Origin of the sequence: Kribbella qitaiheensis (genome assembly GCF_042657745.1) — a bacterium.
GTDB classification, from domain to species: domain Bacteria; phylum Actinomycetota; class Actinomycetes; order Propionibacteriales; family Kribbellaceae; genus Kribbella; species Kribbella qitaiheensis.
On sequence record NZ_JBHSKE010000080.1, the window covers coordinates 115,344 to 171,031 of the forward strand.

Below are 55,688 nucleotides of genomic sequence, written 5' to 3' on the forward strand. Positions count from 1 at the left end.
TCTCCGACCACTCGCCCTCGACGGTCGACCTCAAGTGCCTGGACACCGGCGACTTCGATGCGGCCTGGGGCGGCATCGCCTCGCTCCAGCTTGGTCTGTCGGCGGTGTGGACACAGGCGCGCGAGCGGGGGTTCGACCTGGTCGACGTCGCCCGCTGGATGTGCCAGGCCCCTGCGGCGCAGGCGGCAATGCCGCACAAGGGCAGGATCGAGCCCGGGTACGACGCGGACTTCTGCGTGTTCGCGCCGGACGAGGCCTTCTTGGTGAACGCGGCCGCCCTGCACCACAAGAACGCCCTCACGCCGTACGACGGGAGGCCGCTGGCCGGGGTTGTCCGCAGTACCTGGCTGCGTGGTGAGCCCATCGACATCGAGGCCGGCCCACGGGGGCGGCTGCTGAACCGAGGAGGACAAGGATGACAGCGCCGCGCTACTACTCTCCGACCGGCGGACTGCCCGCGCAGAGCGAGCTGACCACCGACCGCGCCGTCTTCACCGAGGCGTACGCCGTGCTGCCGCGCGGCACGATGCGCGACATCGTCACCAGCCGCCTGCCGTTCTGGGACGACACCCGGCTCTGGGTGCTCGCCCGGCCGCTGTCGGGTTTCGCCGAGACGTTCTCGCAGTACATCGTCGAGGTCGCGCCGGGCGGCGGTAGCGACCGGCCCGAGACCGACCCCGGCGCTGAAGCCGTCCTGTTCGTTGTCGAAGGCAACGTGACGCTGACCGTCACCGGCGAGAAGCACGAACTCGGGCCCGGTGGGTACGCGTTCGTGCCGCCGGCCGCCGACTGGACGCTGCGCAACACCAGCGACCGGGTCGCCCGGTTCCACTTCGTCCGCAAGGCCTACCAGCGGGTGGAGGGGATCGATGTCCCCGAGGCCTTCGTCACCAACGAGATCGACGTCCAGGGCCATGAGATGCCGGACACGCAGGGCCGCTGGTCGACCCAGCGGTTCGTCGATCCGGACGATCTGCGCCACGACATGCACGTCAACATCGTCACCTTCGAGCCCGGTGGCGTGATCCCGTTCCCCGAGACCCACGTGATGGAGCACGGCCTCTACGTGCTCGAGGGCAAGGCGGTCTACCTGCTCAACAAGGACTGGGTGGAGGTCCAGGAGGGCGACTTCATGTGGCTGCGCGCGTTCTGCCCGCAGGCCTGCTACGCCGGTGGCCCCGGCCGCTTCCGCTACCTCCTCTACAAGGACGTCAACCGCCACGCCAACCTGTCCAGGCAACTTCTCTGACTCGGACCCCGTAGGCGTCAGTTAGTCCACGGGCGGAGCTTCTCGGGGTTGCGCACCGCCCAGATGTTCCTGATCCGGTCGCCCGCGATGTCGAAGGCGATCACCACCACGGTGACACCGTCCTGTTGGGCCACCAGGCCGGGCTGACCGTTGACCGTGCGCTCCAGGAGCGTCAGGGTCTCAGCCCTGTCCGCGAGATCGACGTAGTAGCGCGCGATCTGCTCGCCGCCTTCGACCGGGTAGAGCGCGGCCGTGGCGAGGCCGCCGCCGTCGCCGATCGCCGTGGCGTCGGGGTCGAGCAGGCCGATCAGGGCGTCGATGTCCTTGGCTTGCCAGGCCTGCTTGAAGTCCCGGACGATGTCGGCTCGCTGCGCTGCCGGAGTCGGGGGACTCTGCGACTCGCGCAGGCGCCGGCGGGCCGACGAGGCCAGTTGGCGGCAGGCGGCCGGCGTACGGCCGACGATCCCGGCCACGTCGGCGAACGGGTACCGGAAGACGTCGTGAAGGATGAACGTGACGCGCTCGGCCGGCGTCATCGCTTCGAGGACGACGAGGAAGGCCATGTTGATCGACTCGTCGAGGGTGACCCGATCGGCCGGGTCGGCCGTGAGATCGCCCGGCCGCTCGTCGAGCCACTCCGTGCGATCGGGTAGCGGCTCCGGGACCCATTCGCCCACGTAGTTCTCCCGCCGGACCCGCGCTGAGCCCAGCAGGTCGAGGCAGATGCGACTTGCGACGGTCGTCAGCCAGGCGCCGGGGGAGTCGATGGCATCCTGTTGCTGCTGGGATTGCGCGTACCAGCGGGCGTACGTCTCCTGGACGACGTCCTCGGCATCGGCCAGCGAGCCGAGCAGCCGGTACGCGACGTTGATCAGCTGACGCCGCTCGCTCATGATCGCGCCCAGGCTCGGATCCGGCTCTGAATCGGTACCCATGGTGTCGACGACTCCCTCGCTCGCAGCTGCTCTTACCCGTTCGACGAAACAGCGCGCCGAACTGTGAGGTCTGGCGTCGTCACCTCACATTCCGCGGGGCTGCCTCGTCGTACCGCTGAGAGACACCACTGTGCCAAAACATGCCAGTCCAGCGAGATCAGACGAGGGAGTAAGACCGATGAGCGACGTTCAGACCATCGTCGACCGCTTCGAGATCGAGGCGCTCCGTGGCGAGTTCACCGACGCGGGGATGATGCGCGACCCCGACCGGTTCGCGGCGCTGTTCACCCCGGACGGCGTCTGGCGGATGTCCCACATCGACGTCAAGCTCGTCGGTCCGGACGAGATCCGCGCCTGGATCGAGCGAGCCTGGCCGTTCTGGGAGTACTTCGTACAGACCGTGCACCCCGGCACGATCCGGCTGGAGGGCGACACCGCGAGCGGCCGTTCGTACGTCGAGGAGTTCGGGCGCTTCCGCGACGGCAGGTCGCACCGGAACTACGCCATCTACCACGACCGCTACCGACGCACCCCGGACGGCTGGAGGTTCACCGAGCGTGCCTACGAGATCAGGTACGCCGACTCCACCCCGCTGGCGGGCTCTCCCGACCCAGCCCCATTCTCCTTCAGGAGCGACCAAGCGTGACAACAACCACGAAGCTCAACGAGCTGACCGGCGACTACATCCTCGACACCGCCCACACGCGGATCGGCTTCGCCGTACGGCAGACCATCACCAAGGTACGCGGGCAGTTCGACGAGTTCGAGGGCAGCGTGTACCTGGACGGCGACGACCCGTCGAAGTCCAGCGCCCAGCTCACAATCCGGGCGAGCAGCATCCAGACCCGCAACCAACGGCGCGACAACCACCTGTGCAGGAGCTTTCTGGACACGGCCGACCACCCGAGCATCACCTTCAACTCCACAGAGGTGCTGCAGACCGGCAAGACCACCTTCGAAGTCATCGGCGACCTGACCATCCGCGGCGTGACCAAGCCGCTCACCCTGTACTTCGACCTGACCGGCGCCGAGGGCGACCCGGAGGGCAACCTCCGGGCCACCCTCGAGGGCAGAGCCACCATCAACCGCAAGGACTGGGGCGTCGCCTGGAACGCCGCCGCGGAAGGCGCGGGCGTCCTGGTCGGCTACAAGGTGACCTTGAAGTTCGAGGCCGCCGCGATCCGACGACCCTGACCGACACCCCGGCCCTGGGCGGTCAGCTCACTCGGGTTGAGTTCGCCGCGTGTTCGATGAGCGCGGTGAACTGTGATGCCAGCCGGGTGATTCCGCCGACGTGACTGGCGGTGGGGTATTCGACGATGGTGGCGCCGGCGTGTGCTGCCATCGCGCGTTCCTCTGCCGGGTCGATCATGCGGTCCTGGCCGGACACGGCGTACCAGGACGGGACGTTGTGCCAGCCGACCGGGCCGGAGGGTGTCTCGACGATCGAGAAGTTGAGTGGCAGCTGTGCGGCGTTGAGCGCGGCTGCCTGTCGTTTGGTGAGGTCTTGAGCGAAGTATTGATGGAAGAAGGCGGGGTCGATGAAGGCCGGCGAGGCGAAGGGTTCGCCGGTGAAGATCAGGTGTCCGAAGGCCTCGGACGGGGTGAAGTCGGCGCCGAGGCTGGCGATCGAGTCGCCCTCGTCAGGTACCAGGGCGGCCGCGTAGACGAACGCGGAGATGTCGGTGCGGTCGTGGGAGGCGCCGGCGGTGACGATGCCGCCGTAGGAGTGGCCGACCAGTACCTTGTTGCCCGAGATCTTGGACAGGGCAGTGCGGACGATCGCGACGTCGTCGGCGACGCTGTTGAGGCCGAGCTTGGGGGCGACGGTGCGGTAGCCGTCGTCCTTGAGTTGCCGGGTGACTTTGTCCCAGCTGGTGCTGTCTGCCCAGGCGCCGTGGACGAGCACGATCGTCGGTTTGGTGGTGTGCGCCTCGGCGGGCATCGTGAGGGACACGGCGGCGATCAGGATGGCCAGTACGGCGGCCCCGAGCGCAGCGATTCTCCGGCGGCGGCCTGGGGGAGTGGCGGTCCTGTGCTTGGGATGGGCTTGCATGAGGTCCTCCTAGTGCGTGGGTCCCTTGATCACGGGATGCCGTCACTCTGGTTGGGAAGGTCGGCCCTCGGCGCCTGGGTAGTCCCGGGTCAATGCCCGGGCCGGGCGCCCGGGGCCTCGGACCCGGGGGTGGCCGGGGGCCTTACAGGCGCGCGCCCTTCTGCTCGGACCTGACAGTTGAAGCATGACCTGGACCCCCACCATTCAGTCCTGCGACTCCTACCTGGACGATCGCACCGGCAAGTACGAATTCCGTGCAGTCCGGTACCGCGCTGCCGCCGACTGGCTGACAGCGAGCGGCCTCACCGATGACATGACGATCGTGGACGTCGGCGCGGGGATGACCGAACTGGACTACTGCCTGCGCGCGGAGTACGGGTGGCGGGGCCGGTACATCCCCGTGGACGGCGGCATCGACGGTGTCAATCTGAACTACTGGACGCCACCGCGGGAGGCGCACTTCTTCGTCGCCCTGGAGATCATCGAGCACCTGGCCAACTGGCGCGCCCTGATCGAGCGGATGCAGCAGAAGGCGCTCATCGGGGTGGTCATGTCAACGCCGAATCCGCGCACCACGGACGTGATCGGCATGGACCCGACACACATGGTCGAGGTGTACTCCGCAGATCTGGAGCCCTACGCGTTCAAGGTCTCGGAGGAGACGTTCTACGGAGGCGTATTTTCAGATGGTGCACCGGACGCGCTGTTCGCCACCTGGAGACGCTGACCAAGCTCCGCGGCCCCTACCGCAGTACCGCTAGGAGGACGAGTGATGCCGACCGACGATCGCCAGCCACAGCCGATGCCCACGTCGGCGAGCGCGATGCTGGCCACGCTGACAGACGAGCGGTTCTCCGACCCGGAGTGGTTGTTTGAGCGGAAGTGGGACGGCGTGCGGTGCCTGGCGTTCCGTACCGCGTCAGGCGAGGTGCGACTGCGCACGCGCAACGACAAGCCACTCGAAGGCACCTATCCCGAGATCGCCGAAGCGGTGGCGAGCGAGTGCGAGGTCGCCGCGGTGCTGGACGGCGAGGTGGTGGCGTTCGTCGGCCGGCGGACCAGTTTCGAGCGCCTGCAGGGCCGCCTGGGGCTGACCGATCCTGTCGCGGCAAGAGCAACCGGCATCGCTGTGTACTACTACGTGTTCGATGTGCTGCATCTCGACGGGTACGACGTCCGGGGCTTGCCGTTGCGGGAGCGCAAGCGCCTGCTCCGCGACGCCGTCCACTTCGCCGATCCGCTGCGGTTCACGGCGCACCGCAACACCACCGGTGAGGAGGAGTTCCGCAAGGCGTGCGCGCGCGGTGACGAAGGCGTGATCGCCAAGCGGGCCGACTCGCCGTACCTCGCCGGTCGGTCGCACGACTGGCTGAAGTTCAAGTGCGTGCGTGACCAGGAACTGGTGATCGGCGGCTACACCGCACCGAAGGGCTCCCGGATCGACTTCGGCGCATTGCTCGTCGGCTACTTCGACGGCGACGATTTCGTCTATGCCGGGAAGGTGGGTACGGGTTTCAACGCCTCGGTGCTGAACGACCTCCACGCGCGGATGCAGCGCCTCGAGCAGGAGAACTCCCCGTTCACTCGGGGGCGGGTTCGTGAGCGGGACGTGCACTGGGTCGAACCGCGGCTGGTGGCGCAGATCGGCTTCACCGAGTGGACCCGGGACGGCCTGCTCCGGCATCCGCGATACACCGGGTTGCGCGACGACAAGTTTGCGCGCGAAGTCGTGCGCGAAAGCTGATCGGGCGGCGATACCGCGGCCGGAACCGGCAGCCGTTCTAGTCTCTGGGCCGGCACATCGCCTGGTCGATCGCGGTCATCGCGGCCATCACGGCGACGTCCGGATCGGGGTCGGCCAGGTTGTGCCAGACCTGGGGATCGCACGGGCGGCCGCCGAGATCCGGAGGTATGTTCGAGCTGTCCCAGACGGCTCGCGCGGTCGCGCCGCTGGAGGCGAGTGGGATGACGCTCACGCCGCGCTCGAGTGCCCATCGCACCTCCTCGCTGGTGCCGCTTCCCCCGCAGATGACCAGCAGCGCGCGGCAGTCGTCGAGGACGCTGCCGACGAGTTCTTCCCGCTCGAGGTCAGTGAAGATCGCGGTGCCGACGTGCGCGTCCATCAGCGGCGCTTGCGCTGCGGAATTTCTCCGGAAGTAGATGCGGAACCTGTCAGGTCGGTAGCGACCGTTGGCTCGGAGGAGCTCGGCGAGCCGGCTCGTGACGCCCCACCCCGCCGGACCGCCCAGAGAGGCGAGTTGCCACGACGGAGGACGAGCGGTGAGCGCGACCGCGAGCTTGTCGTACCACGGTTTCAGGAGTGCCTTGTCGCCACTCCCGCTGACGAACAGGCGTTCCGGGCGGGTGCGGGTCGTGATTGCCCGCAGCATCGGGGTGAGTTCGCTGAAGTCGCCGATCTCGCAGACGTGCACCCCGCTGTTCTCCAGGTCGCGCACCCGCAGTTCGTGGAGCTGAACTCCCTCGGGGTCGGCCGGTCGACGCAGGACGGTGAGGTGCCGGTCGGCGGCTGTGGTGTCGTAGCGGCGGGCAAGTCGCAGCAGAACGTCGATGTTGGGGTCGGCGAAGCTGAAACCGAGGAACAGCATGGTGCGGGTGAGGTACGACGCTCGCAGCAGCGCCCACATCCGGGGATGCGTGTCCTCGTACTGCTCGAAGTCGCTGCGGGTGATCACCGGTGGAGCGGTCCAGGACGGCGGGTTGTCGCGGCTGAGGCCGCCGTGCATCTTGATGATGGTCCGGCGCCCGGTGCCGATGTCGAGAGCGTCGTTGTCCCGCGTCGCGACGCTGGCATCGGCAGCTGCCGTTTCCAGCAGCGAATCGAAGTTGGTCGTCCAGATCTCGTCGATCGGGAGCTTCGCGATCAGGTGATGGCTCTCCGCTGGTGTCTGGTACGCCGACAGCTCGTTGCGCAGGTGATTCTCCAACGCCGGGCGCCGACCGGGACCGTTCTGCTCGTAGTACTCGGCGAGCAACGGCAGGTCCGCGAATTCACCCGCTACGCCGATCTCGGCGGCGAGCGGGCTCAGGAGGTCGCTCCAGGTCGGCAGTCCGGCCGCCGCGGACAGACCGGCACCCACGAACAGCGAGGCGACGCCGGCATCGACAGCGCCGCCGAAGATCCCCACGAGCTCGTACCGGTCGATGGTCACCCGAACAGCGTGCCACGTCCGGCCCGCGCTCGTTCCCCTCGAGGATCTCAGAGATTGTCGTGCCACCAGTTGTCCCGCCGCGGCTGTGAGAGAATTCGGCGGAGGTTTCCCGTGACGTCACCCCCGCTGTCCACAGAACTCCGCGGCAGGCAGAGCGAGTGCGCGACCCTTGACGCCCTCGTGGCCGGCCTGCGCGCCGGCGCGAGCCAGGTGCTGGTACTGCGCGGCGAGGCCGGCGTCGGCAAGACGGCTCTGCTGGATTACCTGGCGAGTGGACTCGGGCCGAGTTGCCGGCTCGCCCGAGCGGCGGGCGTCGAGTCCGAGGTGGAGCTGCCCTTCTCCGGCTTGCACCAGTTGTGCGCGCCGATGCTGGAGCACCTCGATCGCCTGCCCGAGCCGCAGCGTGATGCGCTGGCAACGGCTTTCGGGATGCACGCCGGGCAACCGCCGGACCGGTTCCTGGTCGGACTGGCAGTGCTGAGCCTGCTCGCGGACGTGGCAGAGGAGCAGCCGTTGGTGTGCGTGATCGATGACGCGCAGTGGTTCGACCCCATCTCGGCCCAGACACTCGCGTTCGTGGCACGTCGGCAGCTGGCCGATCCGGTCGCGCTGGTCTTCGCGCTGCGAGGAGAGCACGAGGACCTGGAGCTGACCGGGCAACCGACGATGGTCGTTCGAGGACTGAGGGACGCCGACGCTCACGCGCTGCTCGACACAGTCCTGACCGGCGACGTCGACCATCGCGTGCGCGAGACGATCGTGGCCGAGACCCGGGGCAACCCGTTGGCCCTGCTGGAACTGCCTCGCGGCCTTTCGAGAGCCGAGCTCAGTTTCGGGTTCGGTCTCGCGCATGCCGTGCCGTTGGAGACTCAGCTGGAGCAGGGTTTCTCGCAGCGCCTGGAGGCACTTCCCAGGCCGACCCGCCGGTTCCTGCTGGCAGCTGCCCTCGAACCTGTCGGGGACCTGAGCCTGCTGAAACGAGCCTTGCGGCGGCTCGGGGTCGACTTCGCAGCCTCGGTGCCGGCGGTGCGGGCGGGCCTGATCGAGCTGGGCGCTCGAGTCCGGTTCCGGCACCCGTTGGTGCGATCCGCCGTTGCCCGGGCTGCGGCGGTGGCCGACTTGCGAGCCGTCCACCTCGCTCTGGCCGAAGAGACCGATCCGAAGCTCGATCCCGCCCGACGGGTCTGGCACCGGGCGCATGCGGCCAGCGGACCCGATGAAGAGATCGCCGTCGAACTGGAAAGGTGCGCGGATCGGGCGCGGGCCCGGGGTGGTCTGGCGGCGCAGGCGGCATTTCTCGAACGTGCCATCGAACTGACCAACGATCCGGCCCGGCGCCCTGCCCGCGTCCTCGCCACCGCTAGGGCCCGGCACCAATCCGGCTCGTCGAAAGCGGCACTGACGCTTCTGGCGGGCATCGAGAACGCGCCGCTCGACGAGCCGACGCACGCCCAGGTGGAGGTTCTCCGGGCACAGATAGCGTTCTTCTCCAGCCGTGGCCGCGACGCGCCGCCTCTCCTGCTGTCAGCCGCCCGGCGGATGGAAGGGATGGACGAAGCAGCCGCTCGCGACAGCTACCTCGATGCGTTGGCGGCGGGGCTGCTGGTCGGACGCCTGGCCGGGGAGGTCGGCGCCCGCGAAGTCGCCGACGCGGCCCGCGCGGCACCTCCATCGACCGCTCGGCCGGCCGATCTCCTGCTGGACGGCCTGGCGTTGCTGATGACCGATGGGTATGCGGAAGGCGTCCCACCAGTGCAGCGCGCCGTGAACGCCTGGCGCACCGACGAGGTGTCGACCCCCGATGCCCTTCGCTGGCTGTGGCTCGCCACCCACGCTGCCCACGACGTGTGGGACGACGAGAGCTGGGAGGTGTTCTGCAACCGCCACCTCCGCCTTGCGCGCCAGGCCGGAGCCCTGGCGGTACTGCCGATCGCACTCAACACCCGGATGGGTCTGCATTTCCTCGCCGGCGAGTTCGCAGCGGCTGCCGCGCTGGTCAACGAGTTCGCCACGGTCAACGAGGTCATGGGCAACCACCTGCTGCCGTACGGCGCTCTGGCGCTCGCGGCGTGGCAGGGCCGGAAAGACATCGTCGCCGGGCTCACCCAAACCACCCTTGCGGAGGCTGAGGCGCGAGGTGAGGGCATGGGACTCACCATCGTCGAATACTCAACGGCTGTCCTCCACAACGGTCTGGGCCAGTACCAGGAAGCCATGAGAGCAGCTGAGCAAGGAGCTGGATACCCCGACGAGCTCGGCTTCTCCACCTGGTCGCTGGTGGAGCTCGTCGAGGCCGCTGCGCGAAGCGGTCACCCCGACCGCGCAGCGGACGCACTCGAGTCGCTGATTCGGACCACGAGCCCCAGCGGCACCGAATGGGCACTCGGAATCGAAGCCCGAGCTCGCGCACAGGTGAGTCAGGGCGACACGGCCGAGGGCTACTACGCCGAGGCCATCGAGCGGCTCGGCCGGACTCGTCTTCGCGTCGAACACGCTCGCGCCCAGCTGCTCTACGGCGAGTGGTTGCGGCGGGAGAACCGTCGTCGCGATGCCCGCAGCCACCTGAGGTCGGCGTACGAAATGCTCACTGACATGGGCGCCGAAGCCTTCGCCGAACGAGCTTGTCGCGAACTGGTCGCCACCGGAGAGACGCTCCGCAGGCGATCCGTCGAGGCTCGGGAAGGATTCACAGCGCAGGAGGCGCAGATCGCGCGGCTGGCGGCGGAGGGCCGCACGAACCCTGAGATCGGCGCGGAGCTGTTCCTCAGCCCCCGCACGGTCGAGTGGCACCTCCACAAGGTCTTCGCCAAGCTCGGGATAGGCTCCCGCCGAGAACTCTCCAGCACCCTCCTCAACGTCTGAGACGGGTCCGCTCGTCCCGGCTCATCGGCGGTGTTCGGGTTCGACGTACTCGAAGGTCGGGCCGGCGGTGCTGCCGTCTCCGTCGGGCATCTCCATCATGCTCTGTGCCTGGGTCTTGAGCGCGTACATGGTGCGGATCGCGGGCCCGAGCGTCTTCGGCCAGCCGTTGAACGCCTGGTCCAACGACTCGAGCAATCTGCGGTAGGTGTGGTTGAACTCTTGCTGGGCGGTTCGGATCGGGCTGTCCACGGGGTGATCGGCGAGGCGCGGGTTGCGGCGCATCGGGCGAACGCCGCCGAAGTCGACGACGACTGGTTCGCCGGTGGGTCCGGATTGCGGCGTGTCGCCGCGGCGGTAGCGCCGGCCCAGCTTGAGTTCCACGAACCGGTAGTAGTGGGCGACCGCGTCCCGGTCGGGGTGGAAGATGTCCTGATCGCCGTCCCAGACCTCGCCACGGGCGGTGCCTTCCCCCTGCTCGACGATCTCCTTCAACGCCGCGAGGGCCGTGTCGAGATCGTCGACCCGATTCAGTCGTCCGGCGGTGTGGCTGAAGTGGTCTGCGGTGACCTGGCGAGACGGGTCACCGGAGAAGACCTCCCGCTCGCCGAGTTCTGCACACAAGTGGCGTAATGCTTGTTCGATCGCGTCGTAGAACTGCCCGATCGTTTCGTAGTCGTCGCCCTCGGCCGGAGCACTCGGCGGTGCGGGCTGTTCCAGACGGAGGAACATCTCGAGCGCCTCCGGTCCGAAAGGCACCAGTGACAACTCCAGCGACCGGTCGCCGTGGGGGAGGCGCCGGGGGTAGCGGGGCAGCATCTCGGGCGTGTCCAGCCGAGGCCTCCCGCCGACCGCGTTGAGGAGGTTGGCCGCTAGTGCCAGGTGGATCATTTCTTCGACGAAGACGCTGCTCACCACTTGAACGGCGTCCGGGTTTCGCTCCGGGTCGAGCGAGTAGAGCGCGCACAGGTAGGACGGCAAGGTGGCGTGTTCCAGTTCGACCGCCCACTGGAGGTGCTCGCGCAGGCTTTCGAGCGTCTCGATCCGTGCCCGCGGTGGCGCCACGGTGGTCGGTTGCTGTCCTGCTTGATTCATGAGTGCCTCTCTTCGGCTGTCGACAGGGTCGTTGGGTGCGGGCAAATCAACTGTGGGAGCCGGGCAGGAGTGCGCGCGCCCGTGAGTACCCCGGTCATCCCCGGGTCCGAGGTCCCGGTGGGTGATTGGTGCCGGTGACCCGGGCGTTGACCCGGGACTACGCGGGCGCCCGGGGCGCACTTGCCAGCCCAGAGTGGGGTCACCGAACGACCCGCGCCCGGGCTGGGTCCTTGCTCTCCAGGTCGCAGGAGCTGACTTGACCGCGCTGTAGTCAGCTTCTATATTCAGATTACCAAACCTGGACATCCAACGTCCAGGATCGAAGGAAGAGTTGAGGAGAAGTCCATGGCGATGAGGATCTTTCTGGCCGGCGCGTCCGGAGTGATCGGGCAGCGGTTGATTCCCCGGTTGGTTCAGGATGGCCACGTGGTCGGCGGTATGACGCGATCGGCCGGCAAGACGGAGCTGCTCGGCAACCTCGGTGCCGAAGCGATTCTCTGCGACGTCTTCGATCGAGAGACCCTGATCCAGGCGGTGGTCGACTTCCAGCCGGACGTCATCCTGAACCAGCTGACCGATCTGCCGGACGATGTGACGAAGATCGGCGACCACGAGGACCTGAATGCCCGGATCCGGACCGAGGGCAACCAGAACCTGATCGAGGCTGCCCGGAAGTGCGGGTCGCCGAAGATCCTGGCTCAGAGCGTCGCCTGGCGGCTGCCTGACGGGCTTGACGCTCGGGCTGTCGCAGAGCTGGAGGCTTCGGTTCTCGCCGAGGGCGGGGTCGTGCTGAGCTACGGACAGTTCTACGGGCCCGGCACCTACAACGAGCAGGGACTGCCGGCGGAGCCCCGGGTCCACATCGACCGAGCCGCCGACCGGACGGTGGAGGCTCTCGGCCAGTCGTCCGGCGTCGTCGTCATCATCGACTGAGGATCAGGTGTCCTGCGGCTCGGCCCAATCACCGTTCGCCACGATCGCGAGGTCGTCGAGATCCAGGTTCCGCCCGGATTCGGTGCGCGGACCGATCACCACAGGCTCCCCGGTACCTCGTTCCACCAGGCGCAGCGGCCCGCCTTCTTCCGCCTGCAGGTACTTGTTCCCCCACTGCATGAGCGCGAAGACGGCGGGCAGCAGGTCTCGGCCCCTGTCGGTCAGGTGGTACTCGTCGCGGGTGCGCTTTCCTGGCTCCCGGTAGGGCTGCTTGGTGAAGAGTCCGAGCTCGGTGAGTTCCTTGAGCCGCGCCGCCACGATCGCATCGGTGACTCTGGTGCGCCGGGCGAAGTCGTCGAACCGGGTGGTGCCGTAGAGGGCCTCGCGAAGGATCAGCATCGACGACCGGGTGCCGATGACATCCATCGCCAGCGCGATCGAGCAGTTCTCCAGCCGCCACGTACTCCGATCGGCCAGCACACCTTCGAACGTGATCGCCATGACTTGTCCACCTCACAACTTCAAGGAGCTTCTCGTGTCATCATTCCAGGTCTCCACCAGGGCGCCCGCTCCCCGGCGCCGCCCGCTCCTGCCCGCAGGAGTGGCTTTGGCGGGTGCGGCGATCACCTTCACGAGCCTGTACCTCGCGGCGGGTGCGCTGACGCCGTTGCTCGTGGTCTACAAGGAGCAGTGGAACTTTCCCCCGTCGCTTCTCACGGTGGCGTTCGCCGTCTACGCGATCGGCTTCCTCGCCGCCGTCCTGACGGTCGGGTCGCTGTCCGACCACATCGGCCGGCGCCCGGTGCTGATCGGCGCACTGATCGTCCAAGTTGCGTCGAACCTCCTGTTCCTCGTCGCCACCGACATCAGTTGGGTGATCGCCGGCCGCATCGTGCAAGGCGTTGCCAGCGGCGCGGCGACGACCGCCTTCACCGCCGCGCTCGTCGAACTCGCCCCGCCCGCCCGGAAGCGACTGGGCATGATCCTCGGCAGCGTCGGTCTGACCGGGGGCCTCGCATTCGGCTCCTTGCTGGCCGGCTTCGCGATCCAGTTCACGACCGCGGCGAACACCATCATCTTCGTCGTCCTCACCATCGTCACGATCCTCGGCACCGTCGTCGTCGCCCTGTCTCCCGAGAGCGTCACCCGTTCACCGGGTGCCCTCCGCTCGCTGATCCCGCGGATCGCCTTCCCGCCCGCCACGCGCAGGGAGTTCGCCGCGGCGGCGCCCGTCGTGGCCGCGGTCTGGATGCTCGCGGGACTCTCGGGTGGGATCGCGCCGAACATGGTTCGCAGCGTCTTCCATCTGAACAGCGGCCTGCTCAACGGCCTGGCCGGCTTCATCGCGCCGGCCATCTCGGCCGTCATCGGACTCGCGTTCGCCCGCGTCGACTCCCGGCGCGCGATGACCATCGGCATCTACGCGTCCATCATCGGGGCCGTCGGCATCATCAGTGGCGTGTACGCCGGAAGCCTGGCCATCATGATCCTCGGACAGGCCATTGCCGGTGTCGGTTTCGGTGCATCCTTCACCGCGGCTCTGCGCTTGATCTTCCCGCTCGCGGCGGAACATCAGCGCGCGGGGGTCGTCGGCGGGATCTACCTGGTCTCGTACGTCGCGCTCGGCCTCCCCATCGTCATCGAAGGCCAACTGACCGGCCCCATCGGCGAGATTCCGGCAGTCACCTGGTACACCGGAGCGGCCATCCTCCTCGCCCTGATCAGCCTCATCGCCCAGCTCCGCCTCAAGCGCAGCACCCCAAGCGTCAGTGGATCAACTGGCAGCTCCGTACTGCGAACCAGCGACGCGAGCAGCCCGGAGCGAGACGACATTCCCGCATGACCACCACCGACCACACACCTGCTGAAACAGGGGATGCGTCGTGGCTCGTTGCCCTGGACATCGACGGCACGACGCTCCATCCAGACGGCTCCGCCAGCGATGCGGTGATCGCGCAGGTACGCCGGCTCGACGCGGCCGGCCACCAGGTGCTGCTCGCCACCGGCCGTTCCGCCGCGGCCACCGTCCCGGTGCTCGAACACCTCGGCATCACCCCGCAGTACCTGGTCTGCTCCAACGGTGCGATCACCCTGCGCCGTGATCCCGAGGCGCCGGGCGGCTACCGGCGCGAGTGGGTGGAGTCCTTCGATCCGACCGACGTGCTCCGGTCGATCCACACGCGCCTGGGGGACGCCCGGTTCGCGGTCGAGGACGTCCACGGCTGCTACCGGTACTCCGCACCGTTCCCCGACACCGCGATCGGACTCGACAGCGAGCACGTGGAATTCGTGGAATTCGAAGAGTTGCTGAACCAGCCGGCCGCTCGGGTCGTCGCGGTCTCCCTCGACCATGACCTCCAGGACTTCCTCGCGGTGGTCGAGAGGATGGGTCTGCGCCGGGTGAGCTTCGCCATCGGCTGGAGTGCCTGGCTCGACATCGCGGCCGACGGCGTGAACAAGGCCACGGCCATGGAACGGGTACGTCGCGAACTCGGCATCCCGCGCGAACGAGTGATGGCGGTGGCCGACGGCCGCAACGACATCGAACTGCTCAGCTGGGCTGCCGAACGTGGCCGCGGCGTAGCCATGGGCGATTCCCCGGCCGACGTGATCGAAGCCGCCGGCGAACTAACCGGCACTCTCCACGAAGACGGCCTAGCCAAGGTCCTCGCCACCCTGTGAGTGCGGCTGGGGTGGTTGTCAGGTGTCACGGTGGATGGACAGGCGTTTGGCGATTGTCGTCATTCCGTTCGCACCAGAGATCGCCGCGAGTGCTAGCGATCTTCGAGGCTGATACATGTCAAGCTCCTGACGGTTGTCGCCGGCAACGCCGGCTACCAGTCTTGATGCGCGCGACATGCCGGGAGTTGCATACCGGCCGTCGTCATGCCCTGGAAGTAGCGGGACCAACTGGTGGAAGCCGGGCGGCGAGGTCGATGCATCTCGGCTACGGTGGATCGCGGTTGGCCGTTGGATATTCACGCGACCTCGTGCGAGGAGGAGAAGGTGTCGAAGCCGCTCAAGATCGCGGTACTGGGGTTCTGGCATGTTCATGCGAAGGATTACGCCCGGCAGGCCCAGGAGCATCCCGGCACGGAGCTCGTCGCGGTGTGGGATGACGACCTGGCGCTGGGGGAGGCCGGTGCGGAGCAGTTCGGCGTTCCGTTCACCGGGGATCTCGACGCTCTGCTGGGCCGTGACGACCTCGATGGCGTCGTCATCACCACGGCCACGAACGTTCATCGCGACCTGATGGTGAGGGTGGCGAAGGCGGGCAAGCACATCTTCACCGAGAAGGTGCTCGCGCCGACCGTCGCCGAGGCGGAGGAGATCATCGCCGCCGCCGACGACAACGGCGTCAAGCTCGTGGTCTCCCTGCCTCGGCTCGCGCACGGCTACACGCAGGCGATCCGCGACGTGATCGGCGCCGGCGGCCTCGGGCAGCTCACCTACGGCCGGGTCCGGCTCTCCCACGACGGGGCTGTCCCGAGGGATGGAGCCGAAGGCTGGCTGCCCCAGCGCTTCTTCGACCGGGAGACCGCCATCGGCGGAGCCTTGACCGACCTCGGCTGCCACCCGGTCTACCTGATGCAGCTGTTCCTCGGCGCCGATCCCGAGACCGTCAGCGCGACCTATCGCTCGGTGGCCGGTCGCGGCCTGGAGGACAATGCCGTCGTCACCATCGGCTATCGCGACCAGAAGATCGGTGTGATCGAGGCAGGGTTCGCCAGCCGGAACCCCTTCACGATCGAGATCTTCGGCACCGACGGCAGCCTGACCTACACCGAGACAGGCAACGTACTGCGGGTCTCGGGGCCGGCGTTCGGCGGCAACGACCAGCAGCTGCCGGTGCCGGAGCATGGCAACGATCCCTTCGCCCAGTGGGTCGACCACATCACCCACGGCACCCGGGCGGACGACAACCTGGCCCGGGCAGTGGAGCTGACCAGGATGGTTGCCGCCGCCAACGAGGCCGCCGCCCAGGGCCGGACCATCCCGTACTCCGCGTCGGACGGCGTCTGACCTTCCTCCCTTCCTCACCACCCAGGCAACCGAGGAGAAGACTGCTATGCCTCAGATCAAGGTCGGGCTCATCGGGGGTGGTGGCATCGCGGCCGCCCACATCCGCGGCTATCGCGAGCACGCCGACAGGATCGGCATCACCGCCGTGGCCGACGCGGTGGAGCAGACGGCGGTGGACCGCGGCGTCGAGCTGGGCGCCACGCCGTACACCGACTATCGCCGGATTCTCGAAGCCGAGGATCTCGATGCTGTCGACATCTGCCTGCCCCACCACCTGCACAGGGACGCGATCGTCGCCGCTGCCCAGGCCGGCAAGCACATCCTGTGCGAGAAGCCGCTCTGCCTGACCGCGGACGAAGCGGCGGACGTCCGGGCGGCAGTCCGGACCAACGACGTGACGCTCATGTGCGCGCACAACCAGCTGTTCCTGCCGGCCGTGGCCAAGGCGAAGGAACTGCTGGACGCGGGAACCATCGGCGACGTGTACGAGGTTCGGACCACCGACAGCTTCTACAACAACTTCGACCCGGCCAACATGGGCTGGCGCGCGAGCAGCAAGACGAGCGGCGGTGGCGAGCTGATCGACACCGGCTACCACCCGACGTACCTGATGCTGCACCTGGCCGGCGGCTCCCCGGTGGAAGCCACGGCGATGCTGTCCACCCATCGGCTGAAGTTCATGGAGGGCGAGGATTCCGCGCAGGTCCTGATCAGGTTCGACAACGGCGTCGTCGGCCAGCTCGTGACCAGCTGGGCGTACCAGCCGGCTCCCGTGACCGAGCGCTTCTCCGTCGTCGGGGAGCTCGGATCCCTGCACAGCAACGGCAACTCGCTGACCTACCAGCTCCGATCCGGTGAGACCGACACTTTCGACTTGGAGCCGGTGGACACCTTCGTCGCCGAGGTCGGTCACTTCGCCGATTCCTTGATCAACAAGACCCGTCCGTTGCACACCGATGAGGAGGGCATCGCAGTACTCGGGATCCTGCTGGCCGCGTATGAAGGCGCGCGGACGAAGACCATCGCCCCCGTCCTCCAGACCTAACTGGTCGCGCTGGTGTAGCGGCGCAGGCCTGCGCGCCAACGAATCCGGCAGCTGCGCAGGCAGCGGCGGCGATGACGATCGCGACCGGTACTGCGATCAGGCCGCCGCCGCGGGCGAGTATGTCGGTAGGCACGGTCGCTACCAGCGCGACGGGCAGTACGTAGGTGAAGATCAGCTGGAGCGGTTGCCGGTAGATCTGGACGGGATAGCGGGCGAACTGCCAGATCGCGTCGTAGACGACATCGAGACTGAGCCCGAAGGCCCAGAACACGACGGCAGCGATGGTCACGCGGGTCGCCCACATGATGACAGTGGCTGTCACCACCAGGACCATCCAGGCGACGACCCCGATCAGGGTGAGCGCGACAGCCGCTTGGACGACCCCGAAGGCCACCACGGCGAGGCCGAGTGCGACCTGGATCAGACTGAGCGGCGCGCAGGCGCCCAGGCTGGCCAGGAAGATGGCGGGAGCGGGCTGTACCAGGACCGCATCGAACCTGCCGTTCTTCACCTGCTCACCGAACCATTCGATGTTCGGCTCGACGAAGACCGTCCGCAGGCCGCTGATGACCTGGAAGGTCCCGAGCAGGGCGATCGCCTCTCCCGGCGTCCAGCCACCAAGAGTGTCGGTGCGGGTGTAGACAACACTCAGAGCGGCGATCGAAGAGGCTGCCGCGACGAGGGTCAGCAGGAGTTCGAACAGCATGTCGGTGCGAAAGGTGATGCTGCGCCGGAGCGACATCGAGAAGAGCGCGCTGAAGAGCCTGATGAGCTTGAACACCTCTACCCTCCGACTGCCGTGAACCGGCGAACGCCGAGATGCCAGACGAAGGCGGCGAGCCCGCTCAGGCCGATCAGCCAGGCGACCTGCACGCCGTACACGGTGGTGACGTCGGAGATGTTGCCTGCGGCAATCTCTGCCGGCGCTCCGAGCATGGACCAGAAGGGGAGGAGCTGGCCGACCTCTCGGATCGGCTGGGGGAGGAAGCTCAGCGGCGCCGCCGATCCGCCGAGCAGGAAGATCAACGACTCGCCGATCCCGACCACCCCATGCGCACGCTGTGTCCAGATCGCAGTGATCGCCAGGGTGTAGGTGAACACGAACCGGACGCCAGCCGCGAGAACAAGGGCTGGTACCGCGAGCAGCACGTTGCTGGCCGTCAACGACAGGCCCGCGAGCCAACCCACTACCAGGATCAGCGGCAGCCCGAACAGCAGGTGCCACAGCCGGATGGCGAGGTTCGTCGCCAGATAGTCGAGTACGACGGGCCGGGGCTTCGTCAGCTCGATCGCGAAGTCGCCGCCGTAGATCCCGTTCGCCAGGGTGTGGTGCTCATAGGAGACGGTCATCAACTGAACGCCGAGCAGCACCACGTAATACGTCGAGACCGTGGGATTTCCCGGGATGGCTGACGACCACACGAAGAGCCCGAGCAACGGGGTGACCGCTTGCCCGATCACCAACGTGATCACGAACGTGCGGAAGCTCCACCACTGGACCGAGCTTCGCCAGATCCCCAGCCCGAGCAGCCGGAACAGTCTCTCGACCTGCGCCCCACTCACGCTCGTGGCCGTCATCGGCGGCCGGCTTGGTAGAACCGATCGATGACGAGGTCGAGGGGTGGATCCTCGACCGTCAGGTCGACGATCGCCAGTTGTCGCAGCAGCTCACTCGTCACCTCGGGCACAGCTTCGCGACGTACTCGAAGCGAGACCTGCCCTTGCTCCAAATCCTGCGTTGTCTCCAGTTCGCCGAAGCGTTCCCAGTCGATGCCTGTCCGGTCGGTCACCGACAGTTTGATCAGTTTGTCCGGCGACAGCGTGGTGGCCAGCGAGTTCAGGTCACCGTCGTAGCGGACCCGGCTGCGATCGATCAGGATCACTCGTCGACACAACGACGCCACATCGGCCATGTAGTGGCTGGTGAGCAGAACCGTGGCACCGGTTCGGACCGCGTAGTCCGCGACGAATCGGCGCAGCGCGGCCGCCGCGGACACGTCGAGTCCGAGCGTCGGTTCGTCCAGGAACAGCACCTTCGGCTGGTACACCAGGGTCGTGGCGAGCCCGGCCCGCATCCGCTCGCCCAGACTGAGGGCACGCACCTGGCGATCCAGCAGCGACTCGAGGTCGAGCATGCCGACCAGTTCGGCGACGTTGGCGCGGAAGTCGGCGTTCGACACCTCGTACAGAAGTTGTTGGTAGCGCAAGGAATCCATCACCGTCAGCTCGGCAGGACCGCCGATGGGCTGGCTGCCTCGGACGAGTGCGATCTTCTTGAGGTAGTCGTGCTGCCGCCGCCAGGGGACGAAGCCGAGCACCCGGGCCTCTCCGAGGGTCGGGTGCAGGATCCCGGACAGGATCTTCATCGTCGTGGTCTTGCCTGCGCCGTTGGGGCCGATGAACCCCACGACCTCGCCGGCGTGAAGCTCGAAGGTCACCTCGGCGACTGCCTCGATGTCCCGGTACTCGCGTTTCACCACCGAACGCAGCGCCGCCCGCAGTCCTGCCTCCCGCACCGGCGCCCGGTACGTCATACCGAGTCGCCGCACGGAAACAACCGGTACGCACTCACTGTCGGTGACCCCATCTGTCCTCATAGGCTCAAACTAGGAGCTTGATGCAAGTTGAAGGGTTAGGGAGATCGCTCGTGCCAGAAGACGCCTCACGTGCTGACAAAAGCCTGCGCTGTAGGTCAAACCCGCGGACGCAGCTCCGGCCGATCGACCTGGCCCGGATGGCCGGCCTCGGCGTCACCCAGATCCGCACGTACGAGCGGGTCGGCTTCCTGCCGCCGGCAGCGCGTGGCGCCAACGGCTACCGCCGCTACTCAGCCGAGCACGTCGAGGCGCTCAGGGTCTCGAGGATCCTGATCGATGGCTACGGCTGGCAGAGCGCCCTCGAGGTGATGCGCGCCGTTCAGCTCGGCGATCGCCCGGCCGCCTATGCCCTCGTCAACTCACGGCATGCGGCGCTCGACAGCCAACGCATCCGGATCGCCGCGGCGCTCGAGGCCACTGACGCGATACTGCGCCGATCCAAGGAGGCCTCGCAGACGCGCGGCCGATCGACGGTCCGAATCAAGGAAGCCGCGAGAACCGTCGGCGTGAGACCTTCTGCCGTGCGTTTCTGGGAACGCCAGGGCCTGCTCCATCCCACCCGCGAACCGTCGACCGAGTACCGCCTGTACGACGCCGAGCAACTCGGCCGGCTCAACGTGATCGCACTGCTCCGCGATGTCGGGTACCGCTTCGACACGATCCGGCAGGTACTCGACGAGCTGGCCGGCGGCCGCCCCGACCAGATCCGGCACGCACTCGATGAGAGGCTCGAGACTCTGAACCAGACGACCTGGTTATGCATCACCGCCACCAGCGCCTTGCACAACTACCTGGGATCGGCACTGCCCGACGCCGGTCGAAATCGTTAGGCTGGCCAAGACGCTGTGGGCCGCCCCAAACCGATCAACGGAGGCACGGAATGGGAACGATCACGACCAGCGACGGCACCGAGATCTTTTACAAGGACTGGGGTACGGGCCAGCCGATCGTCTTCAGTCACGGTTGGCCGCTGTCGGCCGACGACTGGGACAACCAGATGCTGTTCTTCCTGCAGCAGGGGTACCGCGTCATCGCCCATGACCGCCGTGGTCACGGCCGGTCCACGCAGACGGCCGACGGCCACGACATGGACCACTACGCGGACGACCTGGCCGCTGTCGTCGAGCATCTCGACCTGCACGACGCCATCCACGTCGGCCACTCGACCGGTGGTGGGGAGGTCACTCACTACCTGAGCCGGCACGGCGAGAGCCGGGCCGTCAAAGCCGCGCTGATCAGCGCGGTGCCACCGCTGATGCTGAAGACCGACGCCAACCCGGACGGCCTGCCGAAGGAGGTATTCGACGATCTGATGGCACAACTGGCCGCGAACCGCTCGGAGTTCTACCGCGCGTTGCCGACCGGGCCGTTCTACGGGTACAACCGGCCCGGCGTGGAGTCGTCCGAGGCGATCATCGCCAACTGGTGGCGCCAGGGCATGATGGGCGGCGCGAAGGCCCATTACGACGGCATCGTCGCCTTCTCCCAGACCGACTTCACCGAAGACCTGAAGAAGATCACCATCCCGGTACTGGTGATGCACAGCGAGGACGACCAGATCGTGCCGTACATCGCAGCGGGCCCCCGATCGGCGGCGCTGCTGGCGAACGGGACCCTCAAGACCTACACGGACTTCCCGCACGGCATGCCGACCACCCAGGCCGACACCATCAACGCCGACCTGCTGGCCTTCCTCCAGTCCTGACATCGCGGCATCCGGCCCTGACGAACCTCTGGCACGGGACACTGTTCTCCGCTGATCGAGAGTCGTTCGAAGGGGTGTTCGTGGTCATCACCGGGGCAAGCTTCCCCACACCGGACTTCATCAAGGTGTCGCCGAATCCTGACGTGTGGGATCAGCAGGCGCGCTTCGCCGAGATCCAGGCGGACGGGGCGAACCGGGCGCTGGCCCGGCTCGACGTACTGCTCGACGACGTGTCGACGGTCGAGGGCCGGGCCCAGGCGTTCCAGCAGGTGTACCGCGAGCTCGCCGCGTGGCGCGCCGAGCTCGCTCAGCAACCGGCGGGACAGCGTCCGGGCGCGAGTCCGGAGGACTACCAGATGGCGATCGGCCACTCGTACGCGAGGGACGCCTTCGGCCTGGGCACGCATCGTTCGGGCAGCAAGCTGGACGAAGGGCGGCGAGTCCTGGCCGGGGGCATGCAGACCCCGGCCAGTCGGCTGTCCGAGCGGCTGGGCGAGATCGCAGAGACGCGGTTCGAGGCCGAGGGGCCCTCCGATGAGGTCCTGCAGAACCGCGTCCGGTTGCCCGACGGGAGCTCGGTCGCGGGCAACGTGGTGTGTCGTGGCGAAGCCGCCGCCCGACAGTACAGCGTCCCCTTTGCCATTCAGGGGTTCTACTGCACGCTGACCGGGCGTGAGGAGGATCGCCGGAGGCTGCAGGGTGCGGCGTTCCAGACGCTGGCGAAGCTTGAGGGCCTGCGGGCGGAGGGGAGGGACGCGTTGGTTGAGGATCCGGCGGCGCTCAAGGCGTTCCGGGATGCGGAATACTTCATCTACCAGGGACCCGAGTACCGCCGCGGTGGCGACGCCACTATCCGGACCTTGCTGGCCGCATCTCACACTCGCGTGTTCCAGGTCGCGCCGAAGCTGCCCCAGGACATCGATGTGATGGCCTACGTCGCCGGACAGGACGGCTTCGACCAGCACGTGGCGAGCAAGCAGCAACTGCTGAGCGGCGCCGCGCCATCGGAATCAAGAAGCGCCGGTCACGGAGCCGCAGCCGGCGTCATAGCGAGCAGCTCCGCCAGGCCGAAAGTCGGTCCGGCGGCGGGCAGGGTCGGCTCCCAGTCCGATTCCAGGCTCAGGTAGCTCGCCGGGTCGGCGCGCAGCAGTCCGATCAGCACCTCAGCCACGATCTGGCCGCCGACCGGACCCAGCCGGTCGCCGCCGCCACGGTGCTCGGCCTCCTTGAGGATGTAGAACCACAGCGGCGTGCCGTCCGGCCAGGCCTGTTCCAGTTCTTCGGAGGTCAGCGGCGCCGCGCCGATGAGCCGGGCGATCGCCTCACCACTGGGCAACCCGGTGGTCTCGCCGCGCAGCAGGTCGCGGATGGCCAAGGAGCGGTAGGAGTTGTTGTCGACCGCGCCGGTGACCTGCTCAGGCAGTCCGATGAGGCTGGCGGCGAGCCGGCCGTCGAGCCGTTTGGCGCGCTGCGCGGGCGGATGTCCGGGCACATCGAAGACCTGCGTGAGATCCAGGCGCCGGTCGGCGGGCAGCGGGCCGAACCCGACCAGGTCGGGGAAGAGCGGGACCGCGGGACCGCCCTCGACCAGCCGGTAGGTGTGCCGGATCTGACCGTGGCCGTAGCGGTAGGCCGCGTCGGCGAACTCCAGCGGGATGTACGCCTCCAGCGGCGCCGGCGCGTACCAGCGGCCGCCCTCGGTGAGTACTTGCTCCGCCAGGGGAGCCCCGACCAGCCGGGGTAGGAAGTCGTGGACCACGATCCATTGGTAGTGCCAGGTGAGGGTGATCCGGGCTCGGTCGAAGACCTCCGCCTCGGGCACCCCCTGCTCGCGCAGCAGGTCGACGATGCGGTTGTGCGCGTGCAGCAGGGCGACGTGCAGGGTCAGCGAGAACAGGTGCACGTCGTTGCGGGGGTCGCCGATCAGGGCCACGCCCTGCTGGTTGCGCGGTACGTCGCCGCCGTCGGGGCCGAGCAGGAACTTCGCCGGGTCGGCGAGGTCGAACAGGTACGGCGAGCCGATCGGGCCGTCGGAGTAGACAATCTCCAGGTTGAGCTTCGGGACGCGGGCGTTGCGCAGCGCCTCGGAACTGACGCCGCCGGCGATCGGCGAACGATCGGCGGTGATGTCGTGCGCGATCAACTGGCCGAAGAACGGCCAGCCGGCGGCCTCGCCGGCGTCGTCGCCGGAGGCCGCCTGGTCCAGGACCGCGGCCGCGTCGCAGATGCCGCCGTCGCCACCTGCGCGCATCAGCAGCCCGGGGTCGGTAGCCAAGGGGTCGAGGCCCGGGAACATCCGCCCGTACCGGGCCGCCCCGGTTGGCCGGTCCACAGCGCGTACGGCGCTGAGGCAATGGTCGCGGGCGGCCGGGTGGCTGCCATGTGAGTGTCGCGGTGCGGTCGTCGACGCTTCCGGCACAGAAAGACCTCCGGTGAGACTGGGATGCACCTGCTTAGACCGGGCAACCCCGCGATTTGTGACGGGGTCCTCCTAACCGGTGAGACCAGGGTCGGCCGGCGCCGCCTCGGCGGCCGGCGGGCGGAGCTGCCGTCGGGAGGTGATGCCCAGCTTGGTGAAGACCTTGCGCAGATGCCACTCGACCGTGTGCTGGCTGAGGAACATCTGGGCTCCGATCTGCGCATTGGTCAGACCGGCGCCGGCGAGCTCCGCGATCTGCGCCTCCTGCGCGGTCAAGGTGTCACCGGCCCGCCGTGCGCGCTCGTCGACGAGCTCACCGGTGGCCGCGAGCTCGCGGCGCGCGCGTTCGGCGAAAGCGCCGGCACCGCCCGCCGAGAGGATGTCGTACGCCGTCCGCAGCTCTCCGCGGGCATCCTGGCGCCGGCCTTCGCGGCGGAGCCACTCGCCGTACACCAGATGAGCCCGGGCGAGATCCATCCGCACCCGCGTCCGTCCGAGTCTCTCGATGGCCTCCAGATACCCCGACTCCGCCGCTGCGCCGGTCGCCAGCAGGGCTCTCGAGCGGGCGAGCAGGCCGAGCGCCCAGTCCGTGCCGCTGGCCTGCGCCATCTCGGTCAGACGGTCGAAGCCATCAGCCGCCAACTCGGGCCGCCCGCTGCGCGCTGCCGCCTCGACCAGCTCCGGCAGGGCCCAGTCGGCGACACCGAAGTCTTTCGGATCCTCGACGGCGGCTCTGGCAGCCGTCAGCGCCTCCTGATACCTGGAGAGGCTGTTCATGAGCACGGAGTTCGCCCAGTGGGTGAAGGACAAACCGGCGCCTTCGCCGCGCGCCGTGACGTCATCGATGGTCGTGGCGATCAGGGGACCGGCCTCGTCCGGATTGCCACGCCAGACCGCAAGGGCGATAGCGCCGTACGGTGCCAGGCCGATCCCGGTCGCCTCAGAGATGGTCTGGATCTCCGCGACCAGCGAGGAGGCCGCGGTGAACTCTCCGGCGAACAGATGCAGCAGGACCCGGGAGTTCATCACGAGCGGGAGCTCGGTGAGATCGCCCAGCTCACGGGCGATCCTTAGGTGCCGCCCGGTGAGGATGTCCCAGGTCTCGTCGTCCCACAGATCGACGGCGGTGCGCGATGCCAGCCAGAGCCAGCGCAGATCGCTCTGTTCCGCCAGTGCCTCGTCCGAGAACACCCGGAGCGCCTTCCTGGCCAGGGGTACCGCCGCCGGATAGCCGTCGGTGAACTGGACCGCCACGGTTTCCAGCAGCAGATCGTGCTTGCGGGGTGTCTTCGGCTGCGGGGCCGCCCGGGCTGCTCGCGCCACTTCGGTCTGCGGGGAGCTGGGGGCGAGCCGCCCGGCGAACATCGACGCCGCCATCGCGGCCAGGTAGGTGTCGCGGGCGAGTTCGAGGTCGAGCGGCTCGAGCCGTCGAGCGGCGTCCAGGAGCAGGTGAGCGCCGTCCACGCTGTGGCCGGAGGCGAACGCGATCTGCGCCCGCAGCAGATTCACGTGGGCCCGGTGCAGGGGGTTCGCCGGACCTTCGTCGGCGGTGACGAGCAGCCTCAGCGCGGTGTCGAAAGCGCCGGCGTGGAGGGTGGCCTGGGCGGCGGCCAGAGCGCGGACCGACCGCTCGGCCGGGTCCGGGGTGAGCTCGGTCGCCCGCTGGAGGAAGGCGGCCGTGGCCGCGACACCGCCGCGGCGTTGCGCCCGGTCGGCGGAGCTGACCAGTTCGCCGGCGACCTCCTCGTCCGGACCGTCGGCTCCGTGGGCGCGATGCCAGGCGCGCCGGTCGGGATCGAGGCCCGGATCGATCGCCTCGGCCAGAGCCAGGTGTACCTCGCGGCGGTCGGCCGAGGCCGTCGTCCGGTACGTCGCCGACCGCACCAGGGGATGCCGGAACCGGACTCGTGCGCCGAGTTCGATCAGGCCGGCCGCTTCGGCAGGTGCTGCCGCGCTCACCGGGACCCCCAGGATCGTGAGAGCACGGAGCAGGAGTGGCACGTCGCCGACGGACTCGGCGGCGGCTGTCAGCAACAACTGCTGCGTCTGCGGCGGAAGTGACTGCACCCGTTGAGCGAAGTTCTGCTCGATCTGGCTCGCCAGCGGTCGAGTGTCCGGCCACTCGAACCCACCGGCCAACTGGATGGTGGTCAGCCCCCGCGGCAGCTCCAGCAGCGCCAGCGGATTGCCGCGGGTCTCCGCCACGATCCGATCCCGGATGTGGACGTCCAGCCGCCCGGGGACCGCGGCATCGAGCAGGGCTCCGGCATGCTCGTCCGTCAGGCCGTCGACCGCCAGATCCTGGAAACCTCGCCAATGAGACCCGGCCGCGGGCTCCCGGACGGCGAACACCATCCCGATGCGCTCAGCGAACAGACGCCGGCCGACGAAGGCCAGCGTCTGCGCCGAAGCCTGATCCAGCCACTGCGCATCCTCGATGACGCACAACAGCGGCTGCCGGGCGGACGCCTCCGCCAGCAGACTCAGCGCCGCCACGCCGATCAGGAACCTGTCCGGCGGCCCCCCGACAGTCTCGGCGAACGCGACAGCCAGCGCCTCGCGCTGCAGCGGAGGCAGGTGATCGCCGAGGTTCAGCATCGGAGCGCACAACTGATGCAGGCCGGCGAAAGGGAGTTCCATCTCGGACTCGACTCCCGCCGCACGCGCAACCCGGAACCCGTCGGCCTGTCCGGCCAGGTAGTCGAGCAGAGCGGACTTTCCGATGCCTGCTTCACCTCGGACGATCAGGACCTGGCCCTCGCCCGAGCGCACGTCAGACACGAGGCGGTCCAGCCGTGCAGTCTCAGCACGCCGACCGCGAAGCCCATGCGCCGCGCCACCAATTGTCATCTGTCCATGTCCCTCCCAAGAGATTAAGCCCTTCGCCGTCCCACGACAGCACCGGTCTCACGCCCGACACGGATGCGTCACGCGACCTTGGAGTGTCAGACTCAACGCTCCATCAACAGCAGGAGAACAGATGCCATTGGATCGCCATTTCGTCCGCAGCGTAGAGCTCTCGACCATCCGAACCCGCTATCCCCGGACCGTCGGTCGCAACGCGCGCCTCGGGAGCCATGGCAGCGGCGGCGACTCCGACATCGTGATCATCCGCACCGACACCGGCAAGGTCGGCTGGGGCCTGGTTGCCGGTCCCGTCCCGGCCGAGCAGCTGACCGGACGGTCGGTGGCCGACCTGATCGATCCCGGCAGCGGCGTCCGTCACGAAGCGCTGCGAGGTCTGGACTTTGCGTTGCATGACCTGGCCGGCCAGATCGAGGACCTGCCCGTCCACGCGCTGCTCGGCGGACACGGTCAGCGCACTGTCCCGTGCTACGACGGAGCGATCTACTTCGCCGATCTCGATCCGGACGACGGCCCGCGCGGAGTGTCCGCCGTACTGGCCGACTGCGCCGCCGACGACGCCAGGGACATCGAGGTCACCTGGGCCGTGCGGGAGGCCTATCCGGATCACCGGATCCTCGTGGACGCCAACGACGGCTACGACTGCGCGGGGTTCCTGGAGTACCTACAGGCGGTCACCGAATGCGACCTCTATTGGGCGGAGGAGCCGTTCCTCGACGACGCGGCAGACCTCGCCCGGCTGAAGAGTCACCTGCGCGATTCCGGATCGGCGACGCTGATCGCCGAGGGGGAGACCGATCCCGAGCTGGCGACCTTGCTGGAGATCGCCGGCCGTGGAGACATCGACGTCCTGCTGATGGACGTGGTCTCGTTCGGGTTGACGAGTTGGCGCGCGGTCATGCCGACGATCGCCGAGCTCGGCGTACGCGCGTCACCGCATGCCTGGGGTCTGCCTCTCAAGACTCTGTACGCCGCTCACGTCGCCGCCGGACTGGGCCAGGTGGACACGGTCGAGGGTGTCCCCGGCGAGACGATCGGCGCGGACACCAGCGGCTACCTCTGGCGGGACGGCCAGTTGACCGTCCCCGACCGCCCCGGCTTCGGCCTGCCCCTCACCTAGCCGCGTTCGCACGGGGGTAGCAACCAGGCAACTGACCAGGGCCTTCACTGGTGAATCGGGCCGTCCGGGCCTGCAGAGTGGTAACAAGCGCAACTCCTCGAGAAACGGAAAACCCGGATGTCCACGATCCACGTCAAAGAAACGACCACCTCGACGCCCGAGCAGTTCATCGCCGGGCTCACCGACTTCGGGCCGGACCGCTCGAAGATCTTCGGCAACAGCGCGGACAAGTACCTCAAGGTGCACGACCAGAGTCCTGGTCACGCCGACGTCACCGAGGGCTCGGGCGGCATCTGGGAACGCCTGGACTACGACTGGACCGACCCGAACCACATCGTTCTCACCACCACCGACTCCAACATCTGGGGCGGCAAGTCGGGCCACACCTACACCTTGACACCGCGACCCGACGGCCGGACCGACATCGACGCCGTCGTCGTCCGCGAAGGCAAGAACGCGAAGGGGCGCGTGCTGGGGTTCCTGGTCGGACTCGTCGGCAGCCGGGTGCTGGGAAAGGCGTTCGGAAACACCGTCAGGGCCATCGAAGCCCGCAACAACGGAGCCACGCCGAGCGATCCCGCCTAGTCGCGCGCCGGGCGGCGACGAGCTGCTTGCCCCAGGCCCCTTCCTCCGTTTCCCCCCGGCAGACAGGGAACAGGGGAGATCTGTGACAGTGCGATCGAGCGCGAGCCGTCACAAGGACTGTGGTCACAAGGGAGGGGGCTGTCCTGTCTTTCTCCGTAGGAACACCCCTACGGAAGGAAGCCACCCATGACCAAGCACCTCCTCGAGGCCGCGGCGCAGGAGATCGCCGACGCGACCTCACAACCGCCGTTCCTCTACGAGTTGGGGCCGGACGGAGCCCGGAAGGTCCTCGACGACATTCAGGCGGCCCCGATCGACCTGCCGAAGATCGACGAGCACTGGATCACCGTTCCGGCCGAGGTCGGCGACGTACAGGTCCGGATCGTCAAACCCGCCGGCAGCCAAGGTCCGCTGCCCACCATCCTGTACGTCCACGGCGGCGGCTGGATTCTCGGCAACGCGGGCACCCACGATCGGCTCGTCCGCGAACTGGCCGTCGACGTCAACGCCGCGGTCGTGTTCGTCGAGTACGACCGGTCCCCGGAAGCGCAGTACCCGGTCGCCATCGAGCAGGCCTATGCCACCGCCCGATGGATCACCGAACACGGTTCGGACGAAGGGCTCGACTCGCGGCGGCTCGCGATTGCCGGTGACTCCGTCGGCGGCAACATGACCGCCGCACTGACGATTCTGGCCAAGCAGCGCGGAGACGTCACCTTCGTGCACCAGTCGCTGTACTACCCGGTCACCGACGCGGGCCAGGACACCGACAGCTACCGCGAGTTCGCCGACGGCCCGTACCTCACTGCCAAGGGAATGGCCTGGTTCTGGGACGCGTACCTCCCGGACCACGCCAAGCGCGCCGAGATCACCGTCTCGCCCCTGCGGGCCAGCCTGGAGGAGCTCGCCGGGCTGCCGGAGGCGTTCCTCATCGTCGACGAGAACGACGTACTGCGTGACGAGGGCGAGGCCTACGCCCGCAAGCTCACCGAAGCCGGCGTACGCACGACAAGCGTCCGCTACAACGGCACCCTCCACGACTTCATGATGCTCAACCCGGTCCGTGAGACCGCCGCGACGACCGGCGCCATGGAGCAGGCAATCCACGCCCTCCGCAAGGCACTCGGCACCAACTAACCCCAGCCCCAGCAGCAGAAAGCAGAACCCATGAGTGAGCAGAAGCCCGTCGTTGTCCTGGTACACGGCGCGTTCGCGGAGTCCGCGAGCTGGAACGGCGTCATCGAGCAGTTGCAGGCGAAGTCGATCGAGGCCGTCGCGGTCGCCAATCCCCTACGCAGCGTCGCCGGTGACGCGGCCTACGTGCGCGATGTGATCGCCGGGATCGGCCGGCCTGTCGTGCTGGTCGGGCACTCCTACGGAGGCATCGTGATCACCGAGGCGGGCGCGGCCAACGAGTTGGTGGCCGGTCTCGTGTACGTCGACGCGTTCGCGCCCGAGCAGGGGGAGAGCGCCTTGGAGTTGTCGGGCAAGTTCCCCGGCAGCACTCTCGGCGAGGCCCTCGCCGCCTACCCGGTCTCCACCGGCGGGAACGAGTTCGTCATCAGGCCGGAGGCGTTCCACCACCAGTTCGCGGCCGACGTATCCGCCGAACAGGCCGCACTGATGGCCGCCACGCAGCGACCGGTCACGGAAGCCGCACTCACGGAAGGACTGCCTACCGCCACGCCGGCCTGGAAGAACCTCCCGTCGTGGTTCGTGATCAGCGACCAGGACCTCAACATCCCCATCGCCGCTCACCGCTTCTTCGCCGAGCGCGCTGGCTCCCGCGGTACCCGAGAGGTGGCGGGCGGCTCGCACGCCTTGAGCGTGTCCCAGCCCGGCCCTGTCGCCGCGTCCATCCTCGACGCCGTCGAGGCTGTCTCCAAGTGACCAACAGGGAGGGGGAGCACCATGAGCACACGCCTTGAACCGCTGAAGCACGTCACCACAGACACCCTCGAGGTGGCGTACTACGAGGTCGGTCCCGCCGGCGGACCTCCGGTGCTCCTCCTCCACGGGTTCCCCTACGACATCCACAGCTATGTAGAGGTGGCTCCGCGACTGGCCGATTCCGGCTACCGGGTGATCGTCCCTTACCTCCGGGGACACGGGCCAACCCGATTCCTCGATCCGGAGACGCCGAGATCCGGGCAGCAGGCCGCGCTCGGGAGGGACGTGGTCGACCTGCTGGACGCTCTCGACATTCCAGCGGCGGTGCTGGCCGGCTACGACTGGGGTGGTCGGGCCGCCTGCGTAGCCGCCGCGCTAAGGCCCGACCGCGTCACCGGGCTGGTCTCGGTGAACAGCTACCTGATCCAGGACATCAGTACCGCGATGAATCCGATCCGCCCGGAGCTGGAGGCCGGCTTCTGGTACTTCTTCTACTTCCTCACCGACCGTGGTCACGCCGGCCTCACCGCGAACCGGCGGGAGGTCGCCGAGGTGATCTGGCGACGGAACTCACCTCGATGGGCCTTCGAGGACGCCGACCTGGACCTGGCGGCCGAGGCCTTCGCGAACCCTGACTACGTCGACGTCGTCATCCATTCCTACCGTCACCGCCTCGGACATACCGCCGGCTCGGCTGCCTACGAGGAGGAGGAACGTCTACTCGCCACCGCGCCAGTGATCGCGGTACCGGCCGTAACGCTGGATGGCTTGGCCGACGGCAATTTCCCCGCCACCGACGGCGGATCCAGCGCCGTTCACTTCGTCGGTCCACGGGTCCACCGCCAGGTGCCGGACGCGGGTCACAACCTTCCTCGTGAAGCACCTGCCGCGTTCGTGCAGGCCATCGCCGAGGTGTCCGATCTGGCTGTCACAGGGCGTGCGGCTGTCCTGTCTTAGCTGCTGACCGGACGGCAACTCGTGCCCCGGATCTCAGGAAGGTATGCAATGAAGATCGTGGTTATCGGCGGGACCGGTCTGATCGGATCGAAGCTCGTGACGAAGCTCCGCGAGCACGGTCACGAGGCGGTAGCGGCGTCGCCGAACACTGGAGTCAACACCATCACGGGTGAAGGGCTTGCGGACGCTCTCGCCGGGGCCTCCGTGGTGATCGATGTCTCGAACTCACCGAACTGGGAGGACGCCGCGGTACTGGAGTTCTTCGAGACCTCCACCCGCAACCTGCTCGCCGCGGAAGCCGAGGCGGGAGTCGGCCACCACGTCGCGCTGTCGGTCGTCGGGACCGAGCGGCTCCTCGAGAGTGGCTACTTCCGGGCGAAGCTCGCGCAGGAGAAGCTGATCGAGAGCTCCTCGATCCCCTACTCGATCGTGCGGGCCACCCAGTTCTTCGAGTTCGTGCCGAGCATCGCGGATGCGGCCACCGAGGACGGCAAGGTCCGGCTGGCCCACGTGTTCTTCCAGCCGATGGCCGGCGAAGAGGTCGCCCAGGCGGTCGGCCGGGTCGCGGTCGCCGCGCCGCTGAACGGCCAGGTCAAGATCGCGGGTCCGGACCGGTTCCGGATGGACGAGTTCTTCCGTCAGGTGCTTGCCGCCAGCAACGACAGCCGCGAGGTCGTGACAGATCCCGACGCCGTGTACTACGGAATCTCGCCCACCGAGAGCGCCCTCGTTCCGGACGACGACGCGATCCTCGGTGAGACCAGCTACACCACCTGGTTGGGCCGCGCGGCCGCGGACTCCTAGACCACCCGCTCGCATCGCCATCCCACCCCGATTCGTCCTGGAGGTATGCCATGCCCGAAACCGAACCGGTCGCCGCTGAGCAGGCGAGATCAACCGCCTGGCAAACGGCGCTGACCGTGCTGCAGGAGGTCGAACCGCCCACCGTCACGCCCGGATCCCATGCCATGACCGTGGTCATCGAGTACCCGGCGGGCGACCCGGGTGCGCCGCCTCACCGGCACCCCGGCGGCCCGGCCTTCGGGTATGTGATCGAAGGCGAGATGCTGTTCGAGCTCGAAGGCGAGGCCCCGCGGGTCGTTCGGGCCGGCGAGGCGTTCTGGGAACCAGGCGGCGACCTCATTCACTACCAGGACGGGAACAACCGCGCCGACACGTTGCTGCGGTTCACGGTGACGATGCTGTGTCAGCCGGACCAGCCGATGCTCGTGCTGGTGGACGACGAAGAGCTTGCCCAGCGCAAGGATCGCCGGGTACCCCGGCCCGCCTGACCACCACCCGGACCAGACGGGAGTCTGTCGTGACCGCAGCGGCGATGATTGCCGAGTTCGACGATGTCGCGGGCTGGACCGCCCGTTCTGCTGGAGCCGATGCAGGCCGCTTTCGCGGCGGTGTCACAAACCGTTGGGCTGTCCTGTCACTTTGCTGACCAGTAGCGGCGGACGGACGAGGGCAGGGGCGGATGACGACAGCGGAAAAGGATGACACCGGGCGGTCGGACGATCTGGAAGAGGCGGCGGCGACCTTCGCCGCAGCTCGGCCACGCCTGTTCGGCATCGCGTACCGGATGCTGGGCAGCTCGACGGAGGCCGAGGACTTGGTCCAGGACGTCTGGCTCCGCTGGCAGCAGTGCGACCGCAGTACGGTGCTCAATCCGGTGGCCTACCTGGCGACGGCGACCACGCGGCTGGCCATCAACGCCAACCAGTCGGCGCGGGTACGTCGCGAGACCTACATCGGTCCCTGGCTCCCCGAACCGGTCGCCACCGAAGCGGATCCGCACCTCGGGGCCGAGCGGGGCGAAGCGCTGGGGTTCGCCGTTCTGCTTCTGCTGGAGCGACTCTCGCCCACCGAGCGGGCGGCGTACGTGTTGCGGGAGGCGTTCGACTACCCCTACCGGCAGATCGCGGACATCCTCGGGGCGTCCGAGGTGGCGGTCCGCCAGTTGGTCAGCCGGGCTCGCAAGCACCTGGTCGCCGAGCGGCGTACGCCGGCCACCGGGGCCGAGCAGAACCGGTTGCTGAAGGCCTTCGTCAATGCCGCCCGCACGGGCGATCTGGCCACGCTGGAGAATCTGTTCGCCACCGACGTGGTCAGCTACTCCGATGGTGGGGGAGTGGTGACAGCCGCCCGGTTCCCCCTGGTCGGTGCGACCCGGGTGGCCAAGTTCGTCACGGCGATCGCCCGCTGGTTCTGGGTGGGTGCCGACCTCGAGTGGACCCAGCAGAACGGGCAGGCCGCCGTGGTGCTGAGCCGCGACGGCGAGGTGTTCGCGGTGATCACGGTCGACGGCTCGGCCGCCGGAATCGACCAGGTGCTCTGGATGATGAACCCCGCCAAGTTCACCGCGATCGCGACCGCACGCTGACCCCGGCAGAAGTCGCACCGGAAAGACGTCACAACCGGGAGGGTTGTCTGGTCTTAGCTGGCACTACCTAGAGAACAGAGGACATCGTGCGGACGACCCTGGTGGCCGGCGGATGGGCGAGAACCGCCCACGATGGCTGAGACGCGGCCTGCCGTCGAGTCGCTCGTGGAGTTGCTCGACGAGCGGCAGCACCTGCTCGAGATCGGCTTGTGGATCTTCGACTCTGCCATCACGGCCGACCGGATAGTCCAGGAGACCTATCGCCGCTGGTACGCCCTCGGCGAGGACGAACGCGCCGCCATCGCCGTACCGCGAGCCTGGCTCACCAGGGCGGCAGGATCGGTCTGCCTCGAGTTGCTCGCTTCTCTCAAAGCCGAGGAAGTTCCGATGGTGACCGCACCGGTGGTGCAGTCCGACCGTGCCAGTCTGGTTCACTCTCCGCTCCTCGATCAGGTGGCACACCGGGAGCCAGGGCTGGACGAAGGCCGGCGCCACCTGCGGAGATCCACCCAGGCGATGCTCAGGAGGCATGCCCGGGTCGTGCACCGGTTCGCCGCGGCCTGCGAGAAGGGGGACACCGCGACGTTGGAGACGATCCTGGCCGCCGACGCCATGGTGGTCAGCGATGGTGGCGGCAAGGTGCGGGCGCCGCTCAGTCCGGTGCTGGGAGCAAGTGAGGCCGCCCGGTTCGTCTCGGCTCTGCTGAGCGGTCGGGAGAGCCTTGCTCTCGCCGTCGAGCCGGTCAACGGCCGAACGGGCCTTGTGCTGCGTCGGGCGGGCCAGGCCATCGCCGTGGTCAGCCTGACCGTCGCCGGGCACGAGGTCACCGCCGTGTGGGTCGTACTGAACCCGGACAAGCTACGCAGCTGGCACCGCCCGTGATCCGGAATCCGACGGTGAGAACCTGGGTGACGGGGCTCCAGGGCCATGACCAGGGTGTCCCACTGGTGCGAGGCCGCGGTCCAGGCGACAAGCTTGTGCATGACAGCGATCCGACCAGGAGGCATCAATGAGCACCACCGAAGCCAGCACAGCTTCTAGCAATGACCCGACCGCCGCCACCGTCGACCTGAAGCTCGAGGCCATCGTCATCCCGGTGGCGGACGTCGACCGGGCGAAGACGTTCTACGGCAACCTCGGCTGGAGGCTCGACGCCGACTTCGCTTTCGACAACGGCTTCCGGGTCGTCCAGTTCACCTCGCCGGGCTCGCCGGCCTCGGTCCAGTTCGGTTCGAACATCACCTCGGCCACGCCCGGTTCGGCCCAGGGCCTCTACCTGGTCGTCTCCGACATCGAGGCCGCGCGCGAGGACCTCCTCGCCCGCGGGGCCGCGGTCAGCGAGGTGTTCCACCCCGAGTCGCCGGGTGCTCAGTTCCAGCCCGACGGCACCGGTCGTGGCGCCGGCCGGGCCGACGACCAGGCCAGCTACGGTTCCTTCGCCACGTTCAGCGACCCGGATGGCAACACGTGGCTGCTGCAGGAGATCACGACCCGGCTTCCTGGCCGCATCGACACCGGCGTCACGTCGTACGCCTCGGTGAAGGACCTCATGGACGCCCTGCTGCGCGCAGCGCTGGCCCACGGCGAGCACGAGAAGCTCACCGGCGAGCACGACGAGGAGTGGCCGGCGTGGTACGCCGCCTACATGGTGGCCGAGCAGGCGGGCACAGAACTGCCGACCTGATCGTGTACTGTCCCAGCGGCCGCGCGCGGGAATACACTCAGGGCGTGCCGTGGCCGCCTGAGCTGTTCAGCGCGCGGGCGCTGGAGCGACTGCTGGAGAAGCGGCGCCGCGCCGAGCTGGTGTCTGTGCCGTTCTTCGACGGACTGCTGTCCGGTGATCTCGACGCCTTGCTGGAGTCGTTCGCCGGCGAGCCCCTGCTGCACCATCCCGTCCTCGGCCGGATCCAGGGCACGCAGGCGTTCGAGGCGTACGTCGCGGACATGAACGTGTGGGTCGCCGAGCGCGAGGTCTCGTTCGAGGACGGCGGCCACATCGTCCTCGAAACGCGGGGCTTCGAGGAAGTGGTCGTGCACATCGACGGCGGCAAGGTAGCCCTGCCGCTCGCTGTCGTCGCGGACCATCCGCACGATGGCCGGCTGACCGAACTGCGGATCTACTACAGCTCGTGGGCACTCACCGGCCGCCACGCCGTTCGCCCGCCGCTGCTCCAACGCGACCCGACCGTGAGCACTTCAGATGTCGTCGCCGACTACCAGAGTGCCCTGGCGGCCGGCGATGTGGATGGGATCGTCGCCTGCTTCGAAGCCGACGGCTACGCCCGCGAACCCGCGGGTGTTCCTTACAGACACTCGGGCACTCGCGACCTCCGCAAGTTCTACGAGCAGCTGTTCTCCAACGGCGGCGGCATCCCGCTCGAGCACTGCGCGCTGGTCGACGACGGTCAGACCTGCGCGCTGGAGTACAACGTCACCCGGTGGGGCAAGACCGACGTGCCACCGCAGGCCGGCGTCGCGGTCTACGCCCGGGGCCCGAGCGGCAAGCTCGCCGCAGCCCGTGTCTACGACGACGTCGACCCACCGCTGTAGCGGTCTTCAGGGCTCGTCGCTGGGCTCAGGTGAGTTGCTGGCCTCCGTCGATGTCGAAGGTGGCGCCGGTGACGGCCGTGTTGGCCATCAGGTGGACGGCGAGGTTGGCGATGTCCTCCGGGCCGACGACCCGTCCGATCGGGAGCGTCGCCCGGAGTTCCTCGAGGCGCGCGTCCAGTTGGTCGCCGAGGAGCGTGGCCGACAGCGGCGTGTCGACGAACCCGGCCGCGATCAGGTTGACCCGGATCGGCGCCAGTTCGAGCGCGAGGTTCATCGTCATGGCCGGCATCGCGGCGGTGAGTGCGCCGATGACCGACATGCCCGGCGCCGTACGGCGTCCGCCGGTGCCGCCCATGAAGAGCAGGGTTCCTCCTGGGCGCACCCTGCCGATGGCGTTCCGGGCGATCGCCAGGGGGAGCAGGAGATGCGACTCGAAGTCGGCGCGAGCTCGGTCGAGCTCCAGGTCCGCCAGCGGCGCGTAGTACGGCCCGGGCCCTGTGAGCAGCAGGTGGTCGATCGGCGCGGGGAGATCGCCGAAGAAGTCCTCGAGCTGGTCGAAGTCGGTCGCGTCGAAAGCAGCGGTGTCGGCCCCCAGTTCACGACCCACTTGCTCCACGCGGTCCGGGTTGCGCGCCGTGATGATCACCGCGGCGCCCTCCTCGCGAGCGCGGCGGGCAGTCTCCAGCCCGATCCCCAGGCTGCCTCCGATCACCACGACCGTCTGGCCGAGCAGTTCGGGTGCCCGACCTGCGTCCCGACGTACCGACGCCTCCGTCATAGTTCCTCCATTCCTGAGTGTCTCCACGAGCTCGACTCTGCTCCCACAATCGCGCGACGGGTAGGCCATCGCGCCCGTGACCGCCCGGGTCAGCTCCCTGGACCGCGGGTTCCGGCCGACAGAAGTCTCTCCGCCAGCACGCGACAGCGCTCCCCGAGCTCGGGAGGGTCGAGGGCCTCGAAGTCGTGCCCCAAAAGGAGCACGTGCAGGAGGATGAAGTCGAGGCTGCCGGCGCCACTGAGCACCTCGCAACGGTTGTTCCCGCGCCACCGTACGACGGCCGCCGACGCCGGCATCTGCGCGCGCACCGTATCGGCCGACGCGTGCACGAGGAAGCGTGCCTGGTGCGGGTAGACCCGACTCGCCACGCTCTCCTGCACGTACGCCGCCGCGTCGGGCGCCGCGCGCGGCCGGAAGCGCCAGGTCCGCGCGGACACCTCGGTCATCCGATCGACGCGGAAGCTGCGCCAGTCGTCGCGATCGAGGTCGTAGGCGAGGAGGTACCACCGTCGGTCGGAGGCCACCAGCCGGTAGGGCTCGACCCGCCGCCGTCGCACCTCGCTCCCGGACGGGTAATCGAAGCCGGCCTCGACCTCGTCGCGGCAGGCCCTGGCCAGCGTCATGAGCACGTCGGGGTCGACCGGCGTCCGGCCGCCGCCGAAGGACTCCACCGAGCCGGAGAGCGCGCGCACCTCGGGCCGCAGCCGGGTGGGCAGCACCCGGTCGAGCTTCGTCAGCGCGCGTACTGCGGCGTCGCCTCCGTTGGCGACCGCGCCACCCGCGCCGGCGAGCAGCGAGACCGCGACGGCGATCGCCTCCTCGTCGTCGAGCAGCAGCGGCGGAAGGTCCTGCCCCGGGCCGAGCTGGTAGCCGCCGCCGACTCCCTGGCTGGCATGCACCGGATAGCCGAGGATGCGCAGCCGCTCGATATCACGCCGCACCGTGCGCGGGGTCACTCCGAGCCGGGCGGCGAGTTCGGGGCCGGTCCAGACCTGGCGCTGCTGCAGCAGCCCGAGCAGGGTGAGTACCCGCTCCGTCGTACCGAGCTCGTCACCGCCTGCGGTGTCCATGTCGCCTACCTTGCCAGAGATAGCGGACCGATCCTGTCCGCTTGGGGTGTCAGGGTGTGTCCATGGATGCAGACGAGATCGACTGGAACCGGACATTGCGCGAGCAGTGGGAGCACCACTGGAACCACCAACTTCGAGAACGGCTCGACGGCCTCACCGACGACGAGTACTTCTGGTCGCCGGTGCCGGACGCCTGGAGCGTGCGGCCGCGCGGTACCTCGACGGCGCCCGTCCAGGTCGGCGCCGGGGACTTCACGATGGACTACGCGATCCCCGAGCCGGTCCCAGCGGCCTTCACCACGATCGCCTGGCGACTCGGCCACGTCATCGTGGGCGTGCTCGCCGCGCGCAACGCGTCGCACTTCGGCGCGCCGGCGGCGTCGTACGACAGTTGGGAGTACGCCGGTACCGCGGCCGCCGCGCTCGACCAGCTCGAGGCCCAGGTCGCCGTCTGGACGGCCGGGGTGCTTGCCCTCGACGAGGCGGAGCTCCGGGTTCCGGTCGGGGCGAAAGAGCCCTACCCCGATTCGCCGATGGCCGACCTGGTGCTACACATCCACCGCGAGCTGATCCACCACCTGTCGGAGGTCTGCCTGCTGCGGGACCTTTATCTGCACACCACGAACGGAGCAACTCGATGAGCCGCGAGATCCAGGTCACCTTCGACGCCCACGACCCGAAAGCGCTGTCGTCCTTCTGGCGCGACGTGCTCGGCTACGTCCATCCCGGACCGCCCGGAGTCGACGTACCCGCGGGCACGGACCCGCTGGCCGCGTGGGACGAGTTCCTCGAGCGGGTCGGCGTACCGGAGGAGCAGCGCAACACGAGGTCGGCCCTCGAGGACCCGGACGGGGTCGGTCCTCGGCTGTTCTTCCAGCAGGTGCCGGAGGACAAGATCGCCAAGAATCGCCTCCACCTCGACGTCCGCGCGGCTCCGGGGCTGCAGGGGGAGGAGCGGATGGCGGCGCTGGAGGCCGAGTGCGACCGGCTTGTCGCACTGGGGGCGAAGCGGGTCTATCGCAGCGAGCCCGAGCCTCCGCTGAGCCTCGGCTTCATCGTGATGACCGACCCCGAGGGCAACGAGTTCTGCCTGGACTGACGTAGCTCAGCTGAAGCGGACGCGGAGCCGGCGGAAACCGCGGCCCTTGCTCTCCATCTTGACGATCTCCATCCGGCCGATCATCGCGGTGGAGGCGACGTGCGTGCCGCCGTCGGCCTGGGTGTCCAGGCCGACGATGTCGACGATGCGGACGACCTCGATGTCGGGCGGCAGCAGGTTCGTGGCGGTCCGGATGATGTCCGGGATGGCGAAGGCCTCTTCGCGCGGGAGTGTGTCCACGGTGATCCTGCGGTCCTCGCGGATCTCCTGGTTGACGGCCTCGGCGACGCGGTCCCTGAAGTCGGGCGGTACCTCGGCCAGGTCGAAGTCCATCCGGGCGGTCAGTGGTTCCATGTTCCCGCCGGTCACCAGTGCGCCGAAGTCGCGGAAGACCACTCCGGTCAGCACGTGGAGACCGGAGTGGGTTCGCATGAGATTCGTCCGGCGTTCGTCGTCGAGCGCGCCACGGACGGCGGTCCCGGCCGGCGGTACCGGATCGTCTTGATGCGGTACCAGGTAGAGGTCGTCACCCTTGGTGGTCCCGACGATGCGGGTCCGCACTCCGCCCCAGAGCAGCACGCCCTCGTCCGGCGGCTGCCCACCGCCACCGGGATAGAAGGCGGACCGGTCGAGCACGACGCCTCGGTCGGGGTCGACGGCAACGACCACCGCGTCCCAGTCCCTGATCGAGGCGTCCTCGAGATCCAGCCGATGGGTGTGTCCGTGGCGATTCGGTCCGGTACTCATAGTCCTGCCGAATCTAGCAAGGAGTCAGTAGCCGTAGCCCCCTCCGGTGTTGGCTGGTGGGGCAGCGCTGGTGGCGGGCTGGCCGGCCGCGGAGGTTGTGGCGGCGTGCCAGGTGAAGTTCGTGCCGCCGAAGCTGTCCTGGGCGTTCTGGCCTTTGTCCTGGCCCGGTCCGGTGTCGAGCTTGAACGTGTAGAGCGGCTTGCCTTGGAAGGTCAGTTGGTCCTGGCCGTTGTCTGTGCGGTGCACGGTGGACAGACCTGCGACTGCTCCGCCGGCCGCACCATCCGCGGCGGCCGGGAACCAGAAGCTCAGGCAGGCTGCTGTGCACTTGATCGATCCGGCGGTGTCCTGATCGGTGAAATACAGCGTCTTGCCCGCGCTGTCCACCAGGGCCATGCCCACTCCATCGACGTTCTTCACCGCAACAGATCCGGTACTGCCGGCGCTGCCCGCCGCGGCCGGCGTGCTTGCGGCGCCGTTACCGCCGCCGCACGCAGCCAAGGCGGCGGCAGCAGCCAGCGTGCCGACGGCCACGATCGCCCGGCGTCGGCGGGATCGCGATGACATCATTTTCATCTCGGGGTTCCTCATCATCAGTTCGGCCGTCCATTTGCGGCCTGTACACCGGTGAGTACGCATCCGGCCTCGCGGCGGTTCAATCGATACAACATTGAACCGTTCGCGGCCGGCATGCGTATGTCCCGAGTGTGGAGCAAGCGCCGGACAAGGAGTCGATTGTTCGCGCCCTGTACGACAGGTACCGCCGGCCGTTGTTCGGTTACGTCCTGCGTTCGGTGGGCGGGGACTACCAATATGCCGAGGACATCGTCCAGGAGACCATGATGCGAGCCTGGCGGGATCCGGCCCTCGTCGAGCCCGAGCGGGCCGGGCCCTGGTTGTTCACCGTGGCCCGGAATCTGGTCATCTCGGGCCATCGCCGACGGACGGCACGGGTGAGCGAGGTGCCGATCGCCGAGCACGAGATCGAGGCCACCGATGACGAGATCGGGCACGTCATGCAGGCATGGCAGGTGATGGAGGTCCTGCACGGACTGAGCCACGACCACCGCGAGGTGATCATCGAACTGTTCTACCGCCGGCGGACCGTCACGGAGGCCGCCAAGGTCCTGGGGATACCTCCGGGGACCGTGAAATCCCGGAGTTACTACGCGCTGCACGCCTTGCGCGCGGCGCTGGAGGAGCGAGGAGTGACGGGCTCATGACGTGTCCGGATACCGTCGCGATCGGTGCCTATGTACTCGGTGCGCTGGACCCCGCCGAGCGGCTCGAGCTGGAGCGGCACCTCCCTGACTGTCCGACCTGCCTCGACGCGCTCCTCCGGTTCGCCAACCTGCCGGGGCTCCTGAATACGCTGACTCTGGAGGAGGCCGTCTCCACAGCAGCCGATTCCGACCTCGCTGGTAGCCTCGCCCTCGGCCAGGAACACAACCTGCTGACGGCGGCCCCGCTGGACGATGCACGGACGCCTGCTCCTGCTCAGGTGCCTGCCCCAGCTGACGCTTCAGGTGGTCCGGTCAGCAGCAGGTCCGCCGGCAAGCCGCGGCGGACAATCCCACGCAGACGTGCGCTGATCGCCACCGCCGCCGCCATCTGCTTGGGGCTGACGGGCGTCTTGATCGGTCGCCAGACGGTCACTCAGCCGGCGCCACAAGCGCAGACGAGCGTCAACTGGTCGGCCACGGACGGCGTCGGCGGACTCGACACCACCGCACGCCTCAGCAACCAGTCGTGGGGCACAGACATCCAGCTGCAGATGAAGGATCTCAACCCCGGGCAGCTGTGCAAGCTCGTCGTGCACGCCCGCAGTGGGGCATTGGAGACGACCGGTTGGTGGACGACCAACTACATCGACCAGGCCGAGGTGCCGGCCAGCACTTCCATCGCCCTGCCGGACATCGACCGCATCGACGTCGTCACCGCGGCAGGCAGAGTCCTCACCTCGCTCTCACCGTCGACGCGGTAGGCAAACACGGTAGACAGCCGGCGAGGGCACATGGGGCGTGCTCTCGCCGACTTGCGACTCGACCGTGGGTATCGGCTCAGCCGACAGAGGGGCCCAGGCCGAGGGACTGTGGAGTGCTGGAGTCCGGCGACGGCTGGTGGAGGCCTTCGTCGAGGGGCCCGAATTCGGTCATGAGTGCGGCGCTTCCGCCCCAGGGGGTCTGCTCTTCGGCGATGAGCGTGTTGGTGGTGAGCAGCAGGCCGGCTACCGACGCGCCGTTCTGCAGGGCGGATCTGGCCACTCTGAGCGGATCGACGATGCCCATCTCGAGCATGTTCCCGTAGCGGCCCTCGAGCGCGTCGAACCCGTCGTCCGGGCCGAGCTGCCCGATCCGCTCCAGCACCTCCTCGCCGTTGTAGCCCGCATTGGTCGCGATCAGGTACGCCGGCTCGCGGAGCGCGCGCCGTACGATCTCGACTCCCGTCGCGTAGTCGTCCTTCACCTCGAGATCGTCGAGCGCCGACGCGGCGTGCAGGATCGCCACCCCGCCACCGGCGACGATTCCTTCGGCCATCGCGGCCCGGGTCGCCGAGAGCGCGTCCTCGACGCGGTGCTGGAGCTCCTTCAGCTCGGCGGGTGTCGGTGCACCGACCTGGATCACCGCGACCTTGCCGGACAGCGCGCCGATCCGCTCGGTCAGCACGTCCTCGTCGATCCCGAACGTGGCCCGCTCCAGCTCGGCCCGGAGCTGGGCGAGCCGGAAGGCGACATCCTGCTCATGGCCGGCGGAGGCGACGATCGCTGTCCGGTCGGCGGTGACGCGGACCTGGTCGGCCCGGCCCAGCTGGCCGATATTCATCGTCTCCATGGTGAAACCGGAGTGCCGGCTGAGCACCGCGCCGCCGGTGATCGCGGCGATGTCCTCCAGCTTGTGCAGCCGCCGGTCGCCGAATCCCGGTGCCTTGACGCCGACGCACTGGAAGTGCCCGTTGACATGGTTGTGTACGAGCATGCTGAGCGCGGTGCCCTCCAGGCTCTCGGCGATGATCACCAGCGGCTTCGGATCACGCATGATCTTGTCCAGCAGCGGCATCAGCTCCTGCACCTTGGTGATCTTCTCGCTGCAGAGCAGGATGTAGGGGTCGTCGAGCACCGCCTGCAGACTGCCCGGATCGGTCACCATGTACGGCGACAGGTAGCCGTTGTCGAACTCGAACCCCTCGACGAAGTCCACCCGGATCCCGTGCGTTGTCGACTCCTCCACCGTCACGATGCCGCCGTCGCCGACCGAGTGCAGAGCCCGTGCGATCACCGCGCCGACCAGGTTGTCGTCGTTGGCCGAGATCGCCGCCACCCGGGCGTAGTCCTCCTCGGTGACGACCGGGTGCACGACCTGGCGCAGCCGCTCGACCAGGCGCGCGACCGCGATGTCGATGCCGCGCTTCACCAGGACCGGGTTGCCGCCGGAGCCGATCGCCAGCATGCCCTCGCGGACGATGGCGTGCGCCAGCACCGTCGCGGTGGTGGTGCCGTCGCCGACGATGTCGTTGGTCTTGATCGCCGCTTCCTTGACCAGCTGGGCGCCCATGTTCTCGAACTGGTTCTTGAGGTGGATCTCCCGGGCGATGGTGACGCCGTCGTTGGTCACCACCGGTGAGCCGGTGATCTTCTCCAGGATCACGTTGCGGCCCTTCGGCCCGAGCGTCGACTTCACCGCCTCCGCCAACTGGTCCACGCCGGCCAGCATCAGCTCGCGTGCCTGCTCACCGAACCGCAGTTCCTTGGCCATCGGTCTCCTCCTTGACTGCCCGGTCAGGGCGAACGGTGTGTTGGAACGGGGCGCTAGGGAACGAGGATCGCCCGGCCGCGCACCCGGCCGGCGTCGAGATCAGCGACCGCCTCGACGGCAACCTCCAGTGGGTAGGTCCTGGTGTGCAGCGTGACCTTGCCGGCCTGTGCGAGTGCCATCAGCTCGGCCAGCTCGTTGTACGTGCCGACGATGTTGCCGATGATGTTTCGCTCGGTGGAGATGATGTCCAGGGTCGGGATCTGCAGCTGGCCGCCGTACCCGATCACGAAGTACGAACCGTTCGGGGCGGTCATCGCGAAGCCGTCCTGCTCGGCGCCCTGCTCGGCGACGAAGTCCAGTACGACGTTGGCGCCGGCGCCGCCGGTCAGCTCCTGGACGGCCGCCACCTGGTTGCCATCAGCAACGACCGCGTGGTCGGCGCCAAGCTGCTCGGCGAGTTTCAGCGCGTCTGGGTTGCGGTCCACCACGATGATCTTCGTGGCGGTCAGCGCGGCCAGGCACTGGATGCCGATGTGGCCGAGCCCGCCGGCGCCGATCAGCACGCAGGACGTCCCCGGGTACAGCAGGGGGAGTGCCTTGCGCACCGCGTGGTACGCCGTGATGCCGGCGTCGGCCAGTGCCGCGACGTCCTTCGGCTGCGTCTCCGGGTCGAGCTTCACGCAGGCCCGAGCGGAGGTCAGCAAGTACTCGGCCATCCCACCGTCGCTGTCCAGGCCGGGGAAGGTGCTGGCCTCGCAGTGCATGTCGTCGCCGGCCCGGCAGGCATGGCAGAGCCCGCAGGTCGGGGTCGGGTGCAGGATCACCGTGTCGCCGACCCGCACGTTGGTGACGGCCGAGCCGATCTCGTGCACCCAGCCGGCGTTCTCGTGGCCGATCGTGTAGGGCAGCGTCGGGTGCATCGCCTCCGCCCACTGGCCCTCGATGATGTGCAGATCGGTGCGGCACACCCCGGCGCCGCCGATCTTGACGACCACGTCCAGCGGACCCTTGACGCTCGGCTCCGGGACGTCCTCAACCACTGGTTGCTGGTGGTATCCGTGCAGTCGAACGGCCTTCATTCCTCGTCCTCCTCCTCACCCACACCGGCGGTTCCGTATCGGTGTCGCAGCATTCCCCGGCAGATGCCGGTGTTGGCCTCGATACCGACTCTGGAGAGCCGCGCCCTGCCCAGGTGCAGCGACACCGCGGCACCGGTGATCGGTTCACCGGTGCCGGGGTCTACGAGCAGGGGAGCGGCGGGGTCGGTCCGCAGGCCGAGCTCAGCCCGCCGCCGACACAGCCTCTCGAGCTGTGCCGACGGTGGCATGTCGCCGAGCGTCATCGTGGTCAGCGCCGCCGGGTCGAGACCGGCGGCCAGCAGCGGACGGCAGACCTGGTCGGTGCCGGCGAGCACCGCCTTGGTCAGGAACGTCCGCCGCAGCTCGTCCAGCTCGCCGATGGCCTCACCGGCGAAGGACACGGCGAAACCGGCCCGCGCCGCCACGCCGGCGTTGATCTCCGCCGACGCGAAGTGGTCCACCAGTGCGACGTCGGCACTGCGCACCTCCGGCAGTGCCGACACCACGTCGTACGCGTCGGCGACCATCAGGAACGCGAAGTTGGGAGCGCAGAAGTACGTCGGCAGCCGGAGCCGGACCACGACGTCACCCGCCGCCGACACGATGCACTCCGACACGAAGCCGAGTTTGGTGATCGGCTCGTCGAGCTCCGGGTCGCGCACCGCGTCGAGCGCGGCCAGTACCCGGGTCCGCTCCGCGACCGCCGCCGTCATTACTGCGTGACCAGCTTCGCGTCGTCCTGCGCAGCAGGCTTGCCGTAGCCCAGTTGCAGTTCCTCCGGTACCTCGATCCCGTAGAGCTTCGCCGCGTTCAGCCCGAGGATCTTCTTCTTGCCCGCGGTGCCGAGCCGCGGGTAGTCCGAGTACGCCTCGTCGTCCGGGAAGTCCCAGTCCACGAAGCCCTCGACCTGCCACTTGGGCTCCCAGATGGCGTAGTCGCTGCCGAAGGTCATCTTGTCCTCGCCGACCCAGAACAGCAGCTCGCCCATGCAGCGCGCGAAGAACCGGGGCCGGGCATGCATCAAAGCGCCGACGACCACGGACAGACCGGCATACACGTTCGGCTCCTGCGTCGCCATGTAGCAGAAGTCGTCGATGCGCGGAATCCCGGAGTGCTCGATGATGAAGTTCAGCTCCGGGAAGTCGGTCGCCGCGTGGTCGACGTCGGTCATGTCGAACGCATCCTTGTCCAGCGGCCAGATCGTCGGGCCCTTGTGGGCGTGGATGTTCTTGATGCCGAGCTCCTGGCACGCCTCCAGGTACTTGTACGCCTCCGGGTCTGAGAGCTTCCAGCCCCGCGAGCCCTGCCGCCACTCAGCGGTATAGAGCTTGACGCCCTTGCAACCCCAGCGTTCGACGTTGTGGCGCAGGGTCTTCAGGCCGTCCTCACCCTCGCGCGGGTCCCACCGGGTGTTGAGGATGAACTTCCCCGGGTGCTTCTCGAACAGGATCGAGTCCCGCTCGGTGGTGTTGAAGCCCTCCTTGTACCACTCGGTCAGGTCGGTCGGCTGGAAGATCGCCACGTCCACGTGGCCCTCGTCGAAGACGTCCTTCATGAGGTCTTCTTCGCTGTACTTCTGGTACTTCTCCAGAGTCCAGCGAGTGTCCTCGGGTCCCAGGCCGTGGTAGCCGTAGAAGCACTCGATCCATCCCTTGGCGTACTGCTCGGCTCCTTCGACCCAGTTGTCCGGGGCGGCGTTCCAGTAGTGCATGTGTGTGTCGACCACGAAGTACTTCTCGCCATCCTTCTCGTACACGGTCGCCTCCCGGCGTTTCTCAGACCGCCCTGAGGTCGAAGCCGAGATACTCGGCGGCGTCCTCGGGGTTGGCGAACATGATCGTGCGGTCGTCGAGGTGGATCATCCGGCCGTAGTGCGTGGACATGTTCTCCTCGAACTCGGCGGAGTCGAAGTACCCCGGCTCCTCGCCCAGCGCTTCGGAGATCTCGTCGTAGACGACCTCCATCTTGCCGACCGCGTCGATCCTGATCATCGACGGCAGCGGCGTCACGGTGACGTTCTCCTTGGTGCCCATCACCTCGGCCACGACGGCGCCGACCTGGTTGTTCATCAGGGTGAAGCCGGCCTTGTTGGACGCGGTGCTGTCGGACTTGAACGGACTCTCTGCGGTGGTGAAGGCGGTGGTCACTGTGCCAGCTCCTTGGGCTCCTCGAGGCCGAGTCCGACGACGATGCCGCTGAAGCGGCTCTTCGCCCGGTCCAGCCCGTCTTCGAATCGTGGCGGCTTGCTGTCCGGCTGCGACCAGAGCGGCTGCATCGTCCGGGCCGCCTCTATCGCGCGGGTCGTCCAGTCGGACAGCCAGTCCTGCATGATCGCCTTGTTGTGGTCGGCGAACTCCTTGTCCGCGGTCAGCAGCTCGAACATCGCCCTGGTGTAGCGCAGGTCGCGTTCGGCGAAGTCGTACTCCGCCGCGCCGACCACCGTCGGCGTCACGAAGTCACCGTTGCCGGGCGAGGCCTGCTGGACCAGCTGGCTGCGGAACAGCTCGCCGACGAGCGGTTCGAACACGACGTTGGCGGCGAAGATCGCCTCGCACCAGTCGTCGATCCCGGTGAGTCGCTCGGCCAGGTCACGCACGCCCTGCCAGGCCGGGTCGGAGTTCCAGGTCTCCAGGTGCGCGCTGCCGTCGAAGTCGGGGAGCTCCTCGCTCAGGGTCAGGTTGTAGAGCGCGAGGTCCTGCGCGGCGCGGATCCGGTGCATGCTGTTCACCGAGATCGCGTTGTTGTGCATGTTGGTCGGAGCCCGCCGGTTCGCGTTCGCGAACAGGTAGAGACCCAGGCCGTGGTCGACGTGCATCCACGCGCCGACGTGGTGCTCGATGAAGCGGATCCAGTTGCGGTTCCACTGCTCGAAGGCCTTGGACTGCCGGGCCGCCTCGACGTTCTGGGTCACCTGCCGGACGACGTTGGAGTTGTACCGGTAGAGCGTCATCTCCCATTCTTCGTTGGGGTCCCGGAACTCGTGCCAGCCGGTCGCCGGCCAGTCGTAGCCCTTGCCGCCGGTACCGGGGCCGCGCGCCGGCTCGGGCCGGTCCGAGCCCCAGGCCTTCAGTACGGTCCAGTCGAGCGGGTAGCCACCGCGGCCATCGGAGAACCCGTACAGCCAGCCCTGGCTGAGGTAGTGCCGTGGGTCCGGCTGCACCTCGACGGTGACGTCCTCGTAGTGGCTCTGCTTGCGCTTCTGCGGCGTGTAGTAGTTGAAGTGACGTTCCGTCGAGTCCGGGAACACCTTGGCGCCGGCCTCAGCATCGGTGAAGACCGGCTGCGGCACGCTCCGTACCTGGGGGGAGTCCTGTGTGGCCGTCATCTGGTATCTGCCTCCAGCACCTCGGGATCACCGGCGTCGCCGGTGGTGGTGAACTTGTCGTAGAAGATTCGCTTCTGCGCGACGCCCAGCCGTTCCAGCAGGGGTAGCGCGGCTTCGACCATCGGCGGCGGGCCGCAGACATACGCGTCGGCGCCGGCCAGGTCCTCCTCGTGCCGGGCGACGACGTCGGTGATCAGACCGACCTCGCCGTCCCATTCGTCATCGTCGGCCGGCTCGGACAGCGCCGGCACGTAGCGGAAGTTCGGTAAAGTCTCGGCCAGCGTCCGGAGCTCCTGGTCGAAGCAAAGGTCACGCTTGGCGCGCGCCCCGTAGTAGTAGGTCGCCGGCCGGTCGATCGCGCGCTCGGCCATCGACCGGAGCAGCGCGAGGATCGGCGCCATCCCGGCTCCGCCCCCGAGGAACACCAGCCGCGCGTCGAGGTTGTCCCGCAGCGTGAAGACCCCGAACGGGCCGGTCAGATCGAGCCGGTCACCAGGCGACACGCTCTTGTCCAGGTACGCCGAGAACAGCCCGCCCGGGTAGATCTTGATCACGAACTCGAGCAGTCCGCCGTCACGGCTGGACGTGTTCGCCATCGAGAACGACCGGGTGGCCTCGGTCCCCGGTACCGCGATGTCGACGTACTGGCCCGGGAAGTACTTCAGCTCACCCGGCTCCAGCAACCGCAGTACCAGGTGCCGCATGTCGTGCGTGACCGCGTCGTTCGCGACCACCTCGGCGACGGCCTCCTGGATCGGCAGCCCGGACCGGATCATGTCCTCGTCGTAGTTGAGCAGCTCGATCGTCAGGTCCTCGTACGGATGCGCCCGGCAGAGCAGCGTGTAGCCCTCGTTCAGCTCGTACTCCGGCAGCGCGAACGTCGAGTACCGCTCGAGCTCGATGTCGTCACCGTCGAGCACGAACGACTTGCAGGACGAGCACTGGCCCTCCTTGCAGCCGTGCATCAGCATCACGCCCTGCTCGGCCGCAGCTCGCAGGATCGTCTGATTCTCGTCGACCTCGATCTCGATGCCGACGGGCTCGAACCGTACGACGTGCTTGTCGCCCATGGCTCCTCACAGCCGCGCTGACAGGAAGGGGGCCGGGAGGGCAGACCAGCTGCCCTCCCGCGTGACGTTGTGCGGTCAGCCGTTGGCAGGAGCCCGTCCGGCAGGTCCGCCGCGGACATAGCGGGCTGCGAACGCCGTCCGCTCGTCATCGGACATCTCGTTCAGCAGCACGTTCGGGCTCTGCAGTGGCGGGCACCGCCGCAGGTGGTCCAGGGTCCACATCTTGTCCGGGTTCAGGTCGAGATGCGGCTGCGCGACCATCGTCTTGCCGTCGTCGCGGACGAATCCCATGTCGGACACCACGTCAGCCCAGTTCCAGCCGTGGTACAGCGTCTCCCACTCACGGTGGCCGATCAGCTGGCCCATGTTCGGCGTCTGCCGGCCCTGGTACGTCGGACGGAACGCCGTCTCGTCGGTCCACTTGCACATCTCGTGGCAGTACGTGCGCCACTGGCCGTCGACCTTGGCCATCACCATGTCCTCGCGGACCAGACACGGCACCATGCACGTCCAGCAGCGGTGCGGGTACTCGTAGTCGACGTCCTCGAAGACGATCGGGTTGTGACCGTTGGGGGTGGACAGGCGGTTGTAGTTCTCCCACCACTTGCCGTACTTGTCGTACCAGCCCGGGTACTTGAACTCGAACCACTCGAAGTCCTTGTCGGTCATCGGGTCGATCCGCCAGTAGTTCGCCAACCAGCCGGTGGCGAAGAACTGGGCCACTTCGTGCACGTAGCCCTTGTTCCAGATCTGGTTCCAGGACTCCTCGATCAGGTCGTGCGGGATCTCCAGGCCGTACTTCTCCAGCGGTACCAGGTAGCTGCGGTAGTAGTCATCGTAGATCCACCGGCGCCACATCTCGGCGTAGCTCTCCCGGTCCTTGCGCCGGTCCTTGGTGCCGTACTCGATGAAGGTGCCGATGGCCGCGTCGACGACCCGGTGGTTGTTCCACCAGGCGTAGCGCAGGTCGCGGGCGAGCAGCTGGTGGTTGCCCTCGTCGGACAGGGCCATCAGGAGGGTCGCGTAGCCGTTGCTGATGTGCCGCGACTCGTCGGACTGCACCGAGTGGAACACGGTCGGCAACAGGTAGTCGCCGTTCGCGGCCGCCTCGGCGGGCATCGCGACGAACAACGTGTTGGTGAAGGCGGTCTCGGCCACGATGGTGAGGTAGATGCTCGCCGCCGTGATCGCGTCACCGGTGATGAAGCCTTCCGCGAACTGCCGGCCGATGGTGCCGCAGTAGTCGTTCTGGAAGTTGCGCAGGCTGGAGTTGAAGCCCGCCGGGTCGATGTAGTTGTTCATGTACAGGCGCTTGAGGTTCTGCTGAATTGTCGAGTGCCTGACCTCGTCGATCATCTGGATCGCCTGGCCGTTGTGCAGCTCGGGGTTCGGTACCGTCCGGAACAGCAGCGGCATCGCCCGGGCCGCCGAGATCTCCGGCAGCGGGATGATGCTCAGGAACAGCTTCTGCCACTCCAGCCAGCGTTCCTGCACCTGGCGGAACATGTTGCCGCGGATGGCGCCGTCGGCGGCGCCGTACACGCGGTGGTCCTTCTCCTCCTGCATCGGGAAGTACGACCGCAGGACCTGCTTCAGCGGGTCCTTCTTCTGAGCCTTCTGGAACGAGTAGTCGGTTCCGTACTGCGAGACGGGCTCGTGGTACGCGGGCTCCCAGGAGAGTTCCTGGATCTTCTGGTGGGCCTTAGCCACACTCTGGCGACTCATGGCACTCCTCACGCTTGCGGTGGCCGCGGGCCTGGCCCCACCCGCCGATCCGGCATCTCGATGCCGTCCTGGCCGCGGGGCCGTGCGGGCGTGGGCCCTCGGCGCGAGCCCACGTCTTGCTAGCGTTTGGAGTAAGTACATCGCCGCCGTGCTCGACGGGAGGTCTCAAATTGAGACACCTCTTGCGTCAGGAGTCGCCGAACATGGCCTGCCGGAGCTCGGCGAGTTCGTCCTTCGCGTCCTGCAGGGGCCGGACATCACCATGGGTGGACGGTCGGATGCCGAGCGCGACGAGCAGAGCGGCGGCTGCCTCGCTCGGGTCGCCCGCCGCTCCGAGCACGGGATGCAGGCCGGCATCGGCCAGTTCGCGGAATACCGCGTTCACGATCGTCCATGGGTTGTAGGTTTCGTCGACAGTGGTGTCGTCGTCCATCCGCAGCTCCCATCCGCTCCTTCTCATCAGACGCCCCGGCGTTCGACCCGGCTGTCTCAATCTGAGACAACCAGATGCTCGCGAAGCACTAGATTGGAAGGAGCGATGCCACCGGTGGGGGAGGCCCCCACATCCAGCAGGTCTCCCGGCCGGTCGCCAGGAGGCCTCGTGGACGAAGTGGAACCTGTGTCAGGCCGCCGGACTGCCCGGGCCCGGCTGAGTTTTCTGACCTTCGACGCGTTCCCGGTAGGCGACGTACGCCGTCCGGTGCTCGCCTCCTGGGTGCGTTCCCGGCGGCGGAACCTCCCCGCCGACCGGATCGACCTGCCGTACGTCTCGGACCCCGATCTCGACCAGCCCTTGGCCCGCAGCGCGACCCCCGTACTGCGCCGGCTCCGCGAGCATCTCGACGGACAGCCGATCAGCGTCATCCTGACCGAGCGCAACGGCCTGGTACTGCGGCGGCTGACCGCCGATACCCAGCTGAGTAGGCACCTGGACCAGGTCCACCTGGCGCCGGGCTTCAGCTACTCCGAACAGTTCGCGGGCACCAACGGGATCGGCACTGCCCTCGAGCGGGGTGGTCCGATGCATGTCTTCGGGCACGAGCACTACGCGGAGGATCTCGAGGACCTCGCCTGTGCCGGAGTACCGATCAAACACCCGGTCAGCGGCAAGATCGTCGGGGCCATCGACCTCACCTGCTGGCGCAAGGACGCCGGATCGCTGCTGATCACGCTGGCCAAGACCACCGCGGACCAGATCCGTGCGGCACTGATGAGTGACAGCTCTGCCCGTGAGCTGGAGCTGCTCCAGGAGTACCTGCAGGCCGGACGCCGGTCTGCCGACATGGTGCTCGCCTTCGCGGAGGACCTGCTGCTGATGAACGCCACCGCGAAGCAGAACCTCGACGGTAGCGACCAGTCGGCCGTCCTCGCGCATGCCACCGAGATGTTGGCCGAGGCCCGCGCCGTGGCCGTGGTGGAGCTCCCGAGCGGGAGCCGGGTCCGGATCAGCTGCCGGCCGGTCCCCGAGGAGGGACGGGCGACCGCAGCCGTCCTTCAGGTCACCCCGCAGTCCGCCGGCCTCGGTCTGGCGGTCAGCGCGCACCGGCCGCCACCGCGCCCGGAGCTGCCGGGCATCGTCGGCAGGAGCGGTCCTTGGCTCGCCTGCAGCCGGGAGGTGGACAACGCCTATCGCTCCGGGAACTGGATCGTGCTCAGCGGCGAGGCAGGGTCCGGAAAGCTGGCACTCGCGCGGGCGGCCCACCGGCAGAACAGCCGGACGAGGTCGCTACGGGTGCTGGACGCCACCGATGCGGCCGATGACTTCGCGGACGACGTCGAGGCGGAGCTGACCGACGACATCGTCCGATCGCTGGTGATCCGCCACGTCGAACGGCTCGGCCAGATCCGGCTCGACGAACTGATCGGCGCCCTGTACAGCAGCCGCGAGCGCCGGCTGTCGGATCCGCCGTGGGTAGCGCTGACGCTGACCACCGGTGGCTCGAACCAGCCCGACCTGGGCGAGTTGCTGACGTTGTTCCCCCTCACCGTTGATGTGCCACCGCTACGGCACCACATCGACGACGTTCGTGAGCTGGTCCCGTTCTTCCTGAGCCAGTTGAGCCACGGCGACCTGAGCTGCTCGCCGGAAGCGATGCAGCAACTGCTGCGATCGGCCTGGCCGGGCAACACCGCGGAGCTCCGCCAGGTCATGAAGCAGATCGTCCAGCACCGGCGACGCACCGGCGTCATCGTCCTGGCCGACCTGCCGGCCGACCATCAGGCGATCAGCCGCCGCAGCCTCAGCCAGCTGGAGGCCCTGGAACGCGACGCGATCATCCGAAGCCTCCTCGACAACAACGGCAACAGAAGCGACGCCGCCCGAGCCCTCGGCATGTCCCGAGCCACCATCTACCGAAAAATCCACGACTACGGCATCCGCTGACCCTCGGTTGGCAATACGTTTACCAGCGCGCCGCTGATGACCGATGCAATGGCCTAGGCCACATCGCGAAATTCTGCTTGGCGGCTATTGCCGGCCGGCACCATACAATGCCTGGTCTTAATGCGGGTCGGTGCTGCGCGCCGACTTGATCGTTTGCGGGCCGTGGATGACAGGGCAGCGTTGATGGGCTGGGATTCCGCGCCGTGCGGACTACGATGTGCTAACGATCGGCTGGGCGGTTGGCCTGGCCGGGGCTCTCGGGAGGCAGCTGTCAGATCCCTTTCGATGCCACCGGGACGGGAGGAGAGCCGTGCACTCGGACGCTGCTGACAGCAAGGGGGTTGAAGGCAACAGCTTGGTCGGCGCTGAGCGGACCTTGAGTGTGTTGCTTCTTTTCGCTCGTCCCGATCACTCCAGCTGGGGCGTCTCCGAAATCGGGCGGGAACTCGGCCTTGCCAAGGGCGTCGTCCACCGGATCGTCGCCACCCTGTGCCTTAAGGGCCTCCTGGAGCAGATCCCTTCGAACCGGCGTTACCGGCTGGGCGCGGTGGCCTGGGCACTCGGCCAGGCCTACGCGCAGCACATCGATATCCGCGGCCTGGCCCGCGAGCCGATGCGGCGGCTGTGCGACAAGTCCGGTGAGACGGTCAGCCTGGCCATCCGCTCGGGGTTCACCAGGATGTACGTCGAATCGATGGTGCCGAACCGGGCGATCACGTTGACCGCGACGATCGGGGAGGCCGTTCCCCTGCACGCCGGTGCGGCAGCCAAGAGCTTTCTCGCCTACATAGCGCCAGAGGAACGGGATGCGTATCTGTCCCGCGAACTCGTGGCGATGACCGATCAGACTCCCGTGGAAGTGAACCGTCTCCGCGCGGAGGTCGAGCTCATCCGCGAACAGGGATATGCCGTGTCCCTGGGAGAACGGATCGCAGGAGTGGGTGCAGTGGCGGCGCCGGTGCTCAACGATGACGGTGAGCCCGTCGTCGTGCTGTGCGTGGGCGGGCCGCTGGATCGAATTCGCACCCACATCGATGAGATCGCCGACCTGCTGCTGACCGAAACCACGGCCCTGTCGCGCCGGATCGGCAACGCCGGACCGGAGAGCGCATCCTCGCTCGGGTGAACTGACTGCTGCTCAGGTGAACTGACGCTCGGACGAGTTCCCGGCGCGGCAATTTCCGTGCGCCGCACTCTCGGTAGTCCACGCCTGAACGGCGCGCTTGCTCTGCACTGAGAGCTGGTGCCTCTACCGCGCCGTCAACGGAACCCGCGGACACTCACCACACTTCGCCCTGTTCATCGCATCGTATGCACGATTCGAGTTGAGCCGCCTCGAGCCGTTGACAGACCGTTGACAGCGATGTTTTAGTGGCCAAGCGTTCCCCCCTGCCGACCGGTGTTCCAGTCAACGGAACAGTTGCTTTCGCATGCGCCGCAGGGCTCCTGGCTACACCTACGTCCCCGTCCTAGCGCGGAGAACTGGAGATGGCAGTGGAAGGCGACAAAACCCGGCAACAGACCAATCGGTCGGCAGGCCGTCGAGAATTCAGCTCCGGCGTTGTGTGGTTCGCGAAGAGGAGGAGGCGGGCGAAGAGAGGTTTGGTTGCCGCGGCGGCGATCTTGGCCGTCTCGTCCTTCGTCGCCTGCTCCGCCGGCTCGGACAACACGTCCGCCGCGGGCCCGGGCGGCGGGCCCGGCGGAAAGGTCGTCGTTCGGCTGTACTCCGGAATGGCGACGACGGACCCATTCAAGGACACCAGCGCGCCGGGGTGGCAGCTGCTCCGCAACGTCTATGAGGGACTCGTCGCGCTCGACGACAAGCTGCAGCCCCATCCGCTCATCGCGGAGTCATGGAAGGCCAACACCGCCGCGACCGAGTACACGTTCGTGCTGCGTCAGGGAGTGACGTTCCACAACGGAAAACCGGTGACGCCGGACGACGTGAAGTACTCACTGGACTACTTCCGCCAGTACGCGGCCAACAAGTCCAGTCTGAATGCGGTCGACAAGGTCACGGCGGTCGACGACAAGACGGTCAAGGTGCACCTGAGCCGGCCGAAGGCGTCGCTGGTGGCGGATCTGGGGAACCCCATCGCCATCCCGATCGTGCCGAAGGGATCGGCGGACAAGGACGGCCTGGCCAAGAACCCGATCGGCACCGGTCCCTACAGCATCAAGTCCTTCGAACCGCAGGTCCGTGCCGTGCTCGAGGCCT

56 protein-coding genes (2 of these 56 cut by a window edge) are annotated in these 55,688 nt (G+C 68.0%); 33 read left to right on the top strand and 23 right to left on the bottom strand.

Going from position 1 to position 55,688, the window contains the following annotated elements; genetic code table 11:
* Together allB and ACFPJ1_RS42120 are read left to right on the top strand one after the other, a co-directional pair.
* Positions 1-419: the end of an allantoinase AllB gene (gene allB, locus ACFPJ1_RS42115; protein WP_380112033.1), read on the top strand. It extends 931 nt beyond the left edge of the window; only the last 419 of its 1,350 coding nucleotides appear in the window; its start codon lies off the left edge, out of view; the stop codon is at positions 417-419.
* Entirely contained in the window at positions 416-1,249 is an 834-nt protein-coding gene (locus tag ACFPJ1_RS42120) for a bifunctional allantoicase/(S)-ureidoglycine aminohydrolase (protein WP_380112034.1), read from the top strand. Before allB ends, ACFPJ1_RS42120 begins: the two co-directional genes overlap by 4 nt.
* 17 nt (positions 1,250-1,266) lie before the next feature.
* Here the strand turns inward: ACFPJ1_RS42120 and sigJ are convergent, their stop codons facing one another.
* Positions 1,267-2,184 carry an RNA polymerase sigma factor SigJ gene (gene sigJ / locus ACFPJ1_RS42125; protein WP_380112035.1) on the bottom strand — a complete coding sequence of 306 codons (918 nt, stop codon included), beginning with the start codon at positions 2,182-2,184 and terminating at the stop codon, positions 1,267-1,269.
* 178 nt (positions 2,185-2,362) lie between these two features.
* Here sigJ and ACFPJ1_RS42130 point away from each other — a divergent pair, with 178 nt between their 5' ends.
* Positions 2,363-2,830: a nuclear transport factor 2 family protein gene (locus tag ACFPJ1_RS42130; RefSeq protein WP_380112036.1), complete on the top strand. Its 468-nt coding sequence runs from the start codon at positions 2,363-2,365 to the stop codon at positions 2,828-2,830.
* On the top strand, positions 2,827-3,378 hold the full coding sequence (locus ACFPJ1_RS42135) for a YceI family protein (RefSeq protein ID WP_380112037.1): 552 nt from the start codon (positions 2,827-2,829) through the stop codon (positions 3,376-3,378). Before ACFPJ1_RS42130 ends, ACFPJ1_RS42135 begins: the two co-directional genes overlap by 4 nt.
* Before the next feature lie 22 nt (positions 3,379-3,400).
* Here ACFPJ1_RS42135 and ACFPJ1_RS42140 read toward each other — a convergent pair whose 3' ends face one another.
* Positions 3,401-4,240 carry an alpha/beta hydrolase gene (locus ACFPJ1_RS42140; RefSeq protein ID WP_380112038.1) on the bottom strand — a complete coding sequence of 280 codons (840 nt, stop codon included), beginning with the start codon at positions 4,238-4,240 and terminating at the stop codon, positions 3,401-3,403.
* A 184-nt stretch (positions 4,241-4,424) separates the two neighbouring features.
* Here ACFPJ1_RS42140 and ACFPJ1_RS42145 point away from each other — a divergent pair, with 184 nt between their 5' ends.
* Together ACFPJ1_RS42145 and ligD are read left to right on the top strand one after the other, a co-directional pair.
* Positions 4,425-4,967 (top strand): hypothetical protein, encoded by a 543-nt coding sequence (locus tag ACFPJ1_RS42145; protein ID WP_380112039.1) that lies wholly within the window; start codon positions 4,425-4,427, stop codon positions 4,965-4,967.
* A 45-nt stretch (positions 4,968-5,012) separates the two neighbouring features.
* Positions 5,013-5,984 carry a non-homologous end-joining DNA ligase gene (gene ligD, locus ACFPJ1_RS42150; protein WP_380112040.1) on the top strand — a complete coding sequence of 324 codons (972 nt, stop codon included), beginning with the start codon at positions 5,013-5,015 and terminating at the stop codon, positions 5,982-5,984.
* A gap of 37 nt (positions 5,985-6,021) precedes the next feature.
* On the opposite strand, the gene ACFPJ1_RS42155 is transcribed toward ligD, so the two are convergent.
* Positions 6,022-7,410 (bottom strand): SIR2 family protein, encoded by a 1,389-nt coding sequence (locus ACFPJ1_RS42155; protein WP_380112041.1) that lies wholly within the window; start codon positions 7,408-7,410, stop codon positions 6,022-6,024.
* Between the two features lie 111 nt (positions 7,411-7,521).
* Here ACFPJ1_RS42155 and ACFPJ1_RS42160 point away from each other — a divergent pair, with 111 nt between their 5' ends.
* Complete coding sequence (locus ACFPJ1_RS42160) at positions 7,522-10,272, top strand: helix-turn-helix transcriptional regulator (protein ID WP_380112042.1); 2,751 nt, start codon at positions 7,522-7,524, stop codon at positions 10,270-10,272.
* A 21-nt stretch (positions 10,273-10,293) separates the two neighbouring features.
* Here ACFPJ1_RS42160 and ACFPJ1_RS42165 read toward each other — a convergent pair whose 3' ends face one another.
* A complete protein-coding gene (locus ACFPJ1_RS42165; protein ID WP_380112043.1) occupies positions 10,294-11,364 on the bottom strand; it encodes a ferritin-like domain-containing protein in 1,071 nt (356 codons plus the stop codon).
* A 345-nt stretch (positions 11,365-11,709) separates the two neighbouring features.
* Between ACFPJ1_RS42165 and ACFPJ1_RS42170 the strand changes: the two genes are divergently transcribed.
* The gene (locus ACFPJ1_RS42170) at positions 11,710-12,297 is read left to right on the top strand and encodes an SDR family oxidoreductase (protein ID WP_380112044.1); all 588 of its coding nucleotides are present in this window, start codon (positions 11,710-11,712) and stop codon (positions 12,295-12,297) included.
* A 3-nt stretch (positions 12,298-12,300) separates the two neighbouring features.
* On the opposite strand, the gene ACFPJ1_RS42175 is transcribed toward ACFPJ1_RS42170, so the two are convergent.
* Positions 12,301-12,798 (bottom strand): winged helix-turn-helix transcriptional regulator, encoded by a 498-nt coding sequence (locus ACFPJ1_RS42175; RefSeq protein ID WP_132188578.1) that lies wholly within the window; start codon positions 12,796-12,798, stop codon positions 12,301-12,303.
* 34 nt (positions 12,799-12,832) lie between these two features.
* Here ACFPJ1_RS42175 and ACFPJ1_RS42180 point away from each other — a divergent pair, with 34 nt between their 5' ends.
* From ACFPJ1_RS42180 to ACFPJ1_RS42195, 4 genes are all read left to right on the top strand, one after another.
* Positions 12,833-14,140, top strand: coding sequence for an MFS transporter (locus ACFPJ1_RS42180; RefSeq protein WP_380112045.1), 1,308 nt, complete (start codon positions 12,833-12,835; stop codon positions 14,138-14,140).
* Positions 14,137-14,979 (top strand): HAD family hydrolase, encoded by an 843-nt coding sequence (locus ACFPJ1_RS42185; RefSeq protein ID WP_380112046.1) that lies wholly within the window; start codon positions 14,137-14,139, stop codon positions 14,977-14,979. The genes ACFPJ1_RS42180 and ACFPJ1_RS42185 overlap by 4 nt, the downstream gene beginning before the upstream one ends.
* A 324-nt stretch (positions 14,980-15,303) precedes the next feature.
* Positions 15,304-16,320 (top strand): Gfo/Idh/MocA family protein, encoded by a 1,017-nt coding sequence (locus tag ACFPJ1_RS42190; RefSeq protein ID WP_380112047.1) that lies wholly within the window; start codon positions 15,304-15,306, stop codon positions 16,318-16,320.
* 46 nt (positions 16,321-16,366) lie between these two features.
* Positions 16,367-17,365, top strand: coding sequence for a Gfo/Idh/MocA family protein (locus ACFPJ1_RS42195; protein WP_380112048.1), 999 nt, complete (start codon positions 16,367-16,369; stop codon positions 17,363-17,365).
* Here ACFPJ1_RS42195 and ACFPJ1_RS42200 read toward each other — a convergent pair.
* From ACFPJ1_RS42200 to ACFPJ1_RS42210, 3 genes are read right to left on the bottom strand one after another with little or no spacing between them, the layout of a single operon-like run.
* Positions 17,250-18,146, bottom strand: a complete 897-nt coding sequence (locus tag ACFPJ1_RS42200) for an ABC transporter permease (protein WP_380112049.1) — start codon at positions 18,144-18,146, stop codon at positions 17,250-17,252. The genes ACFPJ1_RS42195 and ACFPJ1_RS42200 overlap by 116 nt on opposite strands.
* 2 nt (positions 18,147-18,148) lie before the next feature.
* Positions 18,149-18,943 carry an ABC transporter permease gene (locus tag ACFPJ1_RS42205; RefSeq protein ID WP_380112050.1) on the bottom strand — a complete coding sequence of 265 codons (795 nt, stop codon included), beginning with the start codon at positions 18,941-18,943 and terminating at the stop codon, positions 18,149-18,151.
* Positions 18,940-19,962, bottom strand: coding sequence for an ABC transporter ATP-binding protein (locus tag ACFPJ1_RS42210; RefSeq protein WP_380112051.1), 1,023 nt, complete (start codon positions 19,960-19,962; stop codon positions 18,940-18,942). The genes ACFPJ1_RS42205 and ACFPJ1_RS42210 overlap by 4 nt, the downstream gene beginning before the upstream one ends.
* Positions 19,963-20,012: 50 nt before the next feature.
* Here ACFPJ1_RS42210 and ACFPJ1_RS42215 point away from each other — a divergent pair, with 50 nt between their 5' ends.
* From ACFPJ1_RS42215 to ACFPJ1_RS42225, 3 genes are all read left to right on the top strand, one after another.
* Positions 20,013-20,792 carry a MerR family transcriptional regulator gene (locus ACFPJ1_RS42215; protein ID WP_380112052.1) on the top strand — a complete coding sequence of 260 codons (780 nt, stop codon included), beginning with the start codon at positions 20,013-20,015 and terminating at the stop codon, positions 20,790-20,792.
* A 50-nt stretch (positions 20,793-20,842) separates the two neighbouring features.
* Positions 20,843-21,667 (top strand): alpha/beta fold hydrolase, encoded by an 825-nt coding sequence (locus ACFPJ1_RS42220; RefSeq protein WP_380112053.1) that lies wholly within the window; start codon positions 20,843-20,845, stop codon positions 21,665-21,667.
* Positions 21,668-21,747: 80 nt separating this feature from the next.
* Positions 21,748-22,794, top strand: coding sequence for a hypothetical protein (locus ACFPJ1_RS42225; RefSeq protein WP_380112054.1), 1,047 nt, complete (start codon positions 21,748-21,750; stop codon positions 22,792-22,794).
* On the opposite strand, the gene ACFPJ1_RS42230 is transcribed toward ACFPJ1_RS42225, so the two are convergent.
* Positions 22,692-23,999: a peroxidase family protein gene (locus ACFPJ1_RS42230; protein WP_380112056.1), complete on the bottom strand. Its 1,308-nt coding sequence runs from the start codon at positions 23,997-23,999 to the stop codon at positions 22,692-22,694. The genes ACFPJ1_RS42225 and ACFPJ1_RS42230 overlap by 103 nt on opposite strands.
* A gap of 159 nt (positions 24,000-24,158) precedes the next feature.
* Complete coding sequence (locus tag ACFPJ1_RS42235; protein ID WP_380112057.1) at positions 24,159-26,936, bottom strand: helix-turn-helix transcriptional regulator; 2,778 nt, start codon at positions 26,934-26,936, stop codon at positions 24,159-24,161.
* A gap of 130 nt (positions 26,937-27,066) precedes the next feature.
* On the opposite strand from ACFPJ1_RS42235, the gene ACFPJ1_RS42240 reads away from it, so the two are divergent.
* From ACFPJ1_RS42240 to ACFPJ1_RS42290, 11 genes are all read left to right on the top strand, one after another.
* Entirely contained in the window at positions 27,067-28,071 is a 1,005-nt protein-coding gene (locus ACFPJ1_RS42240; RefSeq protein ID WP_380112058.1) for a mandelate racemase/muconate lactonizing enzyme family protein, read from the top strand.
* A 117-nt stretch (positions 28,072-28,188) separates the two neighbouring features.
* Positions 28,189-28,656 (top strand): hypothetical protein, encoded by a 468-nt coding sequence (locus tag ACFPJ1_RS42245; RefSeq protein ID WP_380112059.1) that lies wholly within the window; start codon positions 28,189-28,191, stop codon positions 28,654-28,656.
* Positions 28,657-28,842: 186 nt separating this feature from the next.
* The gene (locus ACFPJ1_RS42250; protein ID WP_380112060.1) at positions 28,843-29,793 is read left to right on the top strand and encodes an alpha/beta hydrolase; all 951 of its coding nucleotides are present in this window, start codon (positions 28,843-28,845) and stop codon (positions 29,791-29,793) included.
* A 30-nt stretch (positions 29,794-29,823) separates the two neighbouring features.
* Positions 29,824-30,546 (top strand): alpha/beta fold hydrolase, encoded by a 723-nt coding sequence (locus tag ACFPJ1_RS42255; protein ID WP_380112061.1) that lies wholly within the window; start codon positions 29,824-29,826, stop codon positions 30,544-30,546.
* 21 nt (positions 30,547-30,567) lie between these two features.
* Positions 30,568-31,503, top strand: a complete 936-nt coding sequence (locus ACFPJ1_RS42260) for an alpha/beta fold hydrolase (RefSeq protein ID WP_380112062.1) — start codon at positions 30,568-30,570, stop codon at positions 31,501-31,503.
* A gap of 48 nt (positions 31,504-31,551) precedes the next feature.
* The gene (locus tag ACFPJ1_RS42265; RefSeq protein ID WP_380112063.1) at positions 31,552-32,307 is read left to right on the top strand and encodes an SDR family oxidoreductase; all 756 of its coding nucleotides are present in this window, start codon (positions 31,552-31,554) and stop codon (positions 32,305-32,307) included.
* A gap of 50 nt (positions 32,308-32,357) precedes the next feature.
* A complete protein-coding gene (locus tag ACFPJ1_RS42270; RefSeq protein WP_380112064.1) occupies positions 32,358-32,795 on the top strand; it encodes a cupin domain-containing protein in 438 nt (145 codons plus the stop codon).
* Positions 32,796-32,986: 191 nt separating this feature from the next.
* Positions 32,987-33,892: an RNA polymerase sigma-70 factor gene (locus tag ACFPJ1_RS42275; protein ID WP_380112065.1), complete on the top strand. Its 906-nt coding sequence runs from the start codon at positions 32,987-32,989 to the stop codon at positions 33,890-33,892.
* 132 nt (positions 33,893-34,024) lie between these two features.
* Positions 34,025-34,774: a sigma-70 family RNA polymerase sigma factor family protein gene (locus ACFPJ1_RS42280; RefSeq protein WP_380112066.1), complete on the top strand. Its 750-nt coding sequence runs from the start codon at positions 34,025-34,027 to the stop codon at positions 34,772-34,774.
* Between the two features lie 127 nt (positions 34,775-34,901).
* The gene (locus ACFPJ1_RS42285; protein ID WP_380112067.1) at positions 34,902-35,576 is read left to right on the top strand and encodes a VOC family protein; all 675 of its coding nucleotides are present in this window, start codon (positions 34,902-34,904) and stop codon (positions 35,574-35,576) included.
* 44 nt (positions 35,577-35,620) lie between these two features.
* A complete protein-coding gene (locus tag ACFPJ1_RS42290) occupies positions 35,621-36,442 on the top strand; it encodes a nuclear transport factor 2 family protein (protein WP_380112068.1) in 822 nt (273 codons plus the stop codon).
* A gap of 25 nt (positions 36,443-36,467) precedes the next feature.
* On the opposite strand, the gene ACFPJ1_RS42295 is transcribed toward ACFPJ1_RS42290, so the two are convergent.
* Together ACFPJ1_RS42295 and ACFPJ1_RS42300 are read right to left on the bottom strand one after the other, a co-directional pair.
* Entirely contained in the window at positions 36,468-37,220 is a 753-nt protein-coding gene (locus ACFPJ1_RS42295; RefSeq protein ID WP_380112069.1) for an SDR family oxidoreductase, read from the bottom strand.
* A gap of 89 nt (positions 37,221-37,309) precedes the next feature.
* A complete protein-coding gene (locus ACFPJ1_RS42300; RefSeq protein WP_380112070.1) occupies positions 37,310-38,290 on the bottom strand; it encodes a helix-turn-helix transcriptional regulator in 981 nt (326 codons plus the stop codon).
* Positions 38,291-38,352: 62 nt separating this feature from the next.
* Between ACFPJ1_RS42300 and ACFPJ1_RS42305 the strand changes: the two genes are divergently transcribed.
* Complete coding sequence (locus ACFPJ1_RS42305; protein ID WP_380112071.1) at positions 38,353-38,931, top strand: DinB family protein; 579 nt, start codon at positions 38,353-38,355, stop codon at positions 38,929-38,931.
* The gene (locus ACFPJ1_RS42310; RefSeq protein ID WP_380112072.1) at positions 38,928-39,389 is read left to right on the top strand and encodes a VOC family protein; all 462 of its coding nucleotides are present in this window, start codon (positions 38,928-38,930) and stop codon (positions 39,387-39,389) included. The genes ACFPJ1_RS42305 and ACFPJ1_RS42310 overlap by 4 nt, the downstream gene beginning before the upstream one ends.
* 6 nt (positions 39,390-39,395) lie before the next feature.
* Here the strand turns inward: ACFPJ1_RS42310 and ACFPJ1_RS42315 are convergent, their stop codons facing one another.
* Positions 39,396-40,136 (bottom strand): alanyl-tRNA editing protein, encoded by a 741-nt coding sequence (locus ACFPJ1_RS42315; protein WP_380112073.1) that lies wholly within the window; start codon positions 40,134-40,136, stop codon positions 39,396-39,398.
* Positions 40,137-40,160: 24 nt separating this feature from the next.
* Positions 40,161-40,703 carry a COG4315 family predicted lipoprotein gene (locus ACFPJ1_RS42320; protein ID WP_380112074.1) on the bottom strand — a complete coding sequence of 181 codons (543 nt, stop codon included), beginning with the start codon at positions 40,701-40,703 and terminating at the stop codon, positions 40,161-40,163.
* A 140-nt stretch (positions 40,704-40,843) separates the two neighbouring features.
* On the opposite strand from ACFPJ1_RS42320, the gene ACFPJ1_RS42325 reads away from it, so the two are divergent.
* Positions 40,844-41,359: a sigma-70 family RNA polymerase sigma factor gene (locus ACFPJ1_RS42325; protein ID WP_132188554.1), complete on the top strand. Its 516-nt coding sequence runs from the start codon at positions 40,844-40,846 to the stop codon at positions 41,357-41,359.
* Positions 41,356-42,120, top strand: a complete 765-nt coding sequence (locus ACFPJ1_RS42330) for an anti-sigma factor (RefSeq protein ID WP_380112075.1) — start codon at positions 41,356-41,358, stop codon at positions 42,118-42,120. Before ACFPJ1_RS42325 ends, ACFPJ1_RS42330 begins: the two co-directional genes overlap by 4 nt.
* Before the next feature lie 76 nt (positions 42,121-42,196).
* Here ACFPJ1_RS42330 and groL read toward each other — a convergent pair whose 3' ends face one another.
* From groL to ACFPJ1_RS42375, 9 genes are all read right to left on the bottom strand, one after another.
* Entirely contained in the window at positions 42,197-43,888 is a 1,692-nt protein-coding gene (groL, locus tag ACFPJ1_RS42335) for a chaperonin GroEL (RefSeq protein WP_380112077.1), read from the bottom strand.
* A 53-nt stretch (positions 43,889-43,941) separates the two neighbouring features.
* Positions 43,942-44,967: an NAD(P)-dependent alcohol dehydrogenase gene (locus ACFPJ1_RS42340; RefSeq protein WP_380112078.1), complete on the bottom strand. Its 1,026-nt coding sequence runs from the start codon at positions 44,965-44,967 to the stop codon at positions 43,942-43,944.
* Entirely contained in the window at positions 44,964-45,680 is a 717-nt protein-coding gene (locus ACFPJ1_RS42345; RefSeq protein WP_380112079.1) for an iron-sulfur cluster assembly protein, read from the bottom strand. The genes ACFPJ1_RS42340 and ACFPJ1_RS42345 overlap by 4 nt, the downstream gene beginning before the upstream one ends.
* Complete coding sequence (locus tag ACFPJ1_RS42350) at positions 45,680-46,723, bottom strand: amidohydrolase family protein (RefSeq protein WP_380112081.1); 1,044 nt, start codon at positions 46,721-46,723, stop codon at positions 45,680-45,682. The genes ACFPJ1_RS42345 and ACFPJ1_RS42350 overlap by 1 nt, the downstream gene beginning before the upstream one ends.
* A gap of 19 nt (positions 46,724-46,742) precedes the next feature.
* Positions 46,743-47,114 (bottom strand): propane 2-monooxygenase effector subunit MimD, encoded by a 372-nt coding sequence (mimD, locus tag ACFPJ1_RS42355; RefSeq protein ID WP_380112082.1) that lies wholly within the window; start codon positions 47,112-47,114, stop codon positions 46,743-46,745.
* The gene (locus tag ACFPJ1_RS42360) at positions 47,111-48,292 is read right to left on the bottom strand and encodes a ferritin family protein (RefSeq protein WP_380112083.1); all 1,182 of its coding nucleotides are present in this window, start codon (positions 48,290-48,292) and stop codon (positions 47,111-47,113) included. The genes mimD and ACFPJ1_RS42360 overlap by 4 nt, the downstream gene beginning before the upstream one ends.
* Positions 48,289-49,362 carry an NADH:ubiquinone reductase (Na(+)-transporting) subunit F gene (locus tag ACFPJ1_RS42365; RefSeq protein ID WP_380112084.1) on the bottom strand — a complete coding sequence of 358 codons (1,074 nt, stop codon included), beginning with the start codon at positions 49,360-49,362 and terminating at the stop codon, positions 48,289-48,291. Before ACFPJ1_RS42365 ends, ACFPJ1_RS42360 begins: the two co-directional genes overlap by 4 nt.
* A 75-nt stretch (positions 49,363-49,437) precedes the next feature.
* The gene (locus ACFPJ1_RS42370) at positions 49,438-51,087 is read right to left on the bottom strand and encodes a ferritin family protein (RefSeq protein WP_380112085.1); all 1,650 of its coding nucleotides are present in this window, start codon (positions 51,085-51,087) and stop codon (positions 49,438-49,440) included.
* A gap of 187 nt (positions 51,088-51,274) precedes the next feature.
* Entirely contained in the window at positions 51,275-51,520 is a 246-nt protein-coding gene (locus tag ACFPJ1_RS42375; RefSeq protein ID WP_380112086.1) for a hypothetical protein, read from the bottom strand.
* Between the two features lie 168 nt (positions 51,521-51,688).
* Here ACFPJ1_RS42375 and ACFPJ1_RS42380 point away from each other — a divergent pair, with 168 nt between their 5' ends.
* The 3 genes from ACFPJ1_RS42380 to ACFPJ1_RS42390 all read left to right on the top strand — a co-directional run.
* Positions 51,689-53,470, top strand: coding sequence for a sigma-54-dependent Fis family transcriptional regulator (locus ACFPJ1_RS42380; RefSeq protein WP_380112087.1), 1,782 nt, complete (start codon positions 51,689-51,691; stop codon positions 53,468-53,470).
* 310 nt (positions 53,471-53,780) lie between these two features.
* Positions 53,781-54,596 carry an IclR family transcriptional regulator gene (locus ACFPJ1_RS42385; protein ID WP_380112088.1) on the top strand — a complete coding sequence of 272 codons (816 nt, stop codon included), beginning with the start codon at positions 53,781-53,783 and terminating at the stop codon, positions 54,594-54,596.
* 476 nt (positions 54,597-55,072) lie between these two features.
* Positions 55,073-55,688: the 5' end (the start) of an ABC transporter substrate-binding protein gene (locus tag ACFPJ1_RS42390; RefSeq protein ID WP_380112089.1), read on the top strand. It continues 938 nt past the right edge of the window; 616 of the gene's 1,554 nt are visible here — the first part of the coding sequence; the start codon lies at positions 55,073-55,075; the stop codon falls past the right edge of the window.

Coding starts and splice junctions, on each gene's coding strand:
- ACFPJ1_RS42120 (WP_380112034.1), top strand. CDS start 416: ATGACAGCGCCGCGCTACTACTCTCCGACCGGCGGACTGCCCGCGCAG.
- sigJ (WP_380112035.1), bottom strand. CDS start 2,184: ATGGGTACCGATTCAGAGCCGGATCCGAGCCTGGGCGCGATCATGAGC.
- ACFPJ1_RS42130 (WP_380112036.1), top strand. CDS start 2,363: ATGAGCGACGTTCAGACCATCGTCGACCGCTTCGAGATCGAGGCGCTC.
- ACFPJ1_RS42140 (WP_380112038.1), bottom strand. CDS start 4,240: ATGCAAGCCCATCCCAAGCACAGGACCGCCACTCCCCCAGGCCGCCGC.
- ACFPJ1_RS42145 (WP_380112039.1), top strand. CDS start 4,425: ATGACCTGGACCCCCACCATTCAGTCCTGCGACTCCTACCTGGACGAT.
- ligD (WP_380112040.1), top strand. CDS start 5,013: ATGCCGACCGACGATCGCCAGCCACAGCCGATGCCCACGTCGGCGAGC.
- ACFPJ1_RS42165 (WP_380112043.1), bottom strand. CDS start 11,364: ATGAATCAAGCAGGACAGCAACCGACCACCGTGGCGCCACCGCGGGCA.
- ACFPJ1_RS42170 (WP_380112044.1), top strand. CDS start 11,710: ATGGCGATGAGGATCTTTCTGGCCGGCGCGTCCGGAGTGATCGGGCAG.
- ACFPJ1_RS42175 (WP_132188578.1), bottom strand. CDS start 12,798: ATGGCGATCACGTTCGAAGGTGTGCTGGCCGATCGGAGTACGTGGCGG.
- ACFPJ1_RS42185 (WP_380112046.1), top strand. CDS start 14,137: ATGACCACCACCGACCACACACCTGCTGAAACAGGGGATGCGTCGTGG.
- ACFPJ1_RS42195 (WP_380112048.1), top strand. CDS start 16,367: ATGCCTCAGATCAAGGTCGGGCTCATCGGGGGTGGTGGCATCGCGGCC.
- ACFPJ1_RS42205 (WP_380112050.1), bottom strand. CDS start 18,943: ATGACGGCCACGAGCGTGAGTGGGGCGCAGGTCGAGAGACTGTTCCGG.
- ACFPJ1_RS42210 (WP_380112051.1), bottom strand. CDS start 19,962: ATGAGGACAGATGGGGTCACCGACAGTGAGTGCGTACCGGTTGTTTCC.
- ACFPJ1_RS42220 (WP_380112053.1), top strand. CDS start 20,843: ATGGGAACGATCACGACCAGCGACGGCACCGAGATCTTTTACAAGGAC.
- ACFPJ1_RS42235 (WP_380112057.1), bottom strand. CDS start 26,936: ATGACAATTGGTGGCGCGGCGCATGGGCTTCGCGGTCGGCGTGCTGAG.
- ACFPJ1_RS42240 (WP_380112058.1), top strand. CDS start 27,067: ATGCCATTGGATCGCCATTTCGTCCGCAGCGTAGAGCTCTCGACCATC.
- ACFPJ1_RS42245 (WP_380112059.1), top strand. CDS start 28,189: ATGTCCACGATCCACGTCAAAGAAACGACCACCTCGACGCCCGAGCAG.
- ACFPJ1_RS42250 (WP_380112060.1), top strand. CDS start 28,843: ATGACCAAGCACCTCCTCGAGGCCGCGGCGCAGGAGATCGCCGACGCG.
- ACFPJ1_RS42255 (WP_380112061.1), top strand. CDS start 29,824: ATGAGTGAGCAGAAGCCCGTCGTTGTCCTGGTACACGGCGCGTTCGCG.
- ACFPJ1_RS42260 (WP_380112062.1), top strand. CDS start 30,568: ATGAGCACACGCCTTGAACCGCTGAAGCACGTCACCACAGACACCCTC.
- ACFPJ1_RS42265 (WP_380112063.1), top strand. CDS start 31,552: ATGAAGATCGTGGTTATCGGCGGGACCGGTCTGATCGGATCGAAGCTC.
- ACFPJ1_RS42270 (WP_380112064.1), top strand. CDS start 32,358: ATGCCCGAAACCGAACCGGTCGCCGCTGAGCAGGCGAGATCAACCGCC.
- ACFPJ1_RS42275 (WP_380112065.1), top strand. CDS start 32,987: ATGACGACAGCGGAAAAGGATGACACCGGGCGGTCGGACGATCTGGAA.
- ACFPJ1_RS42280 (WP_380112066.1), top strand. CDS start 34,025: ATGGCTGAGACGCGGCCTGCCGTCGAGTCGCTCGTGGAGTTGCTCGAC.
- ACFPJ1_RS42285 (WP_380112067.1), top strand. CDS start 34,902: ATGAGCACCACCGAAGCCAGCACAGCTTCTAGCAATGACCCGACCGCC.
- ACFPJ1_RS42295 (WP_380112069.1), bottom strand. CDS start 37,220: ATGACGGAGGCGTCGGTACGTCGGGACGCAGGTCGGGCACCCGAACTG.
- ACFPJ1_RS42300 (WP_380112070.1), bottom strand. CDS start 38,290: ATGGACACCGCAGGCGGTGACGAGCTCGGTACGACGGAGCGGGTACTC.
- ACFPJ1_RS42305 (WP_380112071.1), top strand. CDS start 38,353: ATGGATGCAGACGAGATCGACTGGAACCGGACATTGCGCGAGCAGTGG.
- ACFPJ1_RS42310 (WP_380112072.1), top strand. CDS start 38,928: ATGAGCCGCGAGATCCAGGTCACCTTCGACGCCCACGACCCGAAAGCG.
- ACFPJ1_RS42315 (WP_380112073.1), bottom strand. CDS start 40,136: ATGAGTACCGGACCGAATCGCCACGGACACACCCATCGGCTGGATCTC.
- ACFPJ1_RS42320 (WP_380112074.1), bottom strand. CDS start 40,703: ATGTCATCGCGATCCCGCCGACGCCGGGCGATCGTGGCCGTCGGCACG.
- ACFPJ1_RS42330 (WP_380112075.1), top strand. CDS start 41,356: ATGACGTGTCCGGATACCGTCGCGATCGGTGCCTATGTACTCGGTGCG.
- groL (WP_380112077.1), bottom strand. CDS start 43,888: ATGGCCAAGGAACTGCGGTTCGGTGAGCAGGCACGCGAGCTGATGCTG.
- ACFPJ1_RS42340 (WP_380112078.1), bottom strand. CDS start 44,967: ATGAAGGCCGTTCGACTGCACGGATACCACCAGCAACCAGTGGTTGAG.
- ACFPJ1_RS42345 (WP_380112079.1), bottom strand. CDS start 45,680: ATGACGGCGGCGGTCGCGGAGCGGACCCGGGTACTGGCCGCGCTCGAC.
- ACFPJ1_RS42360 (WP_380112083.1), bottom strand. CDS start 48,292: ATGACGGCCACACAGGACTCCCCCCAGGTACGGAGCGTGCCGCAGCCG.
- ACFPJ1_RS42365 (WP_380112084.1), bottom strand. CDS start 49,362: ATGGGCGACAAGCACGTCGTACGGTTCGAGCCCGTCGGCATCGAGATC.
- ACFPJ1_RS42370 (WP_380112085.1), bottom strand. CDS start 51,087: ATGAGTCGCCAGAGTGTGGCTAAGGCCCACCAGAAGATCCAGGAACTC.
- ACFPJ1_RS42375 (WP_380112086.1), bottom strand. CDS start 51,520: ATGGACGACGACACCACTGTCGACGAAACCTACAACCCATGGACGATC.